Consider the following 55454-nt stretch of genomic DNA (forward strand, 5'->3'; position numbering starts at 1 on the left):
TTCATTGATTATCCTCATGGCCTTATAGTTTGGCCGTTTGATCACCGCGTCAGGCGCGGGGATGATGCTGTTGATGTAACTGCCGTAGCCGCTCGGTGGCGACATGGGTATAAATTTGCGTGGTGGACAGGTCGCTATGCCCTAACAGCATCTGTACGACCCGCAGATCGGCGCCGTGGTTCAACAGATGCGTGGCGAAAGCGTGTCGCAGCACGTGGGGGGAGAGCTTTTCACTGTCGATGCCCGCCAGCGTCGCATAATGCTTGATGCGGTGCCAGAACGTTTGTCGGGTCATTTGCTGCGCGCGGTTGCTGGGGAAAAGCACGTCCAGCGTCTGTCCGTTCAGCAGCCACGGACGACCATATTCAATGTAATGCTCCAGCCAGTGCAGCGCCTCTTCACCCAGCGGTACCAGCCGCTCTTTATCGCCTTTGCCCACCACGCGCACCACGCCCTGGCGCAGGCTGACGTTGTTGAGCGTCAGGCTGACCAGCTCCGTGACGCGCAGCCCGGTGGCATAAAGCAGCTCCAGCATGGCTTTGTCGCGCAGCTCTATCGGGATATCCGTAGAGGGCGCCTGCAGCAGCCGCTCTATCTGCGCTTCGCTGAGATCTTTCGGCAGCCGCTGCGGCAGTTTAGGCGAGGCCAGCAGCGCGCTGGGATCGTCTTCACGCAGCTTTTCCCGGTAAAGATACTGGAACAGGCGCCGCATGGCGCTGAGCAGGCGAGCGGAACTGCTGGCCTTATAGCCGCCTTCCACGCGCTCGGCCAGAAAGTTCTGTAGCCCGGCGCTGTCTACATGCAGCAGATCCAGCTGGTGATGCGCCAGCCAGTTCACCAGCGACATCAGATCAAGCCGATAGGAAGCCACCGTGTTTTGCGCAAGATTTCGCTCAATCCATAAGGCATCAAGAAACTGCTCTGTCAGATCGCTGTCCTGCACGTTGACTCCTTTTCCACTTACCCGACGGCACGCCGTCAAAGCTCAATTCTGATATAATTCGCGCCATTGAACCAGGAGAATTGAGTAAACCGCGTATGAATATCGGGCTTTTTTACGGTTCCAGCACCTGTTACACCGAGATGGCGGCGGAGAAAATCCGCGATTTTATCGGCGAGGATCTTGTTACGCTGCACAATCTGAAAGAGGACTCGCCGCAGCTGATGGAGCAGTACGACATGCTGATCTTGGGCATTCCCACCTGGGATTTCGGCGAAATCCAGGAGGACTGGGAGGCGGTTTGGACCGACCTCGCTACGCTAAACCTGCGCGGCAAAACCGTGGCGCTGTACGGTATGGGCGATCAGGCCGAGTACAGCGAGTGGTTTCTGGACGCGCTTGGCATGCTGCATGAGGTGCTGCAGCCGCTGGGCGTCGTTTTTGTCGGCTACTGGCCTACCGAAGGCTACGAGTTTATCAGCCGCAAACCGCTAACCGCCGACGGCCAGCAGTTTGTCGGCCTGGCGCTGGACGACGTTAACCAGTTTGAGCTGACGGACGAGCGTATCGCGCAGTGGTGCGAACAAATCCTGACGGAAATGGCCGCCACGCTGTAAGCCTGCCGTTTAGTGAATAGCGAGCAGCTGCTGACGGAGCTGCCGCCACTCGCTTTCGTTCATGCTGTCGCGCAGCAGCCAGAGCTTCTCGCGCTCGCCTTTAGCGGAGCGCAGCGCCAGCAGGATCGCCCGCCGCGTCATCCACGGCCGACCGCAGATGCGCCAGTGCTTCTGCCGCCATTGCAGCTGATGGTCCGCCAGCAGCGCGATATCGCCTTCCCGGCTGCGAATGCGTCGCTGGCTACGCACGCACTCCAGCACCACCAGCGTCAGCAGCAGCATCCACACTACCGTTAAGCTGGCCGGCCACGGCGCCAACAGCAGCGCTATCACTACCACGCCGTGCAGCGAGAGCGACATCCACTGCGCCTGCCAGGAGACCCGCAGATCAGAACGCCACAGGGCCACGCTGCTGGTTTCGCTGCTGGATCAGGTGAACCATGCGTTTCAGTTCCGGATCGGCAGGTTCGCCATGATTCATCATCCAGTTGAACAGATCGGGATCGTCGCTTTCCAGCAGGCGAATAAAGATCTTTTTATCGCTATCGCTCAGCGTGTCATATTCATATTCAAAGAACGGCATGATGGAGATATCCAGTTCCCGCATACCGCGCCGGCAGGCCCACTGCACGCGCGCTCTATTTTCAATATCCATGTTTTCCATCGTCAGTCGGTGAAAGATGGCCGCTAGTGTAGCGCTTTTTTAAGCCGATGTTGATGGCGCAATTTGGCTTTGCGTAATGCGCCGCACGATAAAAGCATTTGTTGCCGCGCAAGCGCGCCTTTTGTGCGTCGCCTTCAGAAAACTGGTTGCAAAGCCGGGCGGCTCTTTTAACATGAATGCAGGCTTATTTGACTTCAGGAATCCGCTATGCCGACTTTATCTTTCCCGCCTCGTCAACCTGCGGCCTCTGCCCGTCTGCCGCTTACGCTGATCTCGCTGGAAGAGTGGGCGCTGGTCAACGTGACCGGCGCGGACCGCGTCAGCTATTTGCAGGGTCAGCTGACGCTGGACGTCGCTGCGCTGGATGCCAATGCGCATCTTCCCGCCGCCCACTGTGATGCAAAAGGGAAAATGTGGAGCAATCTGCGTCTGTTTCACCGTGACGAAGGCTTTGCCTATCTGGAACGCCGCAGCCTGCGCGATACGCAAATCAGCGAGCTGAAAAAGTATGCCGTTTTCGCCAAAGTCGCTATCGAAGCGGATGATGAAGCGGTGCTGCTGGGTGTAGCCGGTTTTCAGGCGCGCACCGCGCTGGCCGGGCTGTTTGACACGCTGCCGGACGCTGAAAACCCAGTCGTGCAGCAGGATGATGCGACGCTGCTGTGGTTTTCCGCACCGGCGGAACGCTTTCTGCTAATCCTGAATCGCGACAGAGCACTAGCGCTGCGCGCGGCTCTGGACGGTCAGGCACAGCTAACCGACAGCTCGCAGTGGCTGGCGCTGAATATCGAAGCTGGCCTGCCCGTTATCGACGCGGCGAACAGCGCGCAGTTTATTCCTCAGGCGACAAACCTGCAGGCGCTGGACGCTATCAGCTTTAAAAAAGGCTGCTATACGGGCCAGGAGATGGTGGCGCGCGCTAAATTCCGCGGCGCCAACAAGCGTGCGCTTTACTGGCTGGCCGGCAAGGCCGCCCGCGTTCCGGCCGCTGCGGATGCGCTGGAAATGAAGCTGGGCGACAACTGGCGCCGCACCGGCACCATTCTGGCCGCCTGTCAGCTGGATAATGGCGATGTCTGGGTGCAGGCGGTGCTGAATAACGATCTGGAGCCGGAAACGGCGCTGCGGGTACAGGGCGACGAAGGCGGCAGTCTGGCTATCCAGCCGCTGCCCTACGAGATTTCGTAATAATAAGGGGCCGGACGGCCCCTTTTTTTATGAAATATAAAAGTAAATCGCCAGAAAATGGCAGATGCTGCCGCCAAGCACAAAGCCGTGCCAGATGGCGTGGTTATAGGGAATGCGCTTTGAGACGTAAAAAATCACCCCCAGCGAATAGATAATGCCGCCCGCCGCCAGCAGCCAGACGCCGCCCGCCGACAGTTTCATCGCCAGCTGATAAATCACAACCAGCGACAGCCAGCCCATCAGCAGATAGGTTATGACCGATAAGGCCTCGAAGCGGTGCACAAAAAACAGTTTAAACAGCACGCCCACCAGCGCCAGGCTCCAGATCACCACCATCAGGCCATGCGCCAGCGGCGACTTAAGTCCCACCAGCAGAAAAGGCGTATAGGTGCCGGCAATCAGCAGGTAAATAGCGCAATGGTCCAGCTTTTTCAGCCAGCTTTTGGCGCGCGGATGAGGGATGGCGTGATAAAGCGTCGAGGCCAGAAACAGCAGGATCATGCTGCCGCCATAGAGGCTGTAACTGGTGATGGCGACGGCGTTGGCCTGGCTGTCGAGCGCCTGCGACAGCAGCAGCACCAGCCCTACAATACCAAAGATAAAGCCGATGCCGTGGCTGATGCTATTAGCTATCTCCTCTGCAACGGAGTAGCCCTCCGTTAACACTTTTTTATTGGTCATGCATTGTCCTCTTCCAATCTGAAGCGGAGGGGCGGCCAAAGGGGATCGCATCCAGGCTCGTTTTCAGCCGCCCGTCCGAAAGTTGCGCACGTTCAGCTTAGACGAGAGTGATTTCAGAGTACAACTGTAAGCTTAAATAAACTGTGAACGACTGTAACAGCTGTTTAACCAGGAAAAACAGGCGGTTATTCGGCGACCTTCACCCTGTAACGCCCGGCTGCGGCAGCAATAAAAGTGCTGGTGACATAAGAAGCCGCTTCGCTAAGCAGCCACTAAATGGCGCGGGCGCCGTTATTCGACAGCCTTTATCCCGTTATCGTCCGCCAGCGGCATCGATAAAAGTGCCGGTAACATAAGAAGCCGCTTCGCTAAGCAGCCAGAGAATGGCGTTGGCAATTTCATCCGGCTCGCCGCCGCGCTGCATGGGAAGAGTCGGCGCAATACGGTTGACGCGATCCGCCTCGCCGCCGTCGGCGTGCATATCGGTATAGATTAATCCCGGCCGTACCGCGTTAACCCGGATGCCCTGCGCCGCCACTTCCAGCGCCAGCCCTCTGGTTAGCGTATCTACAGCCCCTTTCGAGGCGGCATAATCGACATATTCGTGTGGCGCACCGCTACGGGCTGCGGCGGAAGAGACGTTTACGATTGCACCGCCCTGCCCACCGTACTGAAAACTCATGCGCTTTACCGCTTCGCGACAGCAGAGAAAGGTTCCGGTGACATTGGTAGCGAAAACGCGATTGATGCGTTCGGCGTTTAGCTGCGCCACGCTGGTCTGCTGAAACAGGATCCCGGCATTATTGACCAACGCGCTTAGCACGGCGCCCTGTTGATCAAGGCTGCGAAACATCGCTACTACCTGTTGTTCATCAGAAATATCGGCCTGCACGCTGAACGCTTTTCCGCCTTGTTGCTGAATAAGCGACACTACTTCCGCCGCCGCTTCCTCACGCTGACGATAGTTAACCGCAACCTGATAGCCGTGCTGCGCCAGCAGCAGCGCGGTGGCTCGCCCAATTCCCCGGCTGCCGCCGGTTACCAAAGCCGTTTTCATTTTTTCCTCCCGATAAAAATAAAGGGCACCAGGGTGCCCTTCAGTCTGTATCGCTATGCTGCTTTATTCATATTCGCTCATCGGCAAACAGGAGCAGAACAGATTTCGATCGCCATAAACATCGTCAAGACGCTTGACGGTCGGCCAGTATTTATTCGCGCTGCCCGCCGGGAAGACCGCCAGCTCGCGCGTGTAGGGATGCGACCACTCGCCGACCAGCTCCATTTGCGTATGGGGCGCATTAACTAACGGGTTATCTTCCGCTGGCCACTCACCTTCCGCCACGCGGTCGATCTCCATGCGGATAGCCAGCATGGCGTCGATAAAGCGATCCAACTCCACTTTGCTTTCCGATTCCGTCGGCTCCACCATCAGCGTGCCCGCCACCGGGAAGGACATGGTCGGCGCGTGGAAGCCATAGTCGATCAGGCGTTTGGCAATATCCAGTTCGCTGATGCCGGTTTGCTCTTTCAGCGGACGAATATCCAGGATGCATTCATGCGCTACCCGCCCATCCCGTCCGGCATACAGGATCGGATAGGCCGATTTCAGGCGTGCAGCAATATAGTTGGCGTTCAGGATCGCTACCGAACTGGCCTGCTTCAGCCCTTCCGCACCCATCATGCGGATATACATCCAGCTGATAGGCAGAATAGAAGCGCTGCCGAACGGCGCGGCGGACACCGCGCCCTGCTGCGTCAGCATGTCGTCAATCTGCACCACGCTGTGGCCCGGCACAAATGGCGCCAGATGGGCTTTTACGCCAATCGGCCCCATGCCTGGCCCGCCGCCGCCGTGCGGAATACAGAAGGTTTTATGCAGGTTAAGGTGCGAGACGTCCGCGCCGATATAGCCAGGCGTGGTGATGCCGACCTGGGCGTTCATGTTGGCGCCGTCCAGATAAACCTGTCCGCCATACTGATGAACGATCTGGCAAACCTCGCGGATGGTTTCTTCATAGACGCCGTGCGTGGAAGGATAGGTCACCATAATGCAGGAGAGCGCTTCGCCCGCCTGTTCCGCTTTCTGCCGCAGATCGTGCAGATCGATATTGCCCTGTTTGTCGCAGGCCACCACGACTACCGCCATGCCCGCCATCTGTGCCGATGCCGGATTGGTGCCATGCGCCGAGCTGGGGATCAGACAGATATTACGTCCGGCTTCACCACGGCTTTCATGATAGCGGCGGATCGCCAGTAGGCCCGCATACTCGCCCTGCGCGCCGGAGTTAGGCTGCATACAGAGCGCGTCATAGCCGGTCAGCTGCACCAGCCACTGCGACAGCTGGCCGATCATTTGCAGATAGCCTGCGGCCTGATCGGCAGGACAGAACGGGTGCAGCTCCGCGAATTCCGGCCAGGTAATCGGGATCATCTCAGCGGCGGCGTTCAACTTCATGGTGCAGGAGCCGAGCGGGATCATCGCCTGATTCAGCGCCAGATCCTTGCGCTCCAGGCTGTGCATATAGCGCATCATCTCGGTTTCGCTGTGGTAACGGTTAAAGACCGGATGCGTCAGGATGGCCTCTTTGCGCAGCATCGCTGGCGGAACGGACGCGCTGTCGGCTACGGCGCTGTCCAGCTCGTCGATATCCAGACCGTGATTTTCGCCCAGCAGCACGGAGAACAGCGCCGCCACATCTTCCCGCAGCGTGGTTTCATCCAGGGTGATGCCAACCGCGTTGTGGATATCGGTGCGCAGATTGATGCCGAAACTCAGCGCGCGATCCAGCACCGCGGCTTTATCCGTGACTTCAACGGTCAGCGTATCGAACCAGCTCTGATGGCGCAGCGTCATGCCGCCCTTTTGCAGCCCGGCCGCCAGGATATCCGTCAGGCGATGAATGCGCGAGGCGATGCGTTTCAGGCCGTGCGGGCCGTGGAAGACCGCGTACAGGCTGGCGATATTGGCCAACAGCACCTGTGACGTACAAATATTGGAGTTGGCCTTTTCACGACGGATATGCTGCTCGCGAGTCTGCATTGCCATCCGCAGCGCCGTGTTGCCCGCCGCATCGCGCGAGACGCCGATAATGCGCCCTGGCATTGAGCGTTTGTATTCGTCGCGGGCGGCAAAGAAGGCTGCGTGAGGGCCGCCGTAGCCCATCGGAACGCCAAAACGCTGCGCAGAGCCAAAAACGATATCCGCGCCCTGTTTTCCCGGTGCGGTCAGCAGCACCAGCGACATAAAATCCGCAGCGACGCTGACTATCACTTTCCGCGCCTTCAGCTCATGGATCAGCGAGGTGTAGTCATGTACCTCGCCAGTGGTGCCGACCTGCTGTAGCAGCACGCCGAACACGTCCTGATGATCCAGCACGCGCGCCGCCTTATCGACCACCACCTCAAAGCCAAAGGTTTCCGCCCGCGTCCGCACCACGTCCAGCGTCTGCGGATGAATATCCTCGGCCACAAAGAAGCGGTTGGCGTTTTTTAGCTTGCTGACGCGCTTCGCCATCGCCATCGCCTCGGCGGCGGCGGTTGCTTCATCCAACAGCGAAGCAGAGGCGATATCCAGGCCGGTCAAATCCAGCGTGACCTGCTGGAAGTTCAACAGCGCTTCCAGTCGGCCCTGAGAAACCTCGGGCTGATAAGGCGTATAGGCAGTGTACCAGCCGGGATTTTCCAGCATGTTGCGCAGAATAACCGGCGGCGTCAGCACCGGCGTGTAGCCCATCCCGATACAGGATTTATAACGCAGGTTGCGGCTGGCGATCGCTTTTAGCTCGGCCAGCGCCTGATGTTCGGTCAGGGGATCGCCGACGGCAGGCGCGCCGGGCAGCTGAATATCAGCCGGGACGATAGCGGTAATCAACTCGCTGAGAGAGGCGGCGCCTACCGCGTTCAGCATCGCTTCCTGCTGGGCTGGCGAAGGGCCGATATGGCGTTCGATAAAAGCGCCGGTATGTTCAAGCTGGCTGAGAGTAGTCATTAGCGGTAAATCCTGCATCGGGCAAAGGCATTAAGGAGAGATCTCTCCGGAGAGGGCTAATAAATCGCTGACGAAACGAAGCCGGGCCGTAAAATACGGCCCGCGCTACCGCCGTCTATTCGTCAATGCTGGTTTTGTAGGCGTCCGCGTCCATCAGCGATTCCAGTTCGGACTCGTCGCTGGCCTTAATGCGGAACAGCCAGCCATCGCTGTAGGGATCGCTGTTGACCAGCTCCGGTTCGCTTGCCAGCGCGCCGTTGACTTCGACAATTTCGCCGCTGACCGGCGCATAAATATCGGAGGCGGCCTTTACCGACTCGGCTACGGCGCAGTCTTCGCCCTGGCTATAGGTGTTGCCCACTTCGGGCAGATCGACAAACACCATATCGCCCAGCAGCTCCTGCGCGTGGGCGGTGATGCCTACGGTATAGGTACCATCTTCTTCTTTACGCACCCACTCATGGCTTTCACGGTATTTCAGTTCGTTTGGAACATTGCTCATCGCCTGATCTCCTTAAAATAATTCCGGGTCGTTTTCCGCAGCTGAAGCGCGGAAAGCGCCTTTTACGCCACCGCTTTACCGGCGCGTACAAAAACGGGTTTGGTCACGCGAACCGGCATTTCACGGTTGCGGATTTGCACAATCGCCTGCTCGCCAATGCCTGCGGGAACGCGAGCCAGCGCAATGCTGTAGCCTAAAGTTGGCGAGAAAGAGCCGCTGGTGATAACGCCTTCCTGCAGGTTGCCGGTCGCGTCGGTAAAGCGCACCGGTAAGCCGTTGCGCAGTACGCCTTTCTCGGTCATCACCAGACCGACCAGCTGCTCGGTGCCTTTTTCACGCTGCGACGCCAGCGCCTCGCGGCCGATAAAATCGCGCTCTTGAGGCTGCCAGCCGATTGTCCAGCCCATATTGGCCGCCAGCGGCGAAACGCCCTCGTCCATTTCCTGCCCGTATAAATTCATGCCGGCTTCCAGGCGCAGGGTATCGCGCGCGCCCAGACCGGCAGGCTTCACGCCCGCCGCCAGCAGCTTTTGCCAGAAATCCGCCGCCTGCTCGTTGGGCAGGGCGATTTCATACCCGGCTTCGCCGGTGTAGCCTGTGGTAGCAATAAACAACTCGCCAGCCTGCACGCCAAAGAAGGGCTTCATGTCCGCTACGGCCTCTCGCTGCGCCTCATCGAACAGCGAACGGGCTTTTGCCTGCGCCTGCGGCCCCTGCACCGCGATCAGCGCCAGGTCGTCGCGCTCGGTCAGCGTCACGCCATAGCCTTCCGCATGTTGGGTAATCCAGGCGAGATCTTTTTCCCGCGTGGCGGAGTTCACCACCAGCCGGAAAAACTCTTCGGTCATAAAGTAAACAATCAGATCGTCGATTACGCCAGCGGAGGCGTTGAGCATAGCGGTATAAAGCGCTTTGCCGGGCTGGGTCAGTTTGGCGACGTCGTTGGCCAGCAGGTAGCGTAAAAATTCACGGGTGCGGACGCCGTGCAGATCGACAATAGTCATATGCGACACGTCGAACATGCCGGCATCGCTACGAACCGTATGATGCTCATCCAGCTGCGAACCGTAGTGCAGCGGCATCATCCAGCCATGAAAATCCACCATGCGCGCGCCGCAGGCCTGATGCTGTTCGAACAAAGGGGTCTGTTTCATCTTCTTCCTCAGGCAAAGTGTTCGGCGTCGGCAGGCAGCCCGGCGCAAACGATATCCTTGCTCCGAACTTACCACCGAAATCCAGCGTTAACCATAAGTTAAAACGGGTATGATTTTTTTGACGGCGTTCTCAGGCAGCAAAATCAGCCAGATAAAATCACCGCTTTTTGCGCAGTTAATACGCAAATATGTTATTAAGCAGCCAGAATCTCAGGATAAAAGTAAGGTATCAGCCCGTTGAAGATAAAAACCTGCTTTATGGCTCAAACCTGATGATTAGTAAAAGTAATGCGAAGAAGCACGCTAAATTAGAATTTCTCAAACGACGCGCCCGTTTGGGGCAGGCTGCCTGTTAAAGGTGCAGCAATACGAAAAACTGTTTTGCTTTCGGCAAAGATACTTTGACGAAACCCTGACCAGAGGTGAATAAGCGCGGGCAAGTCATACTAATGGCAGGGCATATCTGCCGTCTGGTGAGCAACAGCTACGGCGAGCTTTTATTCTTCTCCATCAGCTTTTAGAACCGTATTGCCACCGGGGTTATTGTGCGTTAAAGTGTTTACATATTGTGAACACAGGAAGGGAATCTTTTAATGCACGTCATTTCCAGAGAGCCATTTGAGCAAGCGGCGCGGCTCTTCCCAAACGATGCCACAGCCATAAAGGCGCTGTATCATCTGGTTCGCGAAACAGATTTTAAATCCCCGGATGAACTGCGCGCCGCCGTGTCAAGCCTGGATAATTTTAAGTACCGTAACAAATGGTGGGTTTTAGATGTTGGTGGGAACAATCTGCGAATCATCGCCTACATCAACTTCGTGAATAAGCGCTTTTACGTGAAGCACATTGCCACCCACGCTGAATACGATAAGCTGACTCGCTACTATCGGGAGAACAAAGAATGATCGCCGACCCCATTAAAGCTATCGAAGCAACGAAACAACTGGTAGCCGCTGTTCCCCTGCTGGGGGGCAGCGCCTCAGAAAAAGACTACCGTGACGCACTGGCGCTGGTGGACTACCTGATCGACCACGACGACGAAAATCCGTTGATCGACTTACTGGCGGCCAGCATCGCTGACTACGAAGATAACAGCAAGCGGTTCGCCGAGTTCAATAAGTCAGTGGATGAAATGCCGGTTGGCGTCGCGCTGCTGCGCACGCTGATTGACCAGCATAAGCTGTCCTACTCCGACCTGAAGGAGGAGATCGGATCTAAATCCCTGGTGAGCCAGATACTCTCCGGCCAGCGCTCCCTGACGATCTCACACATCAAGGCGCTTTCGCACCGGTTCGGCGTGAAGCCGCAATGGTTCCTTTGACCTCTGCCACCAGCCCGCGTAACAGTGGGCTTTTTATTTCCCTCAGAAAAGAGCCTTGACAAGCGACTTCCTGCACAACCCTCACATAGCCCGCAGCTGAAAGGGCTCTTTTCAAACTTCCACGGATGGCACAAACCAGCGCGCCGGGCGCTTCCATAGATTTAGTTCCTGTATAGCAACCCATTCCCGCAATTTTTATTACGCGGACTCACCATGGCCGCATCAACCACCGGCACATACAGCATCGAACAATACCTGTTCCCACGTTACGACGAGCGCAGCATCGCCGAGCCGGTTTTGCGCACCGGGCTGCGCAAAGAAGTTATGATCACAGGCGAATCAAATGACCGGGACCTGACGGTTTACTACGTGCAGCCGGATAAGCGATACCATGCGAATCTTCTCTCGTTCCGGGTATGGGAAGTGCCGGAGCTACGCTGGGTACAGCTTCACATTTTATTGCGATCGGGCTGGTGTCGGGCAGCAGTCGGGTTACTGTCATGGTTAGGCACGCCGGGGGGATTAATATGCAGGCAGGAAACTGATAAAGGAGAAAGAAAATGAAAAGTAATAGCTTAAAAAGTGGCAGAGCGCCCGTCTGCAACAGCTGATAAGAAAATAACCAGCGTTCAGGTCGGGCCTGAACGCTGCAATTTATTACCGCAGCCACTCCGGCAGATCGTGCAGGCCCATTGCCTGCTTTAACAGACGCGGCTTCACGCCAGGCAAATTATCTGCCAGGCTCAGGCCGATATCACGCAGCAGCTTCTTCGCGGGATTATTGCCTTTAAACAGCTCGCGAAAGCCCTGCATACTTGCCAGCATCACGGCCGCGCTGTGCTTGCGGCTGCGCTCGTAGCGTCGCAGGTAAAGGTGCTGGCCAATATCTTTGCCCTGCTGATGCAGACGTTTGATCTCGCCGATCAGCTCGGCGGCATCCATAAAGCCCAGGTTAACGCCCTGCCCCGCCAGGGGATGAATGGTATGCGCCGCGTCGCCAACCAGTGCCAGACGATGCGCCGCGAAATTACGCGCATAGCGGCCCATCAGCGGGAAAGCCTTGCGCTCGCTTTCCAGCTTGCACAGCCCCAGACGCATATCGAAGGCGACCGACAGCTGCTGGTTAAAGACCTCTTCCGGCATTGACTGTAAACGCGTGGCTTCCTGCGGCGGCAGCGACCAGACAATTGAGCTGAGGTGCGGGTCGCTGAGCGGCAGAAATGCCAGAATGCCTTCGCCGTGAAACACCTGGCGTGCAACGGCGTCGTGCGGCTGTTCGGTACGAATATTAGCGACCAGCGCATGGTGATCGTAATCCCAGAACGTCAGCGGAATATCCGCCTTGTTACGCAGCCAGGAGTTGGCGCCGTCGGCGGCCACCAGCAGCCGCGCCGTCATCATGGTGCCATCGCCCAGCGTGACGAAAGCTTCGTTATCGCCAAACGCCACCTGCTGCAGCTCCGCTGGCGTAATCAGCGTAATATCCCGTGATTCGCTGGCTTTTTGCCACAGCGCCCGGTGAATAACCGGATTTTCAATAATATGGCCCAGATGCGCCAGGCCCTGCTGAGCGTCATCGAATTCAATCCGGCCGAAGCTGTCGCGATCCCAGACTTCCATCCCGTGATAGGCGCTGGCGCGGTTGGCCTGAATGGCGCTCCAGACATCAAGGTGCTGCAGCAGGCGCTCGCTGGCGGCATTAATGGCGGAGACGCGCAGCGCCGGCGCGCTGTCGTTCGTCGCCTGCGGCGCTTCGCGTTCCAGCACGGCGATTTTCATGCCGCTGCCCTGTAAGCCACAGGCGACGGCCAGGCCGACCATTCCGCCACCGGCGACAATAACATCATAAGTTTGCATCACTGCTTTCTCCTTAACGCTCGACCCAGCCTAACGTGCGCTCGGCCAGCAAATTACGCGCCAGCGGCAGCGAATCCATCACCATCAGGCCCAGATTTCGCCCCAGCACCAGCGGCGTGTAGCGGTTAGCAAACAGCCTGACCAGACTGTCGGTTATCCCGATAGTAGCAACGGCATCCGGCTGGCGACGCTGCTGAAACTGTTGTAGCACGCCGTAGCTGCCGATATCCTGCTGCGCCCGCCAGGCGGCGGCCACGGATTCCGCCAGCGACATTACGTCCCGGATACCTAAATTAAATCCCTGGCCCGCAATCGGATGCAGCGTTTGCGCCGCGTTGCCAACCAGCGCCAGCCGATGGGAAACGTGCTGCGAAGCGGACAGCAGCGCCAACGGATAGCTGTAGCGCTGCCCAACCTGGGTAAAGCGTCCCAGCCGCCAGCCAAAGGCTTTTTGCAGCTCGTCTAAAAATTGCCGATCGTCCCAGCTATCAATCTGCGCTTTTTGCGCCAGCGGGTGGCACCACACCAGCGAACTGCGACCAGAGGACATCGGCAGCAGCGCCAGCGGGCCATTTTCGGTAAAGCGTTCAAATGCCCTTCCCTGATGCGGCTGTGCGGTGGAAACGTTGGCAATAACAGCAACCTGCTGATAATCCTCAGAAGCCACCTGCACGCCGCAGGAGGCGGCCACGGCGGAGCGGGAACCGTCTGCGGCCACCAGCAGCTGCGCCGTCAGCGTTTCGTCATTATCCAGCAGCACGCTGACCTGCTGCTGCGTTCGCTCGACCTTCGCCACCTTCGCCGGACAGACCACGCGTACGCCCGGCGCTTTTTGCAGCAGCTTAAACAGCCGCTGGCCGATATCGTGCAGCTCAACCACCTGCCCCAGCGCGGGAATGTCATAATCTTCCGCAGCCAGCGACACAAAGCTGGCATGCCCGCGATCGCTGACGTGAACGTGGGTGATCGGCGTGGCGCACGCTTTCAGCGCGGGCCAGAGGTTGATCGCCGCCAGCTGCTGGCAGGTGCCTTCCGCTAGCGCTATCGCCCGTCCGTCATAGCCGGGATGCGCTCTTGAAGCCGGATCCTGCGCTTCGACCAGCGTCACCGGCAGCCTGCCCTGGGTCAGCCAGGAAACAGCCAGCGCCAGCGTCGCGCCCGTCATCCCGCCGCCTGCGATGATCATGCTCATAATGTTTTAGCCGCCGCCATTAATGCTTCAATCTCATCCGGATCTTTCACCACGCTGTCGGTCAGGTTTTCGTTGCCATCCTCGGTGATCAGAATGTCATCTTCCACCCGGATACCGATGCCGCGATATTCCACAGGCACATCCGCATCCGGCGCGATATACAGACCGGGCTCGACCGTCAACACCATGCCCGGCTCCAGCACGCGATCGCGTTCGTGACCGTAGCCGCCGACATCGTGCACGTCCAGCCCCAGCCAGTGGCTCAGGCCGTGCATAAAGAACCGGCGATGCGCCTGTTCCGCAATCAGCGTCTCAACATCACCCTGCATTACGCCCAGCCCGACCAGCCCCGTCACCATAATGCGCACGACTTCCGCATTAACTTCGCGGATGCTGGTGCCGGGACGAAACAGTTCCAGCGCCCGATTAAGCGATGCCAGCACGATATCGTAGACGGCGCGCTGAGGCTTGCTGAATTTGCCGTTAACCGGGAAAGTGCGCGTAATGTCGCCCGCGTAGCCTTTCAGCTCGCAGCCCGCATCAATCAGCACCAGATCGCCGTCGCGCATCCTGGACTCGTTTTCGGTGTAGTGCAGGATGCAGCCGTTTTCACCGGCGCCAACTATGGTGTTGTAAGAGGGAAAGCGCGCGCCGTGACGGTTGAATTCGTGCTGGATTTCGCCTTCGAGCTGATACTCAAACATTCCGGGCCGACACTGCCGCATCGCCCGCGTATGCGCCAGCGCGCTGATACGACCGGCTTCACGCAGCACGGCCAGCTCTTCCGGCGATTTAAACAGGCGCATCTCGTGCACCCAGGGCCGCCAGTCGGTCAGCGTCGACGGCGCGGTCAGGTTCTGACGAGCGCCGCGCCGCAGCTTCTCCAACGCGCCAAACAGCAGCGTGTCGGCCTGTTCGTAAAGTCCCTGCGCGTGATAAACCACGTCCAGGCCGTTCAGCAGCTGCGGCAGCTGGTCGCTGATGGCATCCCAGGGCAGCGCGCGATCGACAGCAAGTTTTTCCGGCGCGGCATCCTGACCCAGACGACGGCCAAACCAGATTTCAGCGGTCAGATCGCGAACGCGATTAAACAGCACGCTGTGGTTATGGTTTTCCGCGCTTTTGATCAGCACCAGCGCCGCTTCAGGCTCGTTAAAGCCGGTAAAATACCAGAAATCGCTGTTCTGCCGATAAGGGTACTCGCTGTCATTGCTGCGCGTCGCCTCCGGCGCGGCAAAGATCACCGCCGCGCTGGCCGGTGCCATTTTTGCCAGCAGCGCCTGGCGACGGCGCACGAACTCTTGCTGTGTCATCCGCTTCTCCTGAATGCAATCCATCTTAGCGCCCGCATACAGCGCGCTTTTTTTCTGTCGCCGCCCCTGGCGTGGCAGAAATTAGTGCAGCGTTGGTTTTTTCACTTCCACCGCCGTTGGCGCGATATGGGTAAAGGTGTCGTGGCAAAGCAGCGCCGCTACGCGCACATACTCAATCACCTCTTCCAACGACTGTTCCAGCTCTTCCTGGTCTTCATCTTCATCATAGCCGAGCTGGGCGATAGTACGCAGATCGTCAATCGCCTCGCCCGTTTCGCCCTTGACCTTATCGAGCTTCGGCTGGGACACGCCCAGGCCCAGCAGAAAGTGGTTAACCCAGCCCGCCAGCGCATCCGCCCGATCGAAGACGGTGATATCGTCATCTTCCGGCAAATAGAGTTGAAACAGGAAACCTTCGTCTTCCAGCGTATCGCCGATGCCCTGGTGCAGCTGCTGTAAAGGCTGAGCCAGCGTCTGCGAGAAGGCCATGCCTTCGTTCGTTAAGTCGTGTACCAGCGTCTGCCAGCTACTGTCCTTGTTGCCGCCGCAAAGAATTCCGCTGATCAGGCCGTGCATTTCAGCCGGGGTCATTCCCACGCCCTGCTGCGTCAGTGCTGAAGCCAGCGCGTCGTAGCCCGGCATTGTGTTTGTTAGTGACATAGGTTTTGGTCATCGTTGGCTGGATAAGTTCGTGTTATGCTACCACCAGGTGCCTCTTTGATTCCAGAAAGGGGTTGTTTCTTCTGCCAGGGGTAGATATAGTTGCGCCCCTCCCAAGCCATTGAGCGGCAAGGGAGATTACCGGCGAAGTAATCAGTCAGGATGGTTTTATGTCTGCACAGCCCGTAGATATTCAAATTTTTGGCCGTTCCTTAAGAGTGAATTGTCCGCCTGAACAGCAAGATGCGCTGAATCTGGCCGCCGAAGACCTTAATCAACGGTTGCAAGATCTTAAAGTTCGCACTAGAGTCACCAATACTGAACAATTGGTTTTTATCGCCGCGTTGAACATCTGCCATGAGTTAGCGCAGGAAAAGATGAAAACCCGCGATTATGCCAGTAATATGGAACAGCGTATCCGAATGTTACAGCAGACTATCGAGCAGGCATTGCTTGAACAAGGTCGCATTACGGAAAGAACTGGAACGCAATTCGAATAACACGTTAACGTTATCTGTGTTACAGTAACGGTGATGTAAAAAATTCTCTGAGGTGTTTGCAAGCGGGCCAGTCCCCTGAGCCGATATTTCATACCAAACAGAGTGTGGCGCTCTGTAACCTGTGTGCATGCTCGGTCCGTCCGAGAAGCCTGATGGTTATGACGGTACACTCACCTTGAACCAAGGGTTCAAGGGTTACAGCCTGCGGCGGCATCTCGGAGATTCCCTTCTTTACCACCTGCAAAGCCATGTTTTTCCCGGCGCTTTCGGGTTCCCTGCTTTATCCCGCTTCCGACACGGTGAAACTGATGAACCTCAGCCTTCTCGATCGTCAGGATATTCGTACTCACATTCGCCATTTGCGTCGTGACCTGACACCAGAACAGCAGCGCCTGGCCGCCGTAACGGTCGCCGAACATGCGCTAAGCTTCAAACCCGTTCAGCAGGCCCGCAAAATCGCGCTGTTCCTGTCCTTCGACGGCGAACTGGATACCCGTCCGCTGATTGCCAAACTTTGGCAGCGTCATCAGGAAGTTTATCTGCCCGTACTGCACCCTTTTTCACGCGGTCAGCTGCTTTTTCTGCGCTATGACACGGAAACGCTGTTGCAGCCTAACCGTCTGCGTATCCCGGAACCGCCGCTGGATATCCGCAACCTGGCCACGCTGGACGAGCTGGATGTGATAATGGTGCCGCTGGTGGCGTTCGATCGGGCCGGACAGCGTCTGGGTATGGGCGGCGGCTTTTATGACCGCACTCTGCAAAATTGGCCGCAGCACGGCCTGTTGCCGATTGGCCTGGCGCATGACTGTCAGCAGGTAGAAACATTGCCCGTGGCGGAATGGGATGTGCCTTTGCCGGCGATAATTACGCCTTCGCGGCTCTGGCAATGGCAGGAAAAGCGTCCCACGAGCGGGGACGCTTTGCGTCATCAGTAAAGCAGACGAGCGCGAATGGTGCCCGGAATCGCTTTCATCTGCTGAAGCGCGTTGTCGGCCACTTCCTTCGTCGCATCGATATCGATCACCACATAGCCCATCTGCGGCGTGGTTTGCAGATACTGCGCGGCAATGTTGATGCCCTGACCGGCAAAGATATTGTTGATGGCGGTCAGCACGCCGGGACGGTTCTCGTGAATATGCAGCAGGCGGCTCTGCTGGCCATGCATCGGCAGCGACACTTCCGGGAAGTTAACCGCTGACAGCGTCGAGCCGTTATCTGAGTATTTCGCCAGTTTACCCGCTACTTCAATCCCGATATTTTCCTGCGCTTCCTGCGTTGAACCGCCGATATGCGGCGTCAGGATCACGTTGTCGAACTCGCACAGCGGCGAATTAAACGGATCGGCGTTAGTTGCCGGCTCTTCCGGGAAGACGTCGATGGCCGCGCCGGCCAGATGTTTGTCCGCCAGCACTTTGCACAGCGCCGGAATATCCACTACCGTGCCGCGTGAAGCGTTGATCAGCAGCGAGCCGGGTTTCATCATCGCCAGCTCTTCCGCACCCATCATATTCTGGGTGGAGGCCGTTTCCGGCACGTGCAGGCTGACCACATCACTCATATTCAGCAGTTCGGAGAGGTAGCGAACCTGCGTGGCGTTGCCGAGCGGCAGCTTGCTTTCGATATCGTAAAAGTAGACGTGCATCCCTAAGCTTTCGGCCAGCACGCCCAGCTGCATACCGATATGGCCATAGCCGATAATGCCCAGCTTTTTGCCGCGCGCCTCATAAGAGCCGACCGCCAGCTTGTTCCAGATGCCGCGGTGCGCTTTAGCATTGGCGGCCGGTACGCCGCGCAGCATCAGCAGCAGCTCGCCGATGACCAGTTCTGCTACGGATCGGGTATTGGAGAAAGGCGCATTGAACACCGGAATACCGCGTTTTTCTGCGGCCTGCAAATCGACCTGGTTAGTGCCGATGCAGAAGCAGCCTACCGCGACGAGTTTTTCTGCCGCAGCGAAAATCTCTTCGGTCAGGTTGGTACGCGAGCGGATACCAATAAAGTGCGCATCGCGGATCGCTTCTTTCAGCGTTTCGCTGTCCAGCGCGCCCTTGTGAAATTCGATGTTGGTGTAGCCTGACGCCCGAAGATTCTCAATCGCGCTCTGGTGCACGCCTTCGACCAGCAGGAACTTAATCTTGTCTTTCTCCAGTGATACTTTTGCCATTTCCCGACCCTATTCAGCAGACTTCAGAAGTGACTGACTCCGTGAGGAATAAGTCAGCCTTCTGTCAAAATATCAAAATTTACGCGCGCGGCAATACAAACGATTGCCTTGCGGCCAGCACGGCAGCCGAAAGCATCAGCATAAATCGGCAGATAATCATGACACGTGAAGCATCGTCAGCAGGATCGCGAGGCGGGGGTAAATTCCGTGACATAAGTCACCAAATTTGTGGGGCAAAAGAAAAGATGTTTTTTTATAAAAATTAACCGAGGCGATAGCCGCGCCGGTAAGATCGTTTTTTTATGGCTTAGAGCTTAGAGCTTAGAGCTTATCGATTGTGGCCTGGCATTTAGTACCTGGCATTTAGCACCTGGCACTTAGCACTTAGCACTTAGCTCTTAGCTCTTAGCTCTTAGCATTCAGAGCTTACGGCTACGGCTATGACCTGGCGCTTATAGCTATGGCTACAGCTATGACTTAGAGCCTGGCGCTTAAGGTCGCGGCTGACGGCCACGACCTTGATGCACTACCGGCCATTCCCGGCTGGTAAAACGGCCACGCTAATCAGCTAATCGCCCAGCGTTTTTACACCGTTTGCCGTGCCGATCAGCGCCACGTCCGCGCCACGCGTGGCGAAAAGCCCCACCGTGACTACGCCCGGCAGCGCGTTGATGGCTTTTTCCAGCGCGACGGCATCCAGGATTTTCAGATTATGCACGTCCAGGATGACGTTACCGTTATCGGTGACCACCTGCTGACGATATTCCGGCAGGCCGCCCAGCTTCACCAGCTCGCGCGCCACAAAGCTGCGAGCCATAGGAATGACCTCGACCGGCAGCGGAAATTTGCCCAGCACGTCGACCTGCTTGGATTCGTCGGCGATGCAGACGAACTTCTTCGCCACGGCGGCAATGATTTTTTCACGGGTCAGCGCCGCGCCCCCGCCTTTAATCATCTGCATCGCGCTGTTGATCTCGTCGGCGCCGTCAACATAAACCGACAGGGAATCCACCTCGTTCAAATCGAAAACCGGAATACCTAAGCTTTTCAGCCGGAGCGTGGAAGCCTCCGAGCTGGAAACCGCGCCTTCAATCTCATTTTTAATCGAGCCCAGCGCATCAATAAAGTGGGCGGCGGTCGATCCGGTGCCCACGCCAACGATAGTGCCGCGTTCAACATAGTTTAACGCGGCCCAGCCAACGGCTTTTTTCAGTTCATCCTGCGTCATGGTAAGTTTAGAATCCGTGCTGCTACTGTGTGGCGATAGTATAAAGCAACCCTCGTTGAAAAAACCGCCCTGCGGCGCCATTTGTTGTCACTCTGGAAGAGAGGCCGCAAAACCGGGACGCCAGCTTTAAGCGCAGGGCAAAATGGCAAAAATATGGCATAGTGCAGATTCCACACCTGAAAGAGAGCTAAAACAACAATGAAACGCCCGGACTATCGAACGCTTCAGGCGCTGGATGCAGTCATTCGCGAGCGCGGCTTTGAACGCGCGGCGCAAAAACTTTGTATTACCCAGTCAGCCGTTTCCCAGCGCATCAAGCAGCTGGAAAATATGTTTGGTCAGCCGCTGCTGGTGCGCACCGTGCCGCCTCGCCCTACCGAACAGGGGCAAAAGCTGCTGGCGTTGCTGCATCAGGTAGAGCTGCTGGAAGAAGAGTGGCTGGGCGATGAAAACAGCGGCACCACGCCGCTGCTGCTGTCGCTGGCAGTGAACGCCGACAGTCTGGCGACCTGGCTGCTGCCCGCGCTGAAAACGGTGCTGAGCGATTCACCGGTGCGCCTGAATCTTCAGGTGGAAGACGAAACCCGTACCCAGGAGCGCCTGCGGCGCGGCGAAGTAGTCGGCGCGGTAAGTATCCAGCCGCAGCCGCTGCCAAGCTGCCTGGTGGATCAGCTCGGCGCGCTGGATTATCTGTTTGTCGGCTCGAAAGAGTTCGCCGCGCGCTACTTTCCGAACGGCGTGACCCGCTCCGCACTGCTGAAGGCGCCGGCGGTGGCTTTCGATCATCTTGACGATATGCATCAGGCGTTTTTACAGCAGAATTTCGATCTGTCGCCCGGCAGCGTGCCGTGCCATATCGTTAACTCGTCGGAGGCTTTTGTGCAGCTGGCGCGTCAGGGCACGACCTGCTGTATGATCCCGCACTTACAGATTGAGCGCGAGCTGGCGGAAGGCGAACTGATCGATCTGACGCCGGGGCTGTTTCAGCGCCGAATGCTGTACTGGCATCGTTTTGCGCCGGAAAGCCGCCTGATGCGCAAAGTGACCGACGCGCTGATTGCCCACGGCCATCGCGTGCTGCGCCAGGGGGAATAGCGCTCAGGTTGAAGCGGATTTTTGCCTGGCATCCCTGGCAAAGAAAAGCGTCCGGAATGCTTACCGGACGCGGCTTTCAGCAAGCTGAGATTACTGCTTGCGCTGTAGCTCAAACACCACATCCACCTGATCGTCAAAGTGAATGCTCTGCTGCTCGTAGGTTTGCGCGGCCGAGCTCATCGGCGCGGCGTCGGCGGTTTTAAACATTCTCGCCATTGGCATCGGCTGATAGTTGGCTACGTGATAGCGAATGCTGTAAACCGGCCCCAGCTGAGCGTTAAAGCCTTTCGCCAGCTCGCCAGCCTGATGCGTCGCGTTTTCGATAGCGGCCTGGCGGGCTTTATCGCGATAGCTATCGGGATTAGCCACGCCCAGCTCAACGGAGCGGATTTCGTTCAGGCCCGATTTCAGCGCGCCGTCCAGCAGCTCGTTCAACTTATCAAGCTGGCGCAGTGTAACCTGCACCTGACGCACCGCGCGATAGCCTTTCAGCTCCGATTTGCCGTCTTTCAGATAATCGTATTCCGGCTGCGTACGCAGGTTGGCCGCGTTGATATCTTTTTTATCAATGCCGTTTTTCTGGAGAAAATCAAAATACTGGGCGACACGGCTGTCGGCCTGTTTTTTCGCTTCAGAGGCATCTTTCGACGAGACGCCAACCTCTATCGCCAGCGTGGCAATATCAGGCGTTGCGTCGACGCTTGCCTGCCCGGACGTGACAACATGCGGGCCGTTAGGCAGTTCATCCGCCACGGCGGCAAAAGGCGAGGTAAAAATAAGGGCGGCCAGCGCCAGTTTGGTCAGCTTCAAAGGAGATCCTCCATGGGACTTCAGTCATAGCAGAAGAAGCCGGCCTGACTACAGCGTACCGGCTTCCACAATTTATCCATCAGTTCGCATCTTAGTGCGATTGTACCTGCCAGACTATGACCTTAATTCCTGGAATGAGTTCGGCCGTGTTTACCAGATATTCAGCGCCTGCAGCGCCAGCTTCAGGGCGATCAGCCACATCACCAGCCCCACCAGCAGATTAATAATACGCTGCGCCCTGGTGGTATTGAGACGCGGTGCCAGCCAGGCGGCAAGGATAGCCAGGCCGAAAAACCAGATTAGCGAGGCGCAGGCCGATCCCAGTGCAAACCATTTGCGCGCTTCTGCCGGAAGCTGGCCGCCCAGGCTACCCAGCACCACAAAGGTATCGAGATAGACGTGCGGATTCAGCCAGGTTACGGCCAGCATGGTGGCGATAATACGCCAACGGCTCTGCTTCATCGCTTCCGATGACGCCAGCGCCACATCGCCGCTGAAGGCGGTACGCAGCGCCCCCCAGCCGTACCACAAAAGAAACAGTACGCCGCCCCAGGTTACCAGGTTCAGCAGCAGGGTGGAATGGGTCAGCAGCGCGCTGCCACCGAACACGCCACCGCAAATCAGCAGGATATCGCTCAGCGTACAAAGCGCGGCGGTCATTAAATGGTAGTGGCGGCGCACGCCCTGGTTCATCACAAAAGCATTCTGCGGCCCCAGCGGCAGGATCAGCGCGGCGCCCAGCGCCATGCCCTGCAGAAAAACGGCAAACATAGAGTCTTCCTCAAACGGTTTCAGCTGGCGGCGAGTGTATAGCGACAGCATCATTAGAGGAAATTGAAGATTCTAATACTCCATAAACTTAGCTAATGATAACGATCGGTAAAAAGGCGAACCGCAGTCCGCCTTTTCTTTTGCATGATGAGCAAGCCGTCAGGCTCAACCGGCTAACACTACTCTGCCTTTGCCTGTACTGGCGCAGCAGTCTGAGCAGCGTCGCTTTTTGTCTCGGCCGTCTGATGCAGGTGCACATCCATCTGCGGATAAGGGATACCGATATTGTTGGCATCCAGCGTGCGCTTGAAGTTCTTCATCAGATCCCAGTATACGTTTTGCAGATCGCCCGCGTTGCTCCAGCAGCGCACCACGTAGTTAACCGACGAAGCTGCCAGCTCGTTCAGGCCAATCTGTACGCCCATATCCTGCAGCACGCGAGGATCGGCATCCACCACTTCGCGCAGCAGTTTGAGAACCTGGTCCGCGTCGGCATCGTAGGAGACGCCAATGATAAATTCATTACGGCGAACCGGCTCGCGAGAGAAGTTTACGATGTTGCCGGCGATAATTTTACCGTTTGGCACCACAACGGTTTTGCCGTCCGCGGTTTTCAGCGTGGTAGAGAAAATCTGTACCTGTTGTACGGTGCCCATAATGCCGATATCGATAAAGTCACCGGTGCGGAATGGACGAAAAGTCACCAGCAGCACGCCAGCTGCCAGGTTGGAGAGCGAGCCCTGCAAAGCCAGACCGACGGCCAGACCTGCGGCACCCAGCACGGCGATAACCGACGCCGTCTGTACGCCTACGCGCCCAAGCGCCGCAATCAGCGTAAACGCAATCACGGCATAGCGCACCAGCGCCGAAAGGAAATCGGCTACGGTGGCGTCGATATGACGAGCGCGCAGCACCTTGTTCAGCGTTTTTGAAATGATACGCGCTACGATAGTCCCGATAATCAGGATGATAATGGCCGCTACAATATTTACCGCATAGCTCAGCAGCAGCGCCTGATTGTGTACCAGCCAGCTGCCAGCGCGGTTAACGCCGTCGACTACGTTCAAATCTTCCATTTGCTTATCCTGTTGTTGTTCCCCGCCGGGAAGTAAGCAGACTGCCAGTCCAGGCTGGCATCCCAAACCTCAAGCGTAACTAAAAATGCTGTCTGGTGCCAAATAACGAGGCAAATTAATAATTTGTTACCGCAAAGGCGCTTTTTTTGCAGGGTTTTTAATAAGGGAAAAGCCGATAGCCGCGCCAATATTTACAGAAATGCAGAAGGCAAACTTCGCTGACGTTCTAAAATTTGCCCATAAAAAAAGGCTCCGCGAGGGAGCCTTCTGTTCAGAACGAGAAAATTACAGTACGTCTACCGCGTTCAGTTCTTTAAACGCCTGCTCCAGACGAGTAATCATGGAAGTCTGAGCAGAGCGCAGCCATACGCGCGGATCGTAGTATTTCTTGTTTGGTTTATCAGCGCCTTCCGGGTTGCCCAGCTGCGCCTGCAGATAACCTTCGTTCTTTTTGTAGTACTGCAGGATGCCGTCCCAGGTCGCCCATTGGGTATCGGTATCGATGTTCATCTTGATCACGCCGTAGCTGATAGACTCTTCGATTTCAGCAGCGGAAGAACCGGAACCGCCGTGGAAAACGAAGTCCAGCGCGTTGTGCGCCAGGTTATGTTTTTTGGTCACATATTCCTGAGAATCACGCAGGATGGTTGGCGTCAGCTTAACGTTGCCTGGCTTATACACGCCGTGAACGTTACCGAAAGAGGCCGCGATAGTGAAACGCGGGCTGATTGCGTTCAGTTTTTCGTAAGCGTAGTTCACGTCTTCCGGCTGGGTGTACAGTGCGGAAGCATCCATATGGCTGTTATCAACGCCGTCTTCTTCACCGCCGGTGCAGCCCAGTTCGATTTCCAGCGTCATGTTGATTTTTGACATACGCGCCAGATACTTGCTGCAGATTTCGATGTTTTCTTCCAGCGACTCTTCAGACAGGTCGATCATGTGAGAAGAGAACAGCGGCTTACCGGTTTTTTCAAAGTGAGCTTCGCCCGCGTCCAGCAGACCGTCGATCCACGGCAGCAGTTTTTTCGCGCAGTGGTCGGTATGCAGGATAACCGGCACGCCGTAGTGTTCCGCCATCTGATGCACGTGATGCGCACCGGAGATTGCGCCCAGGATGGCTGCAGCCTGCGGCTTATCGGACTTCAGGCCTTTACCGGCGATGAACGCCGCGCCACCGTTGGAGAACTGGATGATAACCGGCGCTTTAACTTTCGCGGCGGTTTCCAGCACGGCGTTGATGGAATCGGTGCCGACACAGTTAACCGCTGGCAGTGCGAATTTGTTCTCTTTTGCGACTTTGAAGATTTTCTGTACGTCGTCACCGGTGACAACGCCTGGTTTTACGAAATCAAAAATTTTAGACATGTCTTTTGTCCTGTTTCGTCGGCAGTAGGAAAAGATGTTGCGCCTTAAGGGGCAAATCATTCTGGCGGAGGCAGCCCTCCGCCCCAGAGGTTACTGTTTCGCGCGTTCTTCCAGCATAGCTACCGCAGGCAGTTTTTTACCTTCCACGAACTCAAGGAAAGCGCCGCCGCCGGTAGAGATATAAGAAATCTTATCTTCAATGCCGAAGAGGTCGATGGCAGCCAGCGTATCACCGCCGCCTGCGATAGAGAATGCGTCGCTGTCGGCAATGGCTTTCGCCACGATTTCGGTGCCTTTGCGGAAGTTCGGGAATTCAAACACGCCCACCGGGCCATTCCACAGAATAGTTTTGGCTTCTTTCAACAACTTAGCCATGGCTTCTGCGGTTTCGTCGCCAAAGTCCATGATCTCTTCATCATCTTTAACTTCGGAGACTTTCTTCACGGTTGAAGGCGCAGTTTCAGAGAATTCCGTGCCGACGCGGGAGTCGGTTGGCACAGGAATTTTATATTCGTCGCGCAGTTTTTTCGCAGCTTCCACGAAATCCGGCTCGTACAGGGATTTACCCACCTTGTTGTCGATAGCCACGAAGGTGTTGGCGATGCCGCCGCCTACGATCACCGTATCGGCGATTTTCACCAGCGAGTTCAGCACGTCGAATTTGGTGGAAACTTTAGAACCGCCAACCACCGCCACCATTGGACGAGCAGGCTCTTTCAGCGCTTTACCCAGCGCTTCCAGCTCATCGGCCAGCAGCGGGCCAGCGCAGGCTACCGGCGCAAATTTCCCCACGCCATGCGTGGAAGCCTGGGCGCGGTGCGCGGTGCCGAAGGCGTCCATCACGTAGACGTCGCACAGCGCGGCATATTTTTTCGCCAGCGCCTCGTCGTCTTTCTTTTCGCCTTTGTTAAAACGAACGTTTTCCAGCACTACCAGCTCGCCCTCGGCGATATCAACGCCTTCCAGGTAGTCTTTTTCCAGACGAACCGGAGAAGAAAGTTTTTCTTTCAGATAGTTAACTACTGGCAGCAGGGAGAACTCTTCGTTGTACTCGCCTTCGGTCGGGCGGCCCAGGTGAGAAGTGACCATCACTTTCGCACCCTGTTTCAGCGCGGCTTCAATGGTTGGCAGTGAAGCACGGATACGTGCGTCAGAGGTGACTTTGCCCTCTTTAACCGGCACGTTTAAATCAGAACGAATCAGTACGCGTTTCCCGGCAAGATCCAAATCGGTCATTTTAATTACTGACATGGTGAGTCCTCTCGTTGATTCTCTAAATTTTAAAGGCGCAGTCCGCGCCCTGGCTGAAACCGCTGGCGGCCATGGCTAACGTCGTGTCGAGCATTCGGTTAGCAAAGCCCCATTCGTTGTCGCACCAGACCAGCGTTTTGATCAGGTGCTGTCCGCTGACCCGCGTTTGCGTGCCGTCCACAATGGCACTGTGCGGATCGTGGTTAAAATCAATGGAGACTAACGGTAGTTCCGTATAGTCAACTATACCACTAAATGCTTTTTCTGATGCGTTTCGCAGCAGCGCATTCACCTCGCAGGCCTTTACCGGCGTGCGGACGCTGACGCTTAAATCAATGGCGGTCACGTTGATTGTCGGTACACGCACGGCGATCGCTTCGAAACGGTCATTGAATTTCGGAAAAATACGCGCGATACCCGCAGCAAGGCGAGTATCGACCGGAATTATCGACTGGCTGGCTGCGCGAGTGCGGCGCAAATCAGTATGGTAAGCGTCAATAACCTGCTGATCGTGCATGGCGGAATGGATGGTGGTGACCGTTCCCGACTCAATGCCGAAAGCATCATCCAGTAACTTAATCACAGGAATAATACAGTTAGTGGTGCAGGAGGCGTTAGAGACGATCAGGTCGCTGGCCTTTAGCGCTTTTTCATTGACGCCGTAAACCACGGTAGCGTCAAGATCGTTGCCGCCCGGATGGGAAAACAGGACTTTTTTCGCCCCGGCGGCAAGGTGCGCTTCGCCGTCTTCGCGGCTGCCCCAGACGCCGGTGCAGTCCAGCACCACATCCACGTTCAGCTCCTTCCAGGGGAGATCGGCGATAGCGGCCCGATGCAGAATGCGCACAGGATCTTCGCCTATCCACAGCAGATCCCGCTCCTGACGAACGTCCCATGCAAAACGGCCATGACTGGTGTCATATTTCAGCAGATGCGCCATGCCGGCGGCTTCCGCTAGCTCATTAACCGCCACGACGGTAATCTCCGCGCGGCGTCCGGTTTCATAAAGCGCGCGCAGCACGTTGCGCCCAATGCGTCCAAAACCGTTGATGGCAATACGAACCGTCATATCACTCCTGCATCCAAATTCTGTGCAAAACCGGAGCGTTAGCCTGAGCCAGGCGTTCCCGTTTGTACAGGGAATTTTTGCGTTACCGGGCCGTTTTTCCCACGGAAAGAGGTCAGTGCCAATGCTTGTTGAAACGGTTCAGCTACAATAAAGACAATGCGGAATAATTGGAATGCGCCAGATCAATCCACAGTTTAAAAATCTGACCTGCATCACATTTAGATAAGGTTCTGTATAAAAAACAGGCCAACAACGCTCAACAAAGTAGTAAAGTAACTTTTACTGATATTTACTTTCAAGTAACCAGTTAGCGACACGATCAACGGAATTTTCTTACTTTTGCAGGTAAATATCAGAATTTTCTCTCTGACAACCGTTTCCAGGAAGGAGACGCCCACAGCAGAGCGCCGGTAAAAGCGCGGCTGGCTGTAGCGAGATCGGGAAAGATCTGGCGTCCACTCTCTGGTCACTAACCGTGCCGGAATATGAATTACAACTTGCTTTGGTATCTCTGGATTATCTGGGCTTCAGCGCTGCTCGTCTATTCCCTTAGCTGGGCGACAACGCTGTTGCTGATCCGCCAGCATCGGGGACTGTTAATGGCCGCAGCCTCCGCCATTTTTACCTGGCTTGCCTTCAGGAAATTCACGTTAAATAAGGAAATAGCGATGTTCAAACGTAAAGAGAATCCCCGTCAACCCAGCGCTCCGCTGAATTACACTTCGCCCGTGCCGCCCTCTTCCGCTTCGCTAATGGACAGCGAATTTGAAGAAAGCGTCTCTGCCGCAACCGTCGTCAGCGTCGCCAGCGCGCCTGCCACAGGCACCACCACCATCCCGGATACCTGCACCATCGTAGGTGAAATCAGCGCCGCAGGCGATATTCATATCACCGGCAGCGTTAACGGTAAGGTGAATTCAGAAAAAACCGTTTTTGTGCAGAAAGATGGGCGGGTCGAAGGGGAAATCTGGGCGCAGCGCACCGAAATCAGCGGCGAGCTGAAAGGATTATGCTGTAGTCGGGAGGTGGCCATTAACGCCAACGGATTTATGGATGGCACCATCGAGTGCGAATCGCTTTCGATCAACCAGCAGGGTAAATTTTATGGCCAGTCCAAGCCTTATAAGACGGAAAGAGAGCCGGAAAGCAACGTGGTGAAAAGCTTTGCGGAGCCGGTGATACCGCCCAGCCAGGATTTCCATTTGCGGGACACCGCGCAGTAGGTAAAAAGGTTCGCCTGTTTGCACAGGCGAACCGGATTGATTACGGCTTAAGCGATTGCCAGGAAGGTTCACCTGCTTGCACAGGCGAACCCGGTTTATTACAGCAGCTCTTTCGCTTTAGCGACCACGTTGTCTACGGTGAAGCCGAAGATTTCAAACAGCTTCTCGGCCGGTGCCGACTCGCCAAAGGTGGTCATGCCAACCACCGCGCCATGCAGGCCGGTGTATTTGAACCAGTAATCGGCGATACCGGCTTCAATCGCCACGCGCGCGCCAACCGCTTTCGGCAGTACGGCTTCACGATAGGCCGCATCCTGCTTGTCGAAAGCATCGGTAGACGGCATGGACACCACGCGCGCCTTACGCCCTTCCGCGCTCAGCTTCTCGTAAGCACCAACCGCCAGCTCCACTTCAGAACCGGTCGCAATCAGGATCACTTCCGGCGTGCCGTCGCAATCTTTCAGGATATAGGCGCCGCGAGCCACGTTAGCCAGCTGCTCGGCGCTGCGATCCTGCTGCGCCAGGTTCTGGCGGGAGAAGATCAGCGCGGTTGGGCCGTCGTGACGCTCAATCGCATATTTCCAGGCTACCGCAGACTCAACCTGGTCGCACGGACGCCATACGCTCATGTTCGGCGTGACGCGCAGGCTGGCCAGCTGCTCAACCGGCTGGTGCGTCGGGCCATCTTCACCCAGACCGATAGAGTCGTGGGTATAGACCATCACCTGACGGATTTTCATCAGCGCGGCCATACGGGCAGCGTTACGCGCATATTCCACAAACATCAGGAAGGTGGCGGTATACGGCAGGAAACCGCCGTGCAGCGTAATGCCGTTGGCGATAGCGGTCATGCCGAACTCACGCACGCCGTAGTGAATATAGTTGCCCGCCGCGTCTTCGTTGATCGGCTTAGAACCAGACCACATGGTCAGGTTGCTTGGCGCCAGGTCGGCGGAGCCGCCCAGATATTCCGGCAGCAGCTTGCCGAAAGCTTCCAGCGCGTTTTGTGAGGCTTTACGGCTGGCGATTTTGGCCGGATTGGCCTGCAGCTGCTCAATGAATTTCTGCGACTCGGCCTGCCAGTTTTCCGGCAGCTCGTTTTTGGTGCGGCGCTGGAACTCCAGAGCCAGCTCGGGATAAGCTTTGGCATAGGCCGCGAACTTCTCGTTCCAGGCCGCTTCTTTCGCCTTGCCCGCTTCTTTGGCATCCCACTGCGCGTAGATATCCTGAGGGATTTCAAACGGTGCGTGGTGCCAGCCCAGCTGTTTACGGGTCAGCGCGATTTCTTCGTCGCCCAGCGGTGCGCCGTGGGAATCGTGCGTGCCAGCTTTGTTCGGCGAGCCGAAACCAATTACGGTTTTGCACATCAGCAGTGAAGGCTTGTCGCTGACCGCTTTTGCTTCTTCAACCGCTTTGCGGATCGCTTCCGCGTCGTGGCCGTCCACGCCGCGCACCACGTGCCAGCCGTAGGCTTCAAAACGCTGTGCGGTATCGTCCGTGAACCAGCCGTCGATGTGACCATCAATCGAGATGCCGTTATCATCATAGAAAGCCACCAGCTTGCCCAGCTTCAGCGTACCGGCCAGCGAGCAAACTTCGTGCGAGATCCCTTCCATCATGCAGCCGTCGCCCATAAACACGTAGGTATTATGATCGACAACGTTATGGCCTGGACGGTTGAACTGCGCGGCCAGCGTGCGCTCGGCGATAGCCATACCCACGGCGTTGGCGATGCCCTGCCCCAGCGGGCCGGTGGTGGTTTCAACGCCGGCGGTGTAGCCGTATTCCGGGTGACCTGGAGTTTTGGAATGCAGCTGACGGAAGTTCGCCAGCTCGGCAATCGGCAGATCGTAGCCAGAGAGGTGCAGCAGGCTGTAAATCAGCATTGAGCCGTGGCCGTTGGACAGCACGAAGCGGTCACGGTCGGCCCACAGCGGGTTGGTTGGGTTATGGTTCAGGAAATCACGCCATAACACTTCGGCAATATCCGCCATGCCCATGGGCGCGCCAGGGTGGCCGGATTTCGCTTTCTGTACAGCATCCATACTTAATGCGCGAATGGCGTTCGCAAGCTCTTTACGAGAAGACATGTTCTACTCCAGGTCGGATTAAAGGCTTCGCCGTCCTTAACCTATTTTAATCAATGAGTTATCAGGCAAAGCTGCAAAAGACGACCCTCAATGTACATGAAAGAGCAGCCGAATGTACATGGCGAAAAGTGCAAAAAAACAGGGCCATACTTGCGTTTTTCAGACGTTGGAACTATGCATTAGCGCGCAGGAAGTTAACATAGTGCCAGTCTTATTCCCTGCCTTTAACGGCAGGTGTTTGTTTTTATTACCTTGTTATCTAATGGATGGAAATATGAAAATACCCGCTTCTCTGATGGCGCTGGCCGTCGCTACCGCACTGACCGGCTGTCAGAATTTTGACAGCAACGCGCTGTTGCAGTCTGGCGCGCAGGCTTATCAGGCCGCTTCGCTTAGCGACGCGCAGGTAAAAGAGCTGAGCGTAAAATCGTGCGAGCAAATGGACAGCGAAGCGCAGATTGCACCCGCCGACAGCGTTTACACCCAGCGCCTGAATAAAATCGCCGCCGCGCTTGGCGATAACATCAACGGCACGCCTGCTAACTATAAGGTTTACCTGACCAAAGACGTCAACGCCTGGGCGATGGCCAACGGCTGTATCCGCGTTTACAGCGGCCTGATGGATATGATGACGGACAACGAAGTGGAAGGCGTGCTGGGCCATGAAATGGGCCACGTGGCGCTGGGCCATACCCGCCGCGCGATGCAGGTCGCTTACGGCACCACCGCAGCGCGTACCGCGGCCGCATCCGTTGGCGGTATTGCCGCTACGCTGTCGCAGTCGCAGCTGGGCGATCTGGGCGAAAAGCTGGTTAACGCGCAGTTCTCACAAAAACAGGAGTCACAGGCGGACGACTACTCGTTCGATCTGCTGAAAAAACGCGGTATCAGCCCGCTGGGTCTGGAAACCAGCTTTGAGAAACTGGCGAAGCTGGAAGGCGGCAGCGCGAGCACCATGTTCGATTCTCACCCTTCTTCCGAATCCCGCGCGGCGCATATTAAAGCGCGCATCGAAGCCGGAAAATAAGCCTGAACAAGGCCAGCCCTGCGGCTGGCCCCTTTCGACGATTACTCGCCTTTATTCACAGCCTGAACGTGCAGCATATCCAGCGCCAGCGTGGCGGCGGCCAGCGCAGTGATATCGGACTGGTCATAGCCCGGCGCGACTTCCACCAGATCCATGCCCACAATGTTCAGCCCTTGCAGACCGCGCACCAGCTTAGTTGCTTTGTCCGAGGTCAGACCGCCGACAACAGGCGTGCCCGTGCCCGGCGCGTGAGCCGGATCCAGACAGTCTATATCAAAAGTCAGATAAACAGGCATATCGCCCACGATCTCTTTCACCTGTGCGATGATATCGTCGACGCTGCGATCGTTAATCTGCGCCGCATCCAGCACATTGAAGCCCAGCGATGCATCGAACTCGGTGCGAATACCAATCTGCACGGAGCGCGTCGGATCGATCAGCCCTTCCTGCGGCGCGGTGTAGAACATGGTGCCGTGGTCGAACTTCGGGCCGTTGGAATAGGTATCGGTATGCGCATCAAAATGCACCAGCGCCATTTTGCCGAAGTGTTTCGCGTGCGCGCGCAGCAGCGGCAGCGTGACGTAGTGGTCGCCGCCAAAGGTCATCATGCGTTTGCCGTTAGCCAGCAGCTTCTCCGCATGGGCCTGCAATTTGTCGCTCATATCCTGCGAATCGCCAAAAGCGTAAACCAGGTCGCCGCAGTCAACGACGTTCAGACGCTGACGCAGATCGAAATTCCACGGCCAGCGGCAGCCTTCCCAGGCCAGGTTAGTGGAGATCTGACGGATGGCGCCCGGCCCTAAGCGGCTGCCGGGACGGCCGGACGTGGCCGCGTCAAACGGTACGCCGGTGATCACCCATTCGGCGTCGCTGTCGTACGGCTGGAAGTTAACCGGAAAACGCATAAAACCAAAAGCATTGGAAACCAAAGAGTTATCGTACTGGTTGCCCAGAGTATTATACATAAGCCCCTCTCTTGCTGTCGGCCAGGCTGGCCTTGCTGTTATAGCTAAAAAAAATCCCCGTCGCGTCGTTAGGCCCGACGAGAAAGGGATTGGGTTCAGGTTGTCAGGCGGAAAAAGCGCCGCCCGACCGCGCGGCTAAGGCTTACTCATCTTCCAGATAAGTGTAGCCGTAGAGGCCCGCTTCAAACTCTTCGATAAACTGCGCGCGCAGCTCATCGTCCAGATCGGATTCGGCAATCTGCTTGCGGAAATGCGTCAGCAGCTCGTTCGGATCCAGCTGCACGTATTCCAGCATGTCCGCTACGGTATCGCCTTCGTCCGACAGCTGCACATCAACACGCCCATCCGCGTAAGCATAAACGTCAACCGCTTCGGTATCGCCGAACAGGTTGTGCATATTGCCCAGGATTTCCTGATACGCGCCGACCATAAAGAAGCCCAGCATCGGCGGATTATCCACGTCGTACTGCGGCATCGGCATGGTGGTAGCGATACCGTCGCCGTCCACATAGTGGTCGATGGTGCCGTCTGAATCACAGGTAATATCCAGCAACACGGCGCGGCGCTCCGGCTTTTTATCCAGCCCTTCCAGCGGCAGCACCGGGAACAGCTGATCGATGCCCCACGCGTCCGGCATGGACTGGAACAGCGAGAAGTTGACGTAAATCTTATCCGCCATACGCTCCTGCAGCTCGTCGATAATCGGACGGTGCGCGCGGTTACCCGGATCCAGATGCTGCTGAATGTAGTTACAAACGCTCAGGTAAAGCTGCTCGGCCCAGGCGCGCTGCTCCAGATTGTAAATGCCCTGAGAGTAGCCCGTATGGATATCAAACAGATCCATCTGGCTATCGTGCAGCCATTCACGCAGCGAGCGACGATTGTTCAGCTCGTGCATCTCCTGCCACGTATCCCACAGGCTGATAATCGGGCGAGGCGCATCCGCTGGCGGCGACTCCGGCGTAATAAACTCGTTGCGTTCCACGCCGATGATGTTGGAAACCAGCACGGTATGGTGCGCGGTAACCGCACGACCTGATTCGGTGATGACCGTCGGATGCGGCAGATTGTGCTCCTCACACGCATCGCCGATAGCCCAGATCACGTTGTTGGCGTATTCGTTCAGGCCGTAGTTGACCGAACAGTCGGACTGGGAACGCGTTCCCTCATAGTCCACGCCCAGGCCGCCGCCCACGTCGAAGCACTGGATGTTGACGCCCAGCTTCGCCAGTTCGACATAGAAACGTGCCGATTCGCGTACGCCGGTGGCGATATCGCGGATATTCGCCATCTGCGAGCCGAGGTGGAAGTGCAGCAGCTGCAGGCTTTCCATTCTGCCGGCTTCGCGCATGATCTCAACCAGCTTCAGCACCTGCGTAGCGGACAGGCCAAACTTGGACTTTTCGCCACCGCTGGACTGCCATTTGCCGGAGCCCTGCGAGGCCAGGCGCGCGCGGATGCCAAGACGCGGCACCACGTTCAGGCGTTCCGCTTCTTCCAGCACCAGCTTCACTTCGGTCATCTTTTCCAGCACCAGATAGACTTTGTGGCCCATCTTTTCGCCGATCAGCGCCAGACGAATATATTCACGGTCTTTGTAGCCGTTACAGACGATCACTGAACGGGTCATGCCCGCGTGCGCCAGCACCGCCATCAGCTCCGCTTTGGAGCCCGCTTCCAGCCCCAGCGGCTCGCCGGAGTTGATCAGCGATTCGATCACGCGCTTATGCTGGTTAACCTTGATCGGATAGACCAGGAAATAGTCGCCGCGATAGCCGTAGGATTCCCGCGCGCGCTTAAACGCTGCGTTAATGGAGCGCAGGCGATGCTGTAAAATTTGAGGGAAACAGAACAGCGCGGGCAGGCGTTGCCCTTCGGCCTCGCGCTCTTTAACCAGCCGGGCCAGATCGACGCGCGCTTCCGGCACGTCGGGATCGGGACAGACGCTGATATGCCCCAGCTCATTGACGTCGTAATAATTATTGCCCCACCAGGCAATATTGTAGGTGCGCAGCATTTTGCTGGCATCTTGATCGCTCATGGCCACCTCCTGCATTGAGCGGAGTACACCCTGTTCGCCTGCTGACGAACCCTTAATCATCTTGCTGTCGTCAGACATCGCGAGCCTCGAATTTCAATGATGCGGAACAGTTAACTACTATCGCAGGGAAAACCCACGACAACAACCCATCGACTACCGGGCATCCCAGCATAAAACGCTGAGGAACCGCACCAGGCGATATCAGAAGTATAACATTAAACACGTCGCGGACTCCGGCACCCAGCTGCGCTGAGAAACGAGAAGGAGGAGATTATCGACATTAAATGCCGGCATCACGACCGGCGCTACATCGGCACGGCGCCGAGGCAGGAAAACAGGACAGGAAGAGTCTGCGTGCGCCGGAATGGCGCAATGAACCGGTTGCGATCATGACCGTATTCAGCTCCGCTTGGGGAAACCGGGAGGAAAAGGCCAGCGAAAAGTCCTCTCGCTGACGCGCCTGCCGCTGATACCGGCAAACCCGGCTTACAGCAGCGGCGTTTTATACAATCAGCACGACAGGAATGCAAAATTTAAATGTAAGGAACAACAAGGGACACGGTAATTTTTACAAAATTCCCCGGTTGTTTCCGATAAAAAATGCTGGCAATCTGTTTAACGAGTAACCTAAAATAGCCGTCCAGATGTGAATCCATCTATACTGGTTAACTTCTAAGCGTCTTAAATTAAATTATTGTACTGCTCATGGCTTTGCCTGAGGGGGCGCAGAGAGAGAACACCGTTTCTTTTTAGCGCTATGCAGTCGATCCCAACCCGTTTCAGTAAGGTAAAGAATAAATGGCTAAACACCTTTTTACTTCCGAGTCCGTCTCAGAAGGCCATCCCGATAAAATCGCCGACCAGATCTCTGATGCCGTGCTGGATGCCATCCTTGAGCAGGATCCGAAAGCCCGCGTCGCCTGTGAAACCTACGTAAAAACCGGCATGGTGCTGGTCGGTGGCGAAATCACCACCAGCGCATGGGTAGATATCGAAGAGATCACCCGTAATACCGTGCGTGAAATCGGCTATGTTCATTCCGACATGGGCTTTGATGCCAACTCCTGCGCGGTGCTGAATGCTATCGGCAAACAGTCACCGGATATCAACCAGGGCGTGGATCGCGCCGATCCGCTGGAACAGGGCGCGGGCGATCAGGGCCTGATGTTCGGCTATGCCACCAACGAAACCGACGTGCTGATGCCTGCGCCGGTGACCTACGCGCACCGTCTGGTGCAGCGTCAGTCCGAAGTGCGTAAAAACGGCACCCTGCCGTGGCTGCGTCCGGATGCGAAAAGCCAGATCACTTTCCAGTACGATGCGGGCAAAATCGTTGGTATCGACGCGGTAGTGCTTTCTACGCAGCATTCAGAAGATATCGATCAGAAAGCACTGCAGGAAGCGGTGATGGAAGAGATCATCAAGCCGGTTCTGCCAGCTGAATGGATCAACGCCGGTACCAAATACCATATCAACCCGACCGGCCGTTTCGTTATCGGCGGCCCGATGGGCGATTGCGGCCTGACCGGTCGTAAAATCATCGTGGACACCTACGGCGGCATGGCTCGTCACGGTGGCGGCGCGTTCTCCGGTAAGGATCCGTCAAAAGTTGACCGTTCCGCAGCCTACGCGGCACGCTACGTGGCCAAGAACATCGTGGCTGCCGGCCTGGCCGATCGCTGTGAAATCCAGGTTTCTTACGCCATCGGCGTTGCGGAACCGACTTCCATCATGGTAGAAACCTTTGGTACAGAAAAAATCTCTACCGAACAGCTGACGCTGCTGGTACGCGAGTTCTTCGACCTGCGTCCTTACGGCCTGATCCAGATGCTGGATCTGCTGCACCCAATCTACCGCGAAACTGCGGCTTACGGTCACTTTGGCCGCGAGCACTTCCCATGGGAAAAAACCGACAAGGCCGCACAGCTGCGCGAAGCGGCTGGCCTGAAGTAAGGTTTTACCTATCGCATCAAGGGCACCTAAAGGGTGCCCTTTTTGCTGCCCGCTGGCTGGCAGATTGGTAAACTCCGTATACACTTTTGCAGGCCTTCGTCGCCCCGCATGTTAACGGTTACATCCAGAAACATCAGGCAGCATCTGATAATTAAGAATTTCCAGCCTTAACAAGAGTAGCGGGAATGCGCTATTTTCAGCGCTGTCCGATAGAGGGCCAGCAGGGAACCAGGAGAAGCTATTTAGTGCTATGCCTGAACGGTTATAAAGCGTAAGCGCGTATGAAAACCACTGTTTTCAGAAAGATCTGGTGTGTAACCGATTACACCGTGTGATCGCCCGCACAGTCTTTCGCGCCGGGTTTTTTTAACATTTATAAAAACAATATACAGTACCACTAATATGGAGGCTTCATGCCTGATAATAAGAAACAGAGCAGAACATCCAACAAGGCGATGACCTTGTTCGTATGTTTACTCGCCGCACTCGCCGGCCTGCTTTTCGGGCTGGATATCGGCGTGATTGCCGGCGCTTTACCTTTCATTGCGAAAGATTTCAACGTCACTGCCCACCAGCAGGAATGGATTGTCAGCTCGATGATGTTCGGTGCCGCCGTCGGCGCCGTCGGCAGCGGCTGGATGTCCTCTTACCTCGGTCGTAAAAAGAGCCTGATGATTGGCGCCGTGCTGTTCGTTATCGGCTCGCTGTGGTCAGCCATGGCGGGAAACGCGGATATGCTGATTGTGGCGCGCGTGCTGCTGGGCCTGGCCGTCGGCGTGGCTTCCTTTACCGCTCCGCTTTACCTTTCTGAAATCGCACCGGAAAAAATTCGCGGCAGCATGATCTCGCTGTACCAGCTGATGATCACCATCGGTATTCTGGGTGCCTATCTCTCCGATACCGCGTTCAGCTACACCGGCGAATGGCGCTGGATGCTGGGCATTATCACTATCCCGGCGGCCCTGCTGCTGGTCGGCGTCTGCTTCCTGCCTAACAGCCCGCGCTGGCTGGCGGCGAAAGGCAACTTCCGCGATGCGCAGCGCGTGCTGGATCGCCTGCGCGACACCAGCGAGCAGGCAAAACGCGAGCTGGATGAAATTCGTGAAAGCCTGAAGATCAAACAGTCCGGCTGGAATCTGTTCAAAAACAACGGTAATTTCCGCCGTGCGGTCTGGCTGGGTATTCTGCTACAGGTTATGCAGCAGTTCACCGGTATGAACGTCATCATGTACTACGCGCCGAAAATTTTTGAAATTGCCGGCTTTACCAATACCACCGAGCAGATGTGGGGCACCGTTATCGTTGGTCTGATCAACGTGCTGGCGACCTTTATCGCTATCGGTCTGGTGGATCGCTGGGGCCGTAAGCCGACCCTGAAGCTGGGCTTCCTGGTCATGGCGATCGGTATGGGCGTGCTGGGTACCATGCTGCATATCGGCATTCACTCTGCCGGTGCACAGTACTTTGCTATCGCTATGCTGCTGATGTTTATCATCGGCTTCGCCATGAGCGCCGGCCCGCTGATCTGGGTACTGTGTTCTGAAATTCAGCCGCTGAAAGGCCGCGATTTTGGTATCACCGTTTCTACGGCGACCAACTGGATTGCCAACATGATCGTCGGGGCGACCTTCCTGACCATGCTGAACACGCTGGGCAACGCCAATACCTTCTGGGTCTACGCAGGTCTGAATATCCTCTTTATCATTCTGACTATTATGCTGATCCCGGAAACCAAAAACGTTTCTCTTGAGCATATCGAACGCAACCTGTTAAGCGGCAAAAAGCTGCGCGACATCGGTCAGCGCGACTAAGCTTCACTGGCCGGGGCAACCCGGCCAGCTTCATTGAATTCCCCTGCCTCACGTCGTATCCTCTGCACCATGAAATCCCCTCGACTTCCAATAGCCCTACAACAGGCCGTGATGCGTTCGCTGCGCGACAAGCTGCAGCAGGCTAATCAGCGCCTTGAACGTCACTATCCTGAACCAAAGCTGGTTTATCAGCAGCGCGGTACGGCTGCGGGCACCGCCTGGCTGGAAGCCTGGGAGATCCGCCTGAATCCGGTGCTGCTGCTGGAAAATCAGGAAGCTTTTATCAATGAAGTGGTGCCGCACGAGCTGGCGCATCTGCTGGTATGGAAACAGTTTGGCCGCGTGGCGCCGCATGGCAAAGAGTGGAAGTGGATGATGGAAAGCGTGCTGGGCGTGCCTGCACGACGCACCCACCAGTTTGCTATCGAATCGGTGCGCAGCCGCGCTTTCCCCTATCGCTGCCGCTGTCAGCAGCATCAGCTGACCGTACGCCGTCATAACCGGGTCACGCGTGGCGAAAGCGAATACCGCTGCGTTCACTGTGGCGAAAAATTGCTGCCCGGCACGTTTACGCCCGTATAAAAATCGGCCTGGCGTCAAAAAAAGCGCTGATAAAGCACGCGACGATTTCCTGTTATCCGGCGCTTCTGCTACTCTCGCCGCTTTATTGACTGACAGAAAACCGGACTATGTTACGCAAAATTATTGGCTGCTTTTCGCTGCTGACCGCCTTCTTTGCCCACGGGTTAAGCCCCAACAACTACCATCAGAATAATTTCAGCCAGGCAAAAGCCTATGCCGCGCAAATCAATGCCGATGCGCCAGGCTCTTTTTACTGCGGCTGTAAAATTAACTGGCAGGGGAAAAAAGGCGTGCCGGACCTCGCCTCCTGCGGCTATCAGGTGCGCAAAAACGCCAACCGCGCTAACCGCATTGAGTGGGAGCACGTGGTGCCCGCCTGGACTTTCGGCCACCAGCGCCAGTGCTGGCAGGATGGCGGCAGAAAACAGTGCGCCAAAGACGCGGGCTATCGCCGTATAGAGTCCGATCTGCATAACCTGCAGCCCGCCATCGGCGAGGTTAACGGCGATCGCGGCAACTTTATGTACAGCCAGTGGAACGGCAGCGAGCATCAGTACGGCCAGTGCGAAATGAAGATCGACTTCAAGAACAAGCAGGCTGAACCGCCAGCGCGCGCGCGCGGCGCCATCGCCCGCACCTGGTTCTATATGCGCGACCAGTACCAGATTGCGATGTCGAAACAGCAGACTCAGCTGATGACGGTCTGGGACAAGCAGTATCCGGTTACCGCCTGGGAATGCGAGCGCGATAACCGCATCGCAAAAGTCCAGGGCAACCACAACCCCTATGTACAGCGTGCTTGCCAGCGGTAAAATCTGTGGCCTAAACTGGACAGCATGTCTTGGCCGCGCCCGCCGCGGCCAGTTACTTTTATCAGGATCCCCATGCGTATACCCCGCATTTATCATGCCGAACCGCTGGTCGTCGGCAGTGAAGTTTTCCTCAACGAAGAAGCGGCAAATCACGTAGGACGCGTACTGCGGATGAACGCCGGTCAGCGCCTGGAATTGTTCGATGGTACTAATCTGACATTTAGCGCCGAAATCGTGCAGGCGGATAAGAAAAATGTGCGCGTCGCCGTGCAGGAAAGTCGCGAAGAGTGCCGTGAATCCCCGCTTCACCTGCATTTAGGCCAGGTGATGTCGCGCGGCGAGAAGATGGAGTTCACCATTCAAAAAGCGGTGGAACTGGGCGTAAACAGCATCACCCCCTTGTTTTCTGAGCGCTGTGGCGTAAAGCTTGATGCCCAAAGGCTGGCGAAAAAAATCCAGCAGTGGCAAAAAATTGTGATTGCCGCCTGCGAGCAGTGCGGCAGAAATCGCGTGCCGGAGGTGCGTGAAGCAATGACGCTGGAGGCCTGGAGCGCCGAAGAGGACAGCAGCCTGAAGCTCAATCTGCACCCGAGAGCGAGCCAAAGCATCAATACCCTGCAGCAGCCCGTGGAACGCGTCCGTTTGCTGATTGGCCCGGAAGGCGGCCTGACGGCGGATGAGATCGCGATGACGGCGCGCTACGGCTTTACCGATATCCTTTTAGGGCCTCGCGTGCTGCGCACGGAGACCACCGCGCTAACCGCCATTACCGCCCTTCAGGTGCGGTTTGGCGATTTAGGCTGATAACAGGCACTGACGAGAAAAACGGCAGGCAAGAAAGCTCAACTGGAGAGACTAATGATTAAGCTTGGCATTGTGATGGACCCGATTAGCGCCATCAATATTAAAAAAGACAGCAGCTTCGCGATGCTGCTGGAAGCACAGCGCCGCGGTTATGAAATTCACTATATGGAGATGAAAGATCTCTATCTGCGCGGCGGTGAAGCGCGCGCCGCAACGCGTCTGTTGAGCGTTGAGCAAAACTACGACAAATGGTACGAGTTCGGCAGCGAGCAGGATATTGCGCTGGCCGACCTGAACGTAGTGCTGATGCGTAAAGATCCGCCTTTCGACACCGAATTTATCTATGCGACCTACATCCTTGAGCGCGCGGAAGAAAAAGGCACGCTGATCGTGAATAAGCCGCAGAGCCTGCGCGACTGCAACGAGAAGCTCTATACCGCCTGGTTTGCTGAGCTGACGCCGGACACGCTGGTGACCCGCAGCGCGCAGCAGATCCGCGATTTCTGGCAGGAGCACGGCGACATTATCCTGAAACCGCTGGACGGCATGGGCGGCGCCTCTATTTTCCGCGTGAAGCAGGAAGATCCAAACCTGTCGGTGATTATTGAAACGCTGACCGAGCACGGCAGCTTCTACTGCATGGCGCAGAACTATCTGCCAGCGATTAAAGAAGGCGACAAGCGCGTGCTGGTGGTGGATGGTGAACCCGTACCTTACTGCCTGGCTCGCATTCCCAAATCGGGCGAAACGCGTGGCAACCTGGCGGCTGGCGGCCGTGGCGAAGCGCGTCCGCTGTCCGAAAGCGACTGGGAAATTGCCCGCCGCGTCGGCCCAATGCTGAAGCAAAAGGGCCTGATTTTTGTCGGCCTGGATATCATTGGCGACAAGCTGACGGAAATTAACGTGACCAGCCCGACCTGCATACGTGAGATCGAGGCCGCATTCCCGATTTCAATTACTGGTATGCTTATGGATGCGATTGAAAAACGACTGGCCTGATAAGAAAAGGATTGACGGGCCTTCGTGCTAACCCTGTTGTTCGCCTGCGGCCTTTACCACAGGCGGGCAACCCGACTACAGAATCCTGATATGAATTTACAGCATCATTTTTTGATTGCCATGCCCACGCTGCTGGATCCTTTGTTCAAACGTTCGGTTGTTTATATCTGCGAACACAATGACGAAGGCGCCATGGGTATTATCGTTAATAAACCGATGGAAAATCTTACCGTCGACGGCATTCTTAAGAAGTTAAAAATTATGCCAACCCCGCGCGAACCCGAAGTCAAACTCGACAAGCCGGTTTTTGCCGGCGGCCCGCTGGCAGAAGATCGCGGTTTTATTTTGCACTCGGCTCAGCATACCTACGCGTCCAGCATTCGCGTTTCCGATAATACGGTGATCACCACCTCCCGCGACGTGCTGGAAACGCTGGGCACGCCGGAGCAGCCGGAAAGCGTACTGGTCGCGCTGGGCTACTGCGCCTGGGAGAAAGACCAGCTGGAAAACGAGCTGCTGGAAAACGCCTGGCTGACCATTCCGGCCAACAGCAATATTCTGTTTAAAACGCCCGTGGCCGAACGCTGGCGCGAAGCGGCGAAAAGCATCGGCGTGGATATTCACAATATCACCAGCGATGTTGGACACGCCTGATGAGCCACCTTACTCTGCTGGCCTTCGATTTCGGCACCAAAAGCATCGGCGTGGCGATAGGCCAACAGCTTACCGGCACCGCCCGCCCGCTTCCCGCGTTAAAAGCGCAGGATGGCACGCCCGACTGGAGCAAAATCGAGGCGTTGCTGAAAGAGTGGCAGCCGGATCATGTTGTGGTCGGTCTGCCGTTAAATATGGACGGCACCGAACAGCCGCTAACCGCCAGAGCGCGCAAATTTGCCAACCGGCTGCACGGCCGCTTTGGCGTCAAGGTAGAGCTGCACGATGAGCGCCTCAGCACCGTGGAAGCCAGGGCTGACCTCTTTTCACGCGGCGGCTTTCGGGCGCTGAACAAGGGCAGCGTCGATTCCCTTTCGGCCGTGATCATCCTCGAAAGCTGGTTTGAGAACGCGTGGAGCTAGTCGGCTCGTTTATCGCTTCACTTTTACCGCCGGGCCGCGTAACGTCGCCCGGCTCGTGCACCAGTCCCGCTTAACGTTACGCCAGCAGCACCGCTTAACGTTACGCCACCAGCACCGCCACCCGCCCGTTTCGATTGCCGCCACGCCCCAGCACCAGCGGCTGCCAGTCTCGATTGCCATTACTTCTCCAGCTCCACTTGCCAGTAACGCCTGCCATTACGCTACCGGCCCCGCTTTCCGTTACACCTCCGTCTTCACCTGAAATCACGCCACCAGCCCGGCCTGCCGCCGCGCCTGCAAACTTTGCTCAAACGTCTGCATACCCAGCTGCGCGCCGGTTTGCAGCACGCCCGGTAGCTGATGCGTTTTGCCCTCGCGAATCAAGCTGCTTGTGGCTGGGGTATTAATCAGCACCTCAAACAGCGCTACCCGACCCCTGGTCACGCCCGGCACCAGCTTTTGCGCAATCACCGCTTTCAGGCTGCCGGCCAGCTGGCTGCGGATCAGGTTTTTCTCCGCGCCGGGAAAAACGTCCACCAGCCTGTCCACCGCCTGCGCCGCGCCGCGCGTGTGCAGCGTCGCCAGCACCAGATGCCCGGTTTCTGCCGCCGTCAAAGCCAGCTGGATGGTGTCGCTATCGCGCAGCTCGCCCAGCAGGATGACATCCGGATCCTGGCGCAGCGCCGCCCGCAGCCCGGTGCTGAAAGAGACGCAGTGCCGGCCTATCTCCCGCTGCTGGATCAGCGATCGCTCGCTGCGGTGAATAAACTCCACCGGATCTTCCAGCGTCAGGATATGGCGGTGCTGCTGCTGGTTAATCGCGCCGATAAGCGCAGCCAGCGTGGTTGATTTGCCGCTGCCCGTCGCGCCCGTCACCAATACCAGCCCGTCCTGCAGCCGGAGCAGCTCCTTTACTATCGGCGGTAGATCCAGCTCCGCCAGCTCGGGACAGCGGCTGGTGATAAAGCGCAGCGCCAGCGAAATACCCCGCCGCTGTCGGAACAGATTCGCCCGCAGCCGCGTGCCGTCGGCCAGCGTCAGCGCGAAATCCAGCTGGCCTGCGCGAGCGAATTCGCGTTGCTGATCGGCATCCAGCCACGCCTGACTAATTTTTAGCAGCAGCTCGTCGCTGGCAGGAAGACCGCCCGGTATCGCCTCCAGCCTGCCGGCCAGCCGCCAGAACGGATAATGACCACTACAGAGGTGCAGATCCCCGGCGTTATGCTTTACACTAAGCGCCACTAATTCCTCAATATCCATATTAACTCCCTGACTATGACCCCGATTCAGCACAACTTACAGCAGATACGCGAGCGGATCTCAGCGGCAGCCGCACGATGCGGCCGCGATCCAGCAGAAATTACGCTGCTTGCAGTGAGCAAAACAAAACCTGCGAGCGCGGTCGAAGAAGCGGCGGCGGCGGGCCAGCTTGCCTTTGGCGAAAACTACGTGCAGGAAGGCGTCGATAAAATCCAGGCGCTTAACAATTCCGCGCTGGCGTGGCACTTTATCGGGCCGCTGCAATCCAACAAAAGTCGGCTGGTAGCGGAAAACTTTGCCTGGTGCCATACGGTGGATCGGCTGAAGATTGCCGCCAGGCTGAACGAACAGCGTCCGGCCGATTTACCGCCGTTGAATGTGCTGATCCAGATAAATATCAGCGACGAGCAGAGTAAATCTGGCATCATGCTGGCTGCGCTGCCGGATCTGGCCCGCGAGATCGCTCAGCTGCCGCGTTTAACGCTGCGCGGCCTGATGGCGATCCCCGCGCCGGAGGCGGATTATCAGCACCAGCTGGCCGTTTGTCGCCGGATGGCGGCAGCCTTTAGCGAACTGAAAAAGAGTTATGCCTCCGTCGACACGCTCTCTCTGGGGATGAGCGACGATATGGATGCGGCTATTGAGGCAGGTACGACCATGGTGCGCATTGGCACCGCCATATTTGGCGCGCGCGATTACGGCGCCACTAACTAACTTTTGAGGGACTCCATGCTGACGTTGACTTTTCTGGTCTCAACGATAATTAATCTTTACGTGAAAGTGCTGCTGCTGCGTATCTGGATGCAGTGGGCAAGATGCGATTTTTATAATCCGTTCTCGCAGTTTATCGTTAAGATCACCCAGCCGGTGATCCGCCCGATGCGCCGGGTCATACCCTCTATCGGGCCGCTGGATACCGCGTCTTTACTGCTGGCCTATGTGCTGAGCGTGCTGCTGTTTACCGTGATGTTCACGCTTCAGAGCAGCGTATTTATTTTCGATCCGGTCTTCCTCTATTTCGGCCTGGTGTCGCTGGTGAAAGCCGCCGGCGTGCTGGTATTCTGGGTAATTATCATTCGCTCGCTGATGAGCTGGATAAGCCAGGGCCGCAACCCGGTGGATTACGTGCTGATCCAGCTGACTGAGCCGCTGATGGCCCCCGTGCGTCGCCTTATTCCGGCGATGGGCGGCATCGACTTCTCGGCGATGGCGGTGATCCTGATCCTCTATATGCTGAACTATCTGGGAATGGACTTTGTTCCCGGCTGGGCGCAGCTTTAATTTGTACGGTAGTTAACTTCTGGACCTGATATGCAAAAAGTAGTGCTCGCCACCGGCAATGCCGGAAAAGTTCGTGAACTGGCCGATAAGCTGGCCGCCTTTGGCCTGGATATCGTGGCGCAGACCGAGTGTGGCGTGGAGTCGGCCGAAGAGACCGGCCTGACCTTTATCGAGAATGCCCTGCTGAAAGCGCGTCACGCTGCGGCTATCACCGGTTTGCCGGCGATTGCCGACGACTCCGGGCTGGCGGTGGACGCGCTGGGCGGCGCACCTGGCATCTATTCCGCGCGTTACGCCGGCGCGGAGGCCAGCGATCGGCAGAATATCGACAAGCTGCTGGAAGCGATGGAAAACGTGGCGGACGGCCAGCGCCAGGCGCAGTTCCACTGCGTGCTGGTTTATCTGCGCCATGCTGAAGACCCCACGCCGCTGGTGTTTCACGGCTGCTGGCAGGGAGAAATCGCCCGTGCCGTCAGCGGCGAAGGCGGCTTCGGCTACGATCCCGTGTTCTTTGTACCGGCGCTGGGCAAAACCGCCGCAGAGCTGAGCAAAGAAGAGAAACGCGCGGTTTCCCATCGTGGCAAAGCGCTGGCCCTGCTGCTGGAAGCGATGCGCAATGCATAATCTGCCGCCGCTCAGCCTCTATATTCATATTCCGTGGTGCGTACAGAAATGTCCCTACTGCGATTTCAACTCGCACGCGCTGAAGGGCGAAGTGCCGCACGAGGAGTATGTGCGGCATTTACTGGCCGATCTGGATGCCGATCTGCCGCTGGCGGCTGGCCGCGAGGTTGGCACAATCTTTATCGGCGGCGGCACGCCCAGCCTGCTGAGCAGCGAGGCGATGCAGATGCTGATGGACGGCGTGCGGGCAAGGCTGCCGCTCTCGCCAACGGCGGAAATCACCATGGAGGCGAACCCGGGCACCGTCGAGGCCGATCGCTTCAGCGGCTATCAGCGCGCCGGTATCAACCGCATCTCGATTGGCGTGCAAAGCTTCAGCCAGCAGAAGCTGACGCGTCTTGGCCGCATTCATGGCCCGGAAGAAGCGAAGCGCGCGGCGAAGCTGGCTCAGGGGCTGGGCCTGCGCAGCTTTAACCTGGATTTGATGCACGGCCTGCCCGATCAGTCGCTGGCGGAGGCGCTGGACGACCTGCGCCAGGCTATCGAGCTGGATCCGCCGCATCTTTCCTGGTATCAGCTGACCATCGAACCCAACACGCTGTTTGCCTCCAGGCCGCCCGTGCTGCCGGACGATGACGCGTTATGGGATATCTTTGAGCAGGGCCACCAGCTGTTAACGGCGGCGGGTTACGAGCAGTACGAGACTTCCGCCTATGCCAAACCGGGCTACCGCTGCGAGCATAACCTCAACTACTGGCGCTTCGGCGACTATCTGGGGATCGGCTGCGGCGCGCACGGCAAGCTGACGCAGGCAGACGGGCGAATTATCCGCACCGCCAAAACCCGCCACCCACGCGGCTTTATGAACGGCAATTACCTGGATCGTCAGCACGAGGTCGCGGAAACAGAAAAGCCGTTTGAGTTCTTTATGAACCGTTTCCGGCTGCTGGAAGCGGCGCCACGCGAAGAGTTTGCGCGCTTTACCGGCCTTAGTGAGGAAGCTATCCGTCCTCAGCTTGATGAGGCGCTGGCGAAAGGTTACCTGACGGAAACGGCGCAAAGCTGGCAGGTGACGGAGAAAGGCAAGCTGTTCCTGAACTCGCTGCTGGAGCTGTTCCTGGCTGAATAGCCGCCCCGCTTTACCCACGTCCCGCCGGAAAAAGCGGGGCGTGTTTTCAAACGGCTATCCCCTCTTTACGCGCGGCGCGCGGAATACCAGCCTAATCGCAAGCCGTTAATACAGTCTGCCGTTATGGCAACGCTGCCAGCTATAAATCCCATGGACGTCTTTAGACAAAGAGAAAGGCGATAACGTCCTGGTGCCGGTAGTCTTTGCCGCTTACAGCCAGCCCGTACAGACACCAGAAGAGCAGCTCTGGCCGGATTATTTCAATCCGCCAATCAGCGTCTTACGCTGCGCTTCCAGCGCGGTCACGCGGTTGCAGACTTCGTGTCCGAAGTTCTGGAAGTCCGCCTCCTGATTGCTCCATTCCGCCTGCACGGCCTGCTGCAATCCGCCCAGGTTACCCATCACTGCCTGAAGCGGATTATCGCCGTTCACCTTGCTGCCCATTTCGTTAAGGCTGTCCTGGATCACGCCGCCCATCGCGCTCTGCACCAGCTTTTCGCCGTCCTGCCGCACCTGCTCGATAGCCTGATGATGGAACGTCAGCCCGTCGTTGCGATGCTCAATAATGCGGTTCATCTGCTGCTTCAGCTGCTCGTCCAGCTTTGTCAGGCGGCTACGGACTCTGCTGTCCGTGCCCAGTTTGTTGACGATCACGTTATCCAGCGCCACGCGGCTTTTTTCCAGACGCTGACGCGCTCCCTGATCGATCCAGGGCAAATCGCGGCGCAGCGCGGCCTGATAGTCGATGGCGGTCTGGCGCGTGGCGTTATCGACCGAAGCGGACTGCCCGTTGCGCTGTACCTCGCCGGTCGGTGTGATGATCAGATTGCCGCTGGCGCCCACTACCTTGACGTTCTGCGGAGAGATAACGATATCGTCCTGAGGATTGACGCTACATTGATAGTCGGCCTGTGCCTGGCCTGCCGCCAGCAACAGCGCGGCCGCTACGATCGCTTTACGCATTGACTCTTCTCCTGAGAAACAAAAGGCCACGCATGCGTGGCCTCAACGGACGGTTTGCCTGCTTATGCTACGGCAGGCAGATAATTAGTCCCACCAGACGTCGAAAAGTTCGGTTACCTGGATATTATTCAGCTGGCGATCTTCCAGCCATTTACGCACCAGCTCGCGGTGCTCGTCGGTGCACTTGCCGGTTTGCTGCAGGCAGACCAGCCCTTCCCACTGCAGGAAGCCGCTGCCATCAAACGCCAGGCCGTTGGGATCGATAACTTCATTAATGAAGGCGTCCAGGGTGGTGTCGATGGTGTCGCCGCTGGTATCTTCCGGGAAGGAGAAAGCGACGGAAAAGCCTAATTCCTGAAACTCATCGATATGCATTTTTTTACGCAAGCGACGACTGCGTTGAGCTGCCATTATTTAATCCTCTCAAACATCAAATCCCATACACCGTGGCCAAGACGCTGGCCGCGCTGTTCGAATTTTGTTAACGGCCGCGAATCGGGACGCGGCACATAATCGTTGGTTGCCGACTGGTTTTTGTAGCCAGCAATGCTGCTCATTACTTCCAGCATATGTTCCGCATAGGCTTCCCAGTCGGTCGCCATATGAAACACGCCGCCCAGCTTCAGCTTGCGCATCACCAGCTCGGCAAAAGGCACCTGAACGATGCGGCGCTTGTTATGGCGCGCTTTATGCCAGGGATCCGGGAAAAAGAGCTGCACCATACGCAGCGAATTATCCGGGATCATTTTCTCCAGCACGTCGACTGCATCGTGACACATCACGCGCAGATTCTCCACGCCCGCCTCGTCGGCTGCGCTCAGGCAGGCGCCGACGCCCGGCGAATGCACTTCAATACCCAGAAAGTTTTGCTGCGGGTTCGCGGCGGCCATCGCCACCAGCGATGCGCCCATGCCAAAGCCAATCTCCAGCACCACCGGCGCCTCGCGGCCAAAAAGGGATGCCAGATCAACGGGTTCCGGCTGATACTCCACACCTTTAACAGGCCAGAAATGGTCCAGCGCGTGCTGCTGGCCTTTGGTCAGGCGGCCCTGACGGCGAACGAAGCTGCGAATACGGCGCATCGGGCGGCCGTTTTCGTCAAACTCCGGTGTAATCACATCATTCTTCATGTTTCTGCCTGCTGGTCTGCAATATCTGAAAAACGGGCATTATGCAAAGTTACAGCGGTTAAGCAAGCCCTGGAAACTTCCGGTTTACAGCATAACGGGTCTGTGCTGGAATCCCAGCCTGATTTTTAATTTACTGGGGAAACCTCGCAAAGATGATGCAAGCGCCGCAGTTCTCACAGCAGGTACTGGACTGGTATCAGCGCTTTGGCCGCAAAACCCTGCCCTGGCAGCTGGCAAAAACCCCTTATAAAGTTTGGCTCTCCGAAGTGATGCTGCAACAGACGCAGGTCGCGACCGTTATCCCTTACTTTGAACGCTTTATGGCGCGCTTTCCCACCGTGACCGATCTGGCTGCCGCAAAGCTGGATGAGGTGCTGCATTTATGGACCGGACTTGGCTACTATGCCCGCGCGCGCAATCTGCATAAGGCGGCGGTACAGGTAGTGGAAAAACACGGCGGGAAATTCCCGGAGACCTTCGCAGAGGTTGCCGATCTGCCCGGCGTCGGCCGCTCGACGGCGGGCGCGATCCTTTCTTTATCGCTGGGTCAGCATTTCCCGATCCTGGACGGCAACGTCAAGCGAGTGCTGGCACGCTGCTATGCCGTTCAGGGCTGGCCGGGCAGAAAAGAGGTGGAAAAGCGTCTTTGGCAGATTAGCGAAGAGGTCACGCCTGCCGAAGGCGTCAGCCAGTTTAACCAGGCGATGATGGATTTGGGCGCGATGGTCTGCACCCGCTCAAAACCCAAATGTGAAATTTGTCCGCTGAAGCTGGGCTGTATCGCCTGTGCGCAGGGCAACCAGACCGCTTATCCCGGCAAGAAGCCAAAACAGATTTTGCCGGAGCGCACCGGCTATCTGCTGATGATGCAGCGGGACGACAAAGTGTGGCTGGAACAGCGGCCGCCGGTCGGCCTGTGGGGCGGGCTGTTCTGCTTTCCGCAGTTCGCCAGCGAAGACGAGCTGCGGCAGTGGCTGCACAGCCGCCGTATCGATCATGCGGCGCTGACCCAGACTATCGCTTTTCGCCACACATTCAGCCATTTCCACCTGGATATTGTGCCAATGTGGCTGAAACTGCCTGCCGCAGGCGCGGTCATGGATGAAGCCGCGGGTCTCTGGTATAACTTAGCGCAGCCGCCGTCCGTGGGACTGGCTGCCCCGGTGGAGCGCTTGCTGGCGCAGCTGCGTCAGCCGCAACCGATGGGCATTCCAACAGAAGAGGAAGAGTGATGAGCAGAACCATTTTTTGTACGTTCCTGCAGCGCGATGCTGAAGGACAGGATTTTCAGCTCTATCCGGGTGAACTGGGCAAGCGTATCTATAACGAAATTTCCAAAGAAGCCTGGTCGCAGTGGATGAGCAAGCAAACCATGCTGATCAACGAGAAAAAGCTGAGCATGATGAACCCGGAAGATCGCAAACAGCTTGAGCAGGAAATGGTGAAATTTCTGTTCGAAGGACACGATGTCCATATCGAAGGTTATACCCCGCCAGCAGAATAAACGTTGGGCCTCGCCATAGAGGCCCCCTCAATTTGGGCGTAGCACGACATAATGAAGAAACTGATAGGCTTGCTGGTTATCGCGCCGCTGCTGATTTCCTGCTCCAGCAATAAAAAGCCGGTTTTCCACGAAGAGTGGGTCAAGGACACCAACGGATTCGACATTCTGATGGGGCAGTTTGCCCATAACATCGAAAATATTTGGGGTATTAATGAAGTCCTGATCGCCGGTCCAAAAGACTACGTTAAATATAGCGATCAGTATTATACGCGCAGCCATATTAACTTTGACGCCGGTAAGATCACTATCGAGACCATCGCCGGTACGGATCCGATGGCAAGCCTGCGTCAGGCGATCATTACCACGCTGCTGATTGGCGAAGATCCGGGCAATGTCGATCTCTACTCCGACGCCAACGATATTCAGCTGGGTCAGGAGCCGCTGCTCTATGGTCAGGTGCTGGATAATACCGGCCAGGCGATCCGCTGGCAGGGTCGCGCGGCCAGCTTCGCCGACTACCTGATCCAGAATAAATTGCAGCGCCGCAACGCCGGTCTGCATATCATCTGGTCGGTTACTATCCCGATGGTGCCCAACCATCTGGACAAGCGTGCGCATAAATATCTGCCGATGGTGCGCAAGGCGGCGGAGAAATACGGCGTGGATCAGGCGCTGATCCTGGCGATCATGCAGATTGAATCGAGCTTCAACCCCTATGCGGTCAGCCATTCTGACGCGCTGGGCCTGATGCAGGTGGTGCAGCATACCGCCGGCGCGGACGTGTTCCGCATGAAAGGGAAATGGGGCAAGCCGAGCCGCAGCTACCTGCTCGATCCGGAAAACAATATCGATGCGGGGACGGCCTATCTTTCGCTGCTGCAGGACAGCTACCTTTCCGGCATCGCGAATCCGCTGTCACGGCGCTATGCGGTGATCACAGCCTATAACGGCGGCGCGGGCAGCGTACTGAGAGTCTTCTCCAGCGATAAGAATCGGGCCTTCAGCGCGATTAACGATCTGTCGCCTGCGGAGGTGTATCAAACGCTGACCACCAACCACCCTTCTGCCGAGTCGCGTCGCTATCTTTATAAAGTGAACAACGCGCAGAAGAGCTACCATCGCTATTAGTATTGCTGCGGGTAGCGCGGACGTTTCGGGTGGGGTAAAGCGAATAGCGCGCAGGCTGACTTCTGCAAAAGAGCAAAGCGGACAGATCCGAGGATCCGTCCGCTTCCAGTCTTAGCGGCTGATGTTTTTAAACTGCTTTGTGGTTTCCGTCAGCGCAACTTCGGTCGGCAACCGCTCCATGGAGCTGGCGCCGTAAAAACCGTCGCACTGTGGGCACTGGCTGAGGATATACTTCGCGTCTTCCGGCGTGGAAATCGGCCCGCCGTGACAAAGTACAATGACCTCTTTACGCACTTTCTTCGCGGCTGCCGCCCATTCGTTGATTAACGGCACGCAGTCGGCCAGCTTCAGTGCGGTTTCCGCGCCGATGTTGCCGCCGGTGGTCAGTCCCATATGCGCCACGATAATATCCGCGCCCGCTTCCGTCATCGCTACAGCATTTTCCGTGCTGAAAACATAAGGCGTGGTCAGCATCTCTTTTTGTGCCGCCAGCCGGATCATATCAACTTCCAGCCCGTAGCCCATGCCGGTTTCTTCCAGGTTGGCGCGGAAGTTGCCATCAATCAGCCCTACCGTGGGAAAATTTTGCACGCCGGCGAATCCCATCGCCTTGAGATCGTCCAGAAACTTATCAAAATGGCAGAAGGGATCGGTGCCGTTGACGCCCGCCAGCACCGGCGTGTTCTTCACCACCGGCAGCACTTCTTTTGCCATATCCACTACGATTTCGTTGGCGTTGCCGTAGGCCAGCAGGCCGGCCAGCGAACCACGCCCGGCCATACGGTAGCGCCCTGAATTATAGATAACGATCAGGTCTATGCCGCCCGCCTCTTCGCATTTCGCGGAAAGCCCGGTACCGGCTCCGCCGCCGATAATCGGTTCGCCGCGCGCAATCATCGCGTTAAATTTTGTCAGTATCTCCTGACGGGTAAAAGCCATGTTCAGCACTCCTTTTCGATCAGCTGGCGAAACTCTCTGACCGCCGCCAGCGCAAATTGCGGATCGTTGATATTAAACGGCAGGCGACGAATAACGCGGCGGCTGGTCTGTTTGACGTTCGCCTCCAGCGTGCTGATAAAGGCGGCGCGCGCTTCCGGCGACCAGAAAGCCTGGCCCGGCGCGTCCAGCGCGGAAAACCCGCCTTCCGGGATCAAAAACACGATGTCGCCTTCGCAACGATTAAGCTTATCCGCTATCCATTTCGCCATCGTCGCGTTCTCTTCCGGCGTGGTGCGCATCAGCGTAACCTGCGCGTTATGGTGATAGAAAAGCCGGTCGGCATATTTCTCCGGCACGCCGGAAGGATGACCAAAGTTGACCATATCCAGCGCGCCGCAGGAAATTACGCAGGGAACGCGGCTGTTGGCTACGGCGTCAAAACGCGTTTCATCGCAGGCCAGCACGCCGCCAAACAGGTAGTCGCACACTTCGGTGGTGGTTAAATCCAGCAGGCCGCTCAGCATCCCGCTGTCGGTCAGCTTTTCCATCGCCTTACCGCCACTGCCGGTGGCATGAAACACCAGGCAGTCGTAATGCTCTTCCAGCATGGCGCTGACCGTCTGAATACAGGGCGTGGTGACGCCGAACATGGTCAGGCCCAGCGCGGGCTTGTCGTTACTGTCTTTCTCTATGGGAAAAAGCACCGCACCGGCGATTTGATGGGCCGCATTGCCCAGCACGCGACGCGAGATACGGTTAAGGCCGGAGACATCGGTGACCGAATAGACCATGCTGATATCGCTGGCGCCGACGTAGCCGGAAACGTCGCCGGAAGCCATCGTCGAAACCATTACCTTCGGCACGCCGATCGGCAATGCCTGCATCGCTGGCGTAATCAGCGCAGTGCCGCCCGAGCCGCCGAGGCCGATAACCCCAAGCAGATCCTGACGTTGGCTAAGGAAAATTTTAAACGCCTGCGCCATCGCGTTAATGGCCCTGCCGCGGTCGCCGCAGAACACAGCTTCACGCCCGTCCGGATGAAAATCGGCGACCAGCTCCGGCGGAAAATCAGCGGTGGAAGGCGTACTAACTGGTTGAGTTGACAGGTCAACTGTGACGACGTCAACGCCCGCCTTGCGCAGGCAGTCGCTGACATAAAACAGTTCCCTTCCTTTAGTATCAGCCGTTGCGACGGCGTAAACAAAACCACGATTAATAGTCATAGTCGTAACAACACCCTGTTATCAGACAGAATAAAGACTTGATAAAGAAGCAATAAAACAGTAAATAGAGATTGAGAGTTTTTTACTTTCAATTTGTTGAGATAACAGTATCACTATCGTCAATGATAAATCAATTGAATGGAATAAGTGTCTCACAAGGATGTTGGCTATGCTTAATAACAAAACCTGTCCTGCAGACGCCAGCGAATGGGAATGCCCTTTACGCGCTGCCGTCTTCAATCGCTTGAATATCAGGCAGATTTAACAAAATGAGGTTAATGTGGAGCAAAGGGATTCCGCTGGGGTTGTAAAGCTGACCGCCACACGCGCAAGAACACGTCGTTTACTGATCGAGACCGCTATGCGGCTTTTTGACAGCGGCGCGTTCCCGTCCATTACCGAAGTCGCGCAGGAAGCTCAGCTTTCTCGCGCAACGGCCTATCGCTATTTTCCAACGCAGAGCGCGCTGGTTTCCGCCATCGTTACGGAGACGCTCAGCCCGATAAAAAGCTGGCGCCCGACTCGTGAAGAAGCCAGCGACCGTATTGACGAGCTGCTGACGTTCGCTTTTCCGCGCATGTTGGAGCATGAAGGCACGCTGCGCGCGGCGCTGCATCTTTCTCTGACCCAGTGGGCACAGTCGCAGTCCAGCGACAAGCCGGACAGAGAAAAGCTGGTAAGGGGAAACCGCAAGGCGCTGTTGCAGCACGTGCTGGAGCCGCTGAACGACGAGCTGCCGCCGGAGATTGTCGATCGGGTGATTAAGTCCCTGTCGCTGGTCTACGGCTCGGAGATTTTTCTGGTGATGAAGGATATCTGGGGCTGCGATAACGACCAGCTTCAGGATATCGGCAAGTGGATCGCCAGGGCTATTATGCGTCAGGCGCGGGAAGACGCCGCGCTACAGGCTAACTGAGCGGCGCTACCGTGCGACAGAAGGGGCTTATCCCGCGACCTTAACGGCGCGGGATCGCTGGCTTAGCGGCTAAGCATATAGCCCATCAGGCGCTTCACGCCGTTTTCGTCCGTTTCCACATACACGCCCTGTAGCTCCGGTGAAAAACCCGGCAAGCCGTTTAGCCCTTTCTCCAGCGCAAGGAAATAACGCTGCGCCGCCCCGCCCCAAACCTCGCCCGGCACCACGCAGAGCACGCCCGGCGGATAAGGCAGCGCGCCTTCCGCAGCGATACGCCCTTCCGCCTCTGCAATGGGCACCAGCTCGACGTTGCCGCGTATAAATTCAATGTTAGCGTCCTGAGGGTTCATCGCCACCTTCGGCAGGCTCTGCTGGCGGAACATCGCCTTCTGAAGATCTTTTACCTCGTTACCGACATACAGCTGGTGCATCTCCAGACAGAGGCGGCGCAGCGTATAGCCTTCGTAGCGCGCGGCGTTTTTGCGGTAAATAGTCGGCAGCACGTCGCGCAGCAGCGCGTCCTCGCGGATATGCTGCTCAAACTGCGCCAGCTTCGCCACCAGAT

General features: G+C 56.9%; 59 protein-coding genes and 1 other RNA gene (2 of these 60 running past the window's edge). 27 read left to right on the forward strand and 33 right to left on the reverse strand.

The features are described 5' to 3' along the window. A protein-coding gene (dsbC, locus tag AB6T85_RS14530) for a bifunctional protein-disulfide isomerase/oxidoreductase DsbC (RefSeq protein ID WP_253458674.1) crosses the window boundary here: on the reverse strand, nt 1-5 show its start. Its footprint begins 694 nt before the window's first position; 5 of the gene's 699 nt are visible here — the first part of the coding sequence; it begins with the start codon at nt 3-5; its stop codon lies beyond the left edge, outside the window. A 44-nt stretch (nt 6-49) separates the two neighbouring features. Next, complete coding sequence (gene xerD / locus AB6T85_RS14535; protein ID WP_253458672.1) at nt 50-943, reverse strand: site-specific tyrosine recombinase XerD; 894 nt, start codon at nt 941-943, stop codon at nt 50-52. A gap of 95 nt (nt 944-1038) precedes the next feature. On the opposite strand from xerD, the gene fldB reads away from it, so the two are divergent. After that, nucleotides 1039-1557: a flavodoxin FldB gene (gene fldB / locus AB6T85_RS14540; RefSeq protein ID WP_253461228.1), complete on the forward strand. Its 519-nt coding sequence runs from the start codon at nt 1039-1041 to the stop codon at nt 1555-1557. A gap of 9 nt (nt 1558-1566) precedes the next feature. On the opposite strand, the gene AB6T85_RS14545 is transcribed toward fldB, so the two are convergent. Further along, nucleotides 1567-1965: a protein YgfX gene (locus tag AB6T85_RS14545; RefSeq protein ID WP_253458670.1), complete on the reverse strand. Its 399-nt coding sequence runs from the start codon at nt 1963-1965 to the stop codon at nt 1567-1569. Beyond that, nucleotides 1946-2212, reverse strand: a complete 267-nt coding sequence (sdhE, locus tag AB6T85_RS14550; protein ID WP_301252518.1) for an FAD assembly factor SdhE — start codon at nt 2210-2212, stop codon at nt 1946-1948. Before sdhE ends, AB6T85_RS14545 begins: the two co-directional genes overlap by 20 nt. Before the next feature lie 216 nt (nt 2213-2428). Between sdhE and ygfZ the strand changes: the two genes are divergently transcribed. Next, nucleotides 2429-3409: a tRNA-modifying protein YgfZ gene (gene ygfZ, locus AB6T85_RS14555; RefSeq protein WP_369895957.1), complete on the forward strand. Its 981-nt coding sequence runs from the start codon at nt 2429-2431 to the stop codon at nt 3407-3409. A 27-nt stretch (nt 3410-3436) separates the two neighbouring features. On the opposite strand, the gene trhA is transcribed toward ygfZ, so the two are convergent. The 5 genes from trhA to gcvT form a co-directional block, all read right to left on the reverse strand. Next, entirely contained in the window at nt 3437-4090 is a 654-nt protein-coding gene (trhA, locus tag AB6T85_RS14560; RefSeq protein ID WP_253458664.1) for a PAQR family membrane homeostasis protein TrhA, read from the reverse strand. A gap of 313 nt (nt 4091-4403) precedes the next feature. Next, nucleotides 4404-5147: an SDR family oxidoreductase gene (locus AB6T85_RS14565; protein ID WP_369895959.1), complete on the reverse strand. Its 744-nt coding sequence runs from the start codon at nt 5145-5147 to the stop codon at nt 4404-4406. Nucleotides 5148-5210: 63 nt separating this feature from the next. Beyond that, complete coding sequence (gene gcvP, locus AB6T85_RS14570; RefSeq protein ID WP_369895960.1) at nt 5211-8078, reverse strand: aminomethyl-transferring glycine dehydrogenase; 2868 nt, start codon at nt 8076-8078, stop codon at nt 5211-5213. A gap of 115 nt (nt 8079-8193) precedes the next feature. Continuing rightward, a complete protein-coding gene (gcvH, locus tag AB6T85_RS14575; RefSeq protein WP_253458655.1) occupies nt 8194-8580 on the reverse strand; it encodes a glycine cleavage system protein GcvH in 387 nt (128 codons plus the stop codon). 62 nt (nt 8581-8642) lie between these two features. Next, entirely contained in the window at nt 8643-9734 is a 1092-nt protein-coding gene (gene gcvT, locus AB6T85_RS14580; RefSeq protein WP_369895961.1) for a glycine cleavage system aminomethyltransferase GcvT, read from the reverse strand. A 593-nt stretch (nt 9735-10327) separates the two neighbouring features. Between gcvT and AB6T85_RS14585 the strand changes: the two genes are divergently transcribed. The 3 genes from AB6T85_RS14585 (at nt 10328) to AB6T85_RS14595 (ending at nt 11619) form a co-directional block, all read left to right on the forward strand. Next, nucleotides 10328-10639: a type II toxin-antitoxin system HigB family toxin gene (locus AB6T85_RS14585; RefSeq protein ID WP_301252514.1), complete on the forward strand. Its 312-nt coding sequence runs from the start codon at nt 10328-10330 to the stop codon at nt 10637-10639. Next, nucleotides 10636-11055: a helix-turn-helix domain-containing protein gene (locus tag AB6T85_RS14590; protein ID WP_301252513.1), complete on the forward strand. Its 420-nt coding sequence runs from the start codon at nt 10636-10638 to the stop codon at nt 11053-11055. Before AB6T85_RS14585 ends, AB6T85_RS14590 begins: the two co-directional genes overlap by 4 nt. Nucleotides 11056-11268: 213 nt before the next feature. Beyond that, a complete protein-coding gene (locus AB6T85_RS14595) occupies nt 11269-11619 on the forward strand; it encodes a hypothetical protein (protein ID WP_369895963.1) in 351 nt (116 codons plus the stop codon). 93 nt (nt 11620-11712) lie between these two features. On the opposite strand, the gene ubiI is transcribed toward AB6T85_RS14595, so the two are convergent. From ubiI to AB6T85_RS14615, 4 genes are all read right to left on the reverse strand, one after another. Beyond that, nucleotides 11713-12912, reverse strand: a complete 1200-nt coding sequence (gene ubiI, locus AB6T85_RS14600; RefSeq protein ID WP_253461226.1) for an FAD-dependent 2-octaprenylphenol hydroxylase — start codon at nt 12910-12912, stop codon at nt 11713-11715. 13 nt (nt 12913-12925) lie between these two features. After that, nucleotides 12926-14104 (reverse strand): 2-octaprenyl-6-methoxyphenyl hydroxylase, encoded by a 1179-nt coding sequence (gene ubiH / locus AB6T85_RS14605; protein WP_301252510.1) that lies wholly within the window; start codon nt 14102-14104, stop codon nt 12926-12928. Continuing rightward, nucleotides 14101-15417 carry a Xaa-Pro aminopeptidase gene (gene pepP, locus AB6T85_RS14610; protein ID WP_253458647.1) on the reverse strand — a complete coding sequence of 439 codons (1317 nt, stop codon included), beginning with the start codon at nt 15415-15417 and terminating at the stop codon, nt 14101-14103. Before pepP ends, ubiH begins: the two co-directional genes overlap by 4 nt. A gap of 81 nt (nt 15418-15498) precedes the next feature. Beyond that, a complete protein-coding gene (locus tag AB6T85_RS14615; RefSeq protein ID WP_125287341.1) occupies nt 15499-16077 on the reverse strand; it encodes a YecA/YgfB family protein in 579 nt (192 codons plus the stop codon). 170 nt (nt 16078-16247) lie between these two features. Here AB6T85_RS14615 and zapA point away from each other — a divergent pair, with 170 nt between their 5' ends. The 3 genes from zapA (at nt 16248) to AB6T85_RS14630 (ending at nt 17515) form a co-directional block, all read left to right on the forward strand. Then, nucleotides 16248-16577 (forward strand): cell division protein ZapA, encoded by a 330-nt coding sequence (gene zapA / locus AB6T85_RS14620; protein ID WP_125287340.1) that lies wholly within the window; start codon nt 16248-16250, stop codon nt 16575-16577. Between the two features lie 41 nt (nt 16578-16618). Then, a non-coding RNA gene (gene ssrS, locus AB6T85_RS14625) (6S RNA) lies at nt 16619-16803 on the forward strand. Nucleotides 16804-16885: 82 nt separating this feature from the next. Beyond that, nucleotides 16886-17515 (forward strand): 5-formyltetrahydrofolate cyclo-ligase, encoded by a 630-nt coding sequence (locus AB6T85_RS14630; protein ID WP_253458645.1) that lies wholly within the window; start codon nt 16886-16888, stop codon nt 17513-17515. Here the strand turns inward: AB6T85_RS14630 and serA are convergent. Both serA and rpiA read right to left on the reverse strand, forming a co-directional pair. After that, nucleotides 17509-18744, reverse strand: a complete 1236-nt coding sequence (gene serA / locus AB6T85_RS14635; protein ID WP_253458643.1) for a phosphoglycerate dehydrogenase — start codon at nt 18742-18744, stop codon at nt 17509-17511. The two genes, AB6T85_RS14630 and serA, sit on opposite strands and share 7 nt — an antisense overlap. A gap of 568 nt (nt 18745-19312) precedes the next feature. Then, a complete protein-coding gene (gene rpiA / locus AB6T85_RS14640; RefSeq protein ID WP_253458641.1) occupies nt 19313-19972 on the reverse strand; it encodes a ribose-5-phosphate isomerase RpiA in 660 nt (219 codons plus the stop codon). Between the two features lie 198 nt (nt 19973-20170). On the opposite strand from rpiA, the gene AB6T85_RS14645 reads away from it, so the two are divergent. Further along, the gene (locus AB6T85_RS14645) at nt 20171-21067 is read left to right on the forward strand and encodes a LysR family transcriptional regulator ArgP (RefSeq protein WP_125287336.1); all 897 of its coding nucleotides are present in this window, start codon (nt 20171-20173) and stop codon (nt 21065-21067) included. A 90-nt stretch (nt 21068-21157) separates the two neighbouring features. Here the strand turns inward: AB6T85_RS14645 and AB6T85_RS14650 are convergent, their stop codons facing one another. From AB6T85_RS14650 to epd, 6 genes are all read right to left on the reverse strand, one after another. Further along, nucleotides 21158-21877 carry an oxidative stress defense protein gene (locus AB6T85_RS14650; RefSeq protein WP_253458639.1) on the reverse strand — a complete coding sequence of 240 codons (720 nt, stop codon included), beginning with the start codon at nt 21875-21877 and terminating at the stop codon, nt 21158-21160. 150 nt (nt 21878-22027) lie between these two features. After that, a complete protein-coding gene (gene argO / locus AB6T85_RS14655; protein ID WP_301253210.1) occupies nt 22028-22648 on the reverse strand; it encodes an arginine exporter ArgO in 621 nt (206 codons plus the stop codon). 179 nt (nt 22649-22827) lie between these two features. After that, entirely contained in the window at nt 22828-23724 is an 897-nt protein-coding gene (gene mscS / locus AB6T85_RS14660; protein WP_301253209.1) for a small-conductance mechanosensitive channel MscS, read from the reverse strand. Nucleotides 23725-24009: 285 nt separating this feature from the next. Beyond that, nucleotides 24010-25089 (reverse strand): class II fructose-bisphosphate aldolase, encoded by a 1080-nt coding sequence (gene fbaA, locus AB6T85_RS14665; protein WP_125287332.1) that lies wholly within the window; start codon nt 25087-25089, stop codon nt 24010-24012. Nucleotides 25090-25179: 90 nt separating this feature from the next. Then, entirely contained in the window at nt 25180-26340 is a 1161-nt protein-coding gene (gene pgk / locus AB6T85_RS14670; RefSeq protein ID WP_253458627.1) for a phosphoglycerate kinase, read from the reverse strand. A 22-nt stretch (nt 26341-26362) separates the two neighbouring features. Further along, nucleotides 26363-27409 (reverse strand): erythrose-4-phosphate dehydrogenase, encoded by a 1047-nt coding sequence (gene epd / locus AB6T85_RS14675; protein ID WP_253458624.1) that lies wholly within the window; start codon nt 27407-27409, stop codon nt 26363-26365. 485 nt (nt 27410-27894) lie between these two features. On the opposite strand from epd, the gene AB6T85_RS14680 reads away from it, so the two are divergent. Then, nucleotides 27895-28632: a bactofilin family protein gene (locus tag AB6T85_RS14680; RefSeq protein WP_369895967.1), complete on the forward strand. Its 738-nt coding sequence runs from the start codon at nt 27895-27897 to the stop codon at nt 28630-28632. Nucleotides 28633-28730: 98 nt separating this feature from the next. Here the strand turns inward: AB6T85_RS14680 and tkt are convergent, their stop codons facing one another. After that, the gene (gene tkt / locus AB6T85_RS14685; protein WP_253458618.1) at nt 28731-30722 is read right to left on the reverse strand and encodes a transketolase; all 1992 of its coding nucleotides are present in this window, start codon (nt 30720-30722) and stop codon (nt 28731-28733) included. A 274-nt stretch (nt 30723-30996) separates the two neighbouring features. Between tkt and loiP the strand changes: the two genes are divergently transcribed. Beyond that, nucleotides 30997-31749: a metalloprotease LoiP gene (gene loiP, locus AB6T85_RS14690; RefSeq protein WP_125287327.1), complete on the forward strand. Its 753-nt coding sequence runs from the start codon at nt 30997-30999 to the stop codon at nt 31747-31749. 41 nt (nt 31750-31790) lie between these two features. On the opposite strand, the gene speB is transcribed toward loiP, so the two are convergent. The 3 genes from speB to AB6T85_RS14705 all read right to left on the reverse strand — a co-directional run bounded on the left by speB (nt 31791) and on the right by AB6T85_RS14705 (nt 34927). Then, a complete protein-coding gene (speB, locus tag AB6T85_RS14695) occupies nt 31791-32714 on the reverse strand; it encodes an agmatinase (RefSeq protein WP_125287326.1) in 924 nt (307 codons plus the stop codon). Between the two features lie 142 nt (nt 32715-32856). Next, on the reverse strand, nt 32857-34833 hold the full coding sequence (gene speA, locus AB6T85_RS14700) for a biosynthetic arginine decarboxylase (protein WP_125287325.1): 1977 nt from the start codon (nt 34831-34833) through the stop codon (nt 32857-32859). Beyond that, nucleotides 34826-34927 carry a hypothetical protein gene (locus AB6T85_RS14705; protein ID WP_367317868.1) on the reverse strand — a complete coding sequence of 34 codons (102 nt, stop codon included), beginning with the start codon at nt 34925-34927 and terminating at the stop codon, nt 34826-34828. Before AB6T85_RS14705 ends, speA begins: the two co-directional genes overlap by 8 nt. A 626-nt stretch (nt 34928-35553) precedes the next feature. Here AB6T85_RS14705 and metK point away from each other — a divergent pair. The 8 genes from metK (at nt 35554) to ruvX (ending at nt 42792) form a co-directional block, all read left to right on the forward strand. Then, nucleotides 35554-36708 (forward strand): methionine adenosyltransferase, encoded by a 1155-nt coding sequence (gene metK / locus AB6T85_RS14710; protein WP_253458613.1) that lies wholly within the window; start codon nt 35554-35556, stop codon nt 36706-36708. Between the two features lie 413 nt (nt 36709-37121). Further along, nucleotides 37122-38519: a sugar porter family MFS transporter gene (locus AB6T85_RS14715; RefSeq protein ID WP_253458610.1), complete on the forward strand. Its 1398-nt coding sequence runs from the start codon at nt 37122-37124 to the stop codon at nt 38517-38519. Nucleotides 38520-38588: 69 nt separating this feature from the next. After that, nucleotides 38589-39101, forward strand: a complete 513-nt coding sequence (locus AB6T85_RS14720) for a SprT family zinc-dependent metalloprotease (RefSeq protein WP_301730064.1) — start codon at nt 38589-38591, stop codon at nt 39099-39101. Nucleotides 39102-39208: 107 nt separating this feature from the next. Then, entirely contained in the window at nt 39209-39913 is a 705-nt protein-coding gene (gene endA / locus AB6T85_RS14725) for a deoxyribonuclease I (RefSeq protein ID WP_253458605.1), read from the forward strand. Between the two features lie 72 nt (nt 39914-39985). Beyond that, nucleotides 39986-40717 (forward strand): 16S rRNA (uracil(1498)-N(3))-methyltransferase, encoded by a 732-nt coding sequence (rsmE, locus tag AB6T85_RS14730; RefSeq protein ID WP_369895968.1) that lies wholly within the window; start codon nt 39986-39988, stop codon nt 40715-40717. A 54-nt stretch (nt 40718-40771) separates the two neighbouring features. Continuing rightward, nucleotides 40772-41716 carry a glutathione synthase gene (gene gshB, locus AB6T85_RS14735; RefSeq protein ID WP_125287319.1) on the forward strand — a complete coding sequence of 315 codons (945 nt, stop codon included), beginning with the start codon at nt 40772-40774 and terminating at the stop codon, nt 41714-41716. 90 nt (nt 41717-41806) lie between these two features. Then, the gene (locus tag AB6T85_RS14740; protein WP_125287318.1) at nt 41807-42370 is read left to right on the forward strand and encodes a YqgE/AlgH family protein; all 564 of its coding nucleotides are present in this window, start codon (nt 41807-41809) and stop codon (nt 42368-42370) included. Then, the gene (gene ruvX / locus AB6T85_RS14745) at nt 42370-42792 is read left to right on the forward strand and encodes a Holliday junction resolvase RuvX (protein WP_125287317.1); all 423 of its coding nucleotides are present in this window, start codon (nt 42370-42372) and stop codon (nt 42790-42792) included. The genes AB6T85_RS14740 and ruvX overlap by 1 nt, the downstream gene beginning before the upstream one ends. Nucleotides 42793-42801: 9 nt before the next feature. Here the strand turns inward: ruvX and AB6T85_RS14750 are convergent, their stop codons facing one another. Together AB6T85_RS14750 and AB6T85_RS14755 are read right to left on the reverse strand one after the other, a co-directional pair. Further along, nucleotides 42802-42972: a hypothetical protein gene (locus AB6T85_RS14750; protein ID WP_369895970.1), complete on the reverse strand. Its 171-nt coding sequence runs from the start codon at nt 42970-42972 to the stop codon at nt 42802-42804. Nucleotides 42973-43056: 84 nt separating this feature from the next. Further along, nucleotides 43057-44052, reverse strand: coding sequence for a type IV pilus twitching motility protein PilT (locus AB6T85_RS14755; protein WP_253458596.1), 996 nt, complete (start codon nt 44050-44052; stop codon nt 43057-43059). A gap of 15 nt (nt 44053-44067) precedes the next feature. On the opposite strand from AB6T85_RS14755, the gene AB6T85_RS14760 reads away from it, so the two are divergent. Genes AB6T85_RS14760 through hemW form a run of 4 tightly spaced genes read left to right on the forward strand, consistent with a single transcriptional unit; the run spans nt 44068 to nt 47086 of the window. Beyond that, on the forward strand, nt 44068-44766 hold the full coding sequence (locus tag AB6T85_RS14760; protein ID WP_253458593.1) for a YggS family pyridoxal phosphate-dependent enzyme: 699 nt from the start codon (nt 44068-44070) through the stop codon (nt 44764-44766). A 15-nt stretch (nt 44767-44781) separates the two neighbouring features. Further along, on the forward strand, nt 44782-45333 hold the full coding sequence (locus tag AB6T85_RS14765; RefSeq protein ID WP_253458591.1) for a YggT family protein: 552 nt from the start codon (nt 44782-44784) through the stop codon (nt 45331-45333). 30 nt (nt 45334-45363) lie between these two features. After that, on the forward strand, nt 45364-45957 hold the full coding sequence (gene rdgB, locus AB6T85_RS14770) for an RdgB/HAM1 family non-canonical purine NTP pyrophosphatase (protein WP_253458589.1): 594 nt from the start codon (nt 45364-45366) through the stop codon (nt 45955-45957). Then, nucleotides 45950-47086, forward strand: a complete 1137-nt coding sequence (gene hemW / locus AB6T85_RS14775) for a radical SAM family heme chaperone HemW (RefSeq protein ID WP_253458587.1) — start codon at nt 45950-45952, stop codon at nt 47084-47086. The genes rdgB and hemW overlap by 8 nt, the downstream gene beginning before the upstream one ends. Before the next feature lie 255 nt (nt 47087-47341). On the opposite strand, the gene AB6T85_RS14780 is transcribed toward hemW, so the two are convergent. From AB6T85_RS14780 to trmB, 3 genes are all read right to left on the reverse strand, one after another. After that, nucleotides 47342-48049 (reverse strand): YggN family protein, encoded by a 708-nt coding sequence (locus tag AB6T85_RS14780; RefSeq protein ID WP_253458585.1) that lies wholly within the window; start codon nt 48047-48049, stop codon nt 47342-47344. A gap of 84 nt (nt 48050-48133) precedes the next feature. Beyond that, nucleotides 48134-48460, reverse strand: a complete 327-nt coding sequence (locus AB6T85_RS14785) for a YggL family protein (RefSeq protein ID WP_253458583.1) — start codon at nt 48458-48460, stop codon at nt 48134-48136. Beyond that, complete coding sequence (trmB, locus tag AB6T85_RS14790) at nt 48460-49179, reverse strand: tRNA (guanosine(46)-N7)-methyltransferase TrmB (RefSeq protein WP_253458581.1); 720 nt, start codon at nt 49177-49179, stop codon at nt 48460-48462. Before trmB ends, AB6T85_RS14785 begins: the two co-directional genes overlap by 1 nt. A 152-nt stretch (nt 49180-49331) precedes the next feature. On the opposite strand from trmB, the gene mutY reads away from it, so the two are divergent. The 3 genes from mutY to mltC are packed head-to-tail and all read left to right on the forward strand — an operon-like array spanning nt 49332 to nt 51811. After that, complete coding sequence (gene mutY, locus AB6T85_RS14795; protein WP_502092369.1) at nt 49332-50411, forward strand: A/G-specific adenine glycosylase; 1080 nt, start codon at nt 49332-49334, stop codon at nt 50409-50411. Next, the gene (locus AB6T85_RS14800) at nt 50411-50683 is read left to right on the forward strand and encodes an oxidative damage protection protein (protein WP_125287307.1); all 273 of its coding nucleotides are present in this window, start codon (nt 50411-50413) and stop codon (nt 50681-50683) included. Before mutY ends, AB6T85_RS14800 begins: the two co-directional genes overlap by 1 nt. A gap of 51 nt (nt 50684-50734) precedes the next feature. After that, nucleotides 50735-51811, forward strand: a complete 1077-nt coding sequence (gene mltC, locus AB6T85_RS14805; protein ID WP_199746323.1) for a membrane-bound lytic murein transglycosylase MltC — start codon at nt 50735-50737, stop codon at nt 51809-51811. A gap of 111 nt (nt 51812-51922) precedes the next feature. Here the strand turns inward: mltC and AB6T85_RS14810 are convergent, their stop codons facing one another. Beyond that, nucleotides 51923-52750, reverse strand: a complete 828-nt coding sequence (locus AB6T85_RS14810; RefSeq protein WP_253458578.1) for a phosphoenolpyruvate hydrolase family protein — start codon at nt 52748-52750, stop codon at nt 51923-51925. 2 nt (nt 52751-52752) lie between these two features. After that, entirely contained in the window at nt 52753-53973 is a 1221-nt protein-coding gene (locus tag AB6T85_RS14815; RefSeq protein ID WP_253458575.1) for a Tm-1-like ATP-binding domain-containing protein, read from the reverse strand. 280 nt (nt 53974-54253) lie between these two features. Between AB6T85_RS14815 and AB6T85_RS14820 the strand changes: the two genes are divergently transcribed. Further along, the gene (locus AB6T85_RS14820; RefSeq protein WP_253458572.1) at nt 54254-54889 is read left to right on the forward strand and encodes a TetR/AcrR family transcriptional regulator; all 636 of its coding nucleotides are present in this window, start codon (nt 54254-54256) and stop codon (nt 54887-54889) included. Between the two features lie 62 nt (nt 54890-54951). Here AB6T85_RS14820 and AB6T85_RS14825 read toward each other — a convergent pair whose 3' ends face one another. Next, nucleotides 54952-55454 carry the 3' portion of an ornithine decarboxylase gene (locus AB6T85_RS14825; RefSeq protein ID WP_369895977.1) on the reverse strand. It continues 1642 nt past the right edge of the window, so the window shows 503 of its 2145 coding nt (coding positions 1643-2145); its start codon lies beyond the right edge, outside the window; its stop codon occupies nt 54952-54954.

The sequence above is a fragment of the Erwinia aeris genome (assembly GCF_041224955.1).
Classification (GTDB): domain Bacteria; phylum Pseudomonadota; class Gammaproteobacteria; order Enterobacterales; family Enterobacteriaceae; genus Erwinia; species Erwinia aeris.

Coding starts and splice junctions, on each gene's coding strand:
- fldB (WP_253461228.1), top strand. CDS start 1,039: ATGAATATCGGGCTTTTTTACGGTTCCAGCACCTGTTACACCGAGATG.
- sdhE (WP_301252518.1), bottom strand. CDS start 2,212: ATGGATATTGAAAATAGAGCGCGCGTGCAGTGGGCCTGCCGGCGCGGT.
- ygfZ (WP_369895957.1), top strand. CDS start 2,429: ATGCCGACTTTATCTTTCCCGCCTCGTCAACCTGCGGCCTCTGCCCGT.
- trhA (WP_253458664.1), bottom strand. CDS start 4,090: ATGACCAATAAAAAAGTGTTAACGGAGGGCTACTCCGTTGCAGAGGAG.
- AB6T85_RS14565 (WP_369895959.1), bottom strand. CDS start 5,147: ATGAAAACGGCTTTGGTAACCGGCGGCAGCCGGGGAATTGGGCGAGCC.
- gcvP (WP_369895960.1), bottom strand. CDS start 8,078: ATGACTACTCTCAGCCAGCTTGAACATACCGGCGCTTTTATCGAACGC.
- gcvH (WP_253458655.1), bottom strand. CDS start 8,580: ATGAGCAATGTTCCAAACGAACTGAAATACCGTGAAAGCCATGAGTGG.
- gcvT (WP_369895961.1), bottom strand. CDS start 9,734: ATGAAACAGACCCCTTTGTTCGAACAGCATCAGGCCTGCGGCGCGCGC.
- AB6T85_RS14585 (WP_301252514.1), top strand. CDS start 10,328: ATGCACGTCATTTCCAGAGAGCCATTTGAGCAAGCGGCGCGGCTCTTC.
- AB6T85_RS14590 (WP_301252513.1), top strand. CDS start 10,636: ATGATCGCCGACCCCATTAAAGCTATCGAAGCAACGAAACAACTGGTA.
- AB6T85_RS14595 (WP_369895963.1), top strand. CDS start 11,269: ATGGCCGCATCAACCACCGGCACATACAGCATCGAACAATACCTGTTC.
- ubiI (WP_253461226.1), bottom strand. CDS start 12,912: ATGCAAACTTATGATGTTATTGTCGCCGGTGGCGGAATGGTCGGCCTG.
- ubiH (WP_301252510.1), bottom strand. CDS start 14,104: ATGAGCATGATCATCGCAGGCGGCGGGATGACGGGCGCGACGCTGGCG.
- pepP (WP_253458647.1), bottom strand. CDS start 15,417: ATGACACAGCAAGAGTTCGTGCGCCGTCGCCAGGCGCTGCTGGCAAAA.
- AB6T85_RS14615 (WP_125287341.1), bottom strand. CDS start 16,077: ATGTCACTAACAAACACAATGCCGGGCTACGACGCGCTGGCTTCAGCA.
- zapA (WP_125287340.1), top strand. CDS start 16,248: ATGTCTGCACAGCCCGTAGATATTCAAATTTTTGGCCGTTCCTTAAGA.
- AB6T85_RS14630 (WP_253458645.1), top strand. CDS start 16,886: ATGAACCTCAGCCTTCTCGATCGTCAGGATATTCGTACTCACATTCGC.
- serA (WP_253458643.1), bottom strand. CDS start 18,744: ATGGCAAAAGTATCACTGGAGAAAGACAAGATTAAGTTCCTGCTGGTC.
- rpiA (WP_253458641.1), bottom strand. CDS start 19,972: ATGACGCAGGATGAACTGAAAAAAGCCGTTGGCTGGGCCGCGTTAAAC.
- AB6T85_RS14645 (WP_125287336.1), top strand. CDS start 20,171: ATGAAACGCCCGGACTATCGAACGCTTCAGGCGCTGGATGCAGTCATT.
- argO (WP_301253210.1), bottom strand. CDS start 22,648: ATGTTTGCCGTTTTTCTGCAGGGCATGGCGCTGGGCGCCGCGCTGATC.
- mscS (WP_301253209.1), bottom strand. CDS start 23,724: ATGGAAGATTTGAACGTAGTCGACGGCGTTAACCGCGCTGGCAGCTGG.
- fbaA (WP_125287332.1), bottom strand. CDS start 25,089: ATGTCTAAAATTTTTGATTTCGTAAAACCAGGCGTTGTCACCGGTGAC.
- pgk (WP_253458627.1), bottom strand. CDS start 26,340: ATGTCAGTAATTAAAATGACCGATTTGGATCTTGCCGGGAAACGCGTA.
- epd (WP_253458624.1), bottom strand. CDS start 27,409: ATGACGGTTCGTATTGCCATCAACGGTTTTGGACGCATTGGGCGCAAC.
- AB6T85_RS14680 (WP_369895967.1), top strand. CDS start 27,895: ATGAATTACAACTTGCTTTGGTATCTCTGGATTATCTGGGCTTCAGCG.
- tkt (WP_253458618.1), bottom strand. CDS start 30,722: ATGTCTTCTCGTAAAGAGCTTGCGAACGCCATTCGCGCATTAAGTATG.
- loiP (WP_125287327.1), top strand. CDS start 30,997: ATGAAAATACCCGCTTCTCTGATGGCGCTGGCCGTCGCTACCGCACTG.
- speB (WP_125287326.1), bottom strand. CDS start 32,714: ATGTATAATACTCTGGGCAACCAGTACGATAACTCTTTGGTTTCCAAT.
- speA (WP_125287325.1), bottom strand. CDS start 34,833: ATGTCTGACGACAGCAAGATGATTAAGGGTTCGTCAGCAGGCGAACAG.
- AB6T85_RS14705 (WP_367317868.1), bottom strand. CDS start 34,927: ATGCTGGGATGCCCGGTAGTCGATGGGTTGTTGTCGTGGGTTTTCCCT.
- metK (WP_253458613.1), top strand. CDS start 35,554: ATGGCTAAACACCTTTTTACTTCCGAGTCCGTCTCAGAAGGCCATCCC.
- AB6T85_RS14715 (WP_253458610.1), top strand. CDS start 37,122: ATGCCTGATAATAAGAAACAGAGCAGAACATCCAACAAGGCGATGACC.
- AB6T85_RS14720 (WP_301730064.1), top strand. CDS start 38,589: ATGAAATCCCCTCGACTTCCAATAGCCCTACAACAGGCCGTGATGCGT.
- endA (WP_253458605.1), top strand. CDS start 39,209: ATGTTACGCAAAATTATTGGCTGCTTTTCGCTGCTGACCGCCTTCTTT.
- rsmE (WP_369895968.1), top strand. CDS start 39,986: ATGCGTATACCCCGCATTTATCATGCCGAACCGCTGGTCGTCGGCAGT.
- gshB (WP_125287319.1), top strand. CDS start 40,772: ATGATTAAGCTTGGCATTGTGATGGACCCGATTAGCGCCATCAATATT.
- AB6T85_RS14740 (WP_125287318.1), top strand. CDS start 41,807: ATGAATTTACAGCATCATTTTTTGATTGCCATGCCCACGCTGCTGGAT.
- ruvX (WP_125287317.1), top strand. CDS start 42,370: ATGAGCCACCTTACTCTGCTGGCCTTCGATTTCGGCACCAAAAGCATC.
- AB6T85_RS14750 (WP_369895970.1), bottom strand. CDS start 42,972: ATGGCAATCGAGACTGGCAGCCGCTGGTGCTGGGGCGTGGCGGCAATC.
- AB6T85_RS14755 (WP_253458596.1), bottom strand. CDS start 44,052: ATGGATATTGAGGAATTAGTGGCGCTTAGTGTAAAGCATAACGCCGGG.
- AB6T85_RS14760 (WP_253458593.1), top strand. CDS start 44,068: ATGACCCCGATTCAGCACAACTTACAGCAGATACGCGAGCGGATCTCA.
- AB6T85_RS14765 (WP_253458591.1), top strand. CDS start 44,782: ATGCTGACGTTGACTTTTCTGGTCTCAACGATAATTAATCTTTACGTG.
- rdgB (WP_253458589.1), top strand. CDS start 45,364: ATGCAAAAAGTAGTGCTCGCCACCGGCAATGCCGGAAAAGTTCGTGAA.
- hemW (WP_253458587.1), top strand. CDS start 45,950: ATGCATAATCTGCCGCCGCTCAGCCTCTATATTCATATTCCGTGGTGC.
- AB6T85_RS14780 (WP_253458585.1), bottom strand. CDS start 48,049: ATGCGTAAAGCGATCGTAGCGGCCGCGCTGTTGCTGGCGGCAGGCCAG.
- AB6T85_RS14785 (WP_253458583.1), bottom strand. CDS start 48,460: ATGGCAGCTCAACGCAGTCGTCGCTTGCGTAAAAAAATGCATATCGAT.
- trmB (WP_253458581.1), bottom strand. CDS start 49,179: ATGAAGAATGATGTGATTACACCGGAGTTTGACGAAAACGGCCGCCCG.
- mutY (WP_502092369.1), top strand. CDS start 49,332: ATGATGCAAGCGCCGCAGTTCTCACAGCAGGTACTGGACTGGTATCAG.
- AB6T85_RS14800 (WP_125287307.1), top strand. CDS start 50,411: ATGAGCAGAACCATTTTTTGTACGTTCCTGCAGCGCGATGCTGAAGGA.
- mltC (WP_199746323.1), top strand. CDS start 50,735: ATGAAGAAACTGATAGGCTTGCTGGTTATCGCGCCGCTGCTGATTTCC.
- AB6T85_RS14810 (WP_253458578.1), bottom strand. CDS start 52,750: ATGGCTTTTACCCGTCAGGAGATACTGACAAAATTTAACGCGATGATT.
- AB6T85_RS14815 (WP_253458575.1), bottom strand. CDS start 53,973: ATGACTATTAATCGTGGTTTTGTTTACGCCGTCGCAACGGCTGATACT.